The 57,671-nt window shown below is 47.5% G+C and carries 58 protein-coding genes and 1 pseudogene (2 of these 59 cut by a window edge); 49 read left to right on the forward strand and 10 right to left on the reverse strand.

Features of this window, described 5'->3' with window-relative positions:
• The 20 genes from K7P76_RS08205 to K7P76_RS08300 all read left to right on the forward strand — a co-directional run.
• Window positions 1-395 carry the 3' portion of an efflux RND transporter permease subunit gene (locus K7P76_RS08205; RefSeq protein WP_232184761.1) on the forward strand. Its footprint begins 2,704 nt before the window's first position, so 395 of the gene's 3,099 nt are visible here — the last part of the coding sequence; the start codon falls outside the window, past its left edge; its stop codon occupies window positions 393-395.
• A 25-nt stretch (window positions 396-420) separates the two neighbouring features.
• The gene (locus tag K7P76_RS08210; RefSeq protein ID WP_232184762.1) at window positions 421-1,617 is read left to right on the forward strand and encodes an efflux RND transporter periplasmic adaptor subunit; all 1,197 of its coding nucleotides are present in this window, start codon (window positions 421-423) and stop codon (window positions 1,615-1,617) included.
• A 32-nt stretch (window positions 1,618-1,649) separates the two neighbouring features.
• On the forward strand, window positions 1,650-2,216 hold the full coding sequence (locus K7P76_RS08215; protein WP_232184763.1) for an RNA polymerase sigma factor: 567 nt from the start codon (window positions 1,650-1,652) through the stop codon (window positions 2,214-2,216).
• A 95-nt stretch (window positions 2,217-2,311) separates the two neighbouring features.
• Entirely contained in the window at window positions 2,312-3,463 is a 1,152-nt protein-coding gene (locus tag K7P76_RS08220; RefSeq protein WP_309244739.1) for a metallophosphoesterase, read from the forward strand.
• 160 nt (window positions 3,464-3,623) lie between these two features.
• Window positions 3,624-4,589, forward strand: coding sequence for a class II fructose-bisphosphatase (gene glpX / locus K7P76_RS08225; protein WP_232184764.1), 966 nt, complete (start codon window positions 3,624-3,626; stop codon window positions 4,587-4,589).
• A 129-nt stretch (window positions 4,590-4,718) separates the two neighbouring features.
• The gene (locus tag K7P76_RS08230) at window positions 4,719-6,788 is read left to right on the forward strand and encodes a bifunctional aldolase/short-chain dehydrogenase (protein WP_232184765.1); all 2,070 of its coding nucleotides are present in this window, start codon (window positions 4,719-4,721) and stop codon (window positions 6,786-6,788) included.
• Window positions 6,789-6,805: 17 nt separating this feature from the next.
• Window positions 6,806-7,177: a sensory rhodopsin transducer gene (locus tag K7P76_RS08235; RefSeq protein WP_232184766.1), complete on the forward strand. Its 372-nt coding sequence runs from the start codon at window positions 6,806-6,808 to the stop codon at window positions 7,175-7,177.
• Between the two features lie 32 nt (window positions 7,178-7,209).
• Window positions 7,210-8,472 (forward strand): L-rhamnose isomerase, encoded by a 1,263-nt coding sequence (gene rhaA / locus K7P76_RS08240; RefSeq protein ID WP_232184767.1) that lies wholly within the window; start codon window positions 7,210-7,212, stop codon window positions 8,470-8,472.
• 22 nt (window positions 8,473-8,494) lie between these two features.
• Window positions 8,495-9,970, forward strand: a complete 1,476-nt coding sequence (locus K7P76_RS08245) for a rhamnulokinase (RefSeq protein ID WP_232184768.1) — start codon at window positions 8,495-8,497, stop codon at window positions 9,968-9,970.
• 26 nt (window positions 9,971-9,996) lie between these two features.
• Window positions 9,997-10,761: a DeoR/GlpR family DNA-binding transcription regulator gene (locus tag K7P76_RS08250; protein ID WP_232184769.1), complete on the forward strand. Its 765-nt coding sequence runs from the start codon at window positions 9,997-9,999 to the stop codon at window positions 10,759-10,761.
• A 170-nt stretch (window positions 10,762-10,931) separates the two neighbouring features.
• Window positions 10,932-11,660 (forward strand): (Fe-S)-binding protein, encoded by a 729-nt coding sequence (locus K7P76_RS08255; protein ID WP_232184770.1) that lies wholly within the window; start codon window positions 10,932-10,934, stop codon window positions 11,658-11,660.
• Window positions 11,657-13,180: a LutB/LldF family L-lactate oxidation iron-sulfur protein gene (locus tag K7P76_RS08260; protein WP_232184771.1), complete on the forward strand. Its 1,524-nt coding sequence runs from the start codon at window positions 11,657-11,659 to the stop codon at window positions 13,178-13,180. The genes K7P76_RS08255 and K7P76_RS08260 overlap by 4 nt, the downstream gene beginning before the upstream one ends.
• Window positions 13,173-13,898, forward strand: a complete 726-nt coding sequence (locus tag K7P76_RS08265) for a LutC/YkgG family protein (protein WP_232184772.1) — start codon at window positions 13,173-13,175, stop codon at window positions 13,896-13,898. Before K7P76_RS08260 ends, K7P76_RS08265 begins: the two co-directional genes overlap by 8 nt.
• An 18-nt stretch (window positions 13,899-13,916) precedes the next feature.
• A complete protein-coding gene (locus K7P76_RS08270) occupies window positions 13,917-14,627 on the forward strand; it encodes a FadR/GntR family transcriptional regulator (protein WP_232184773.1) in 711 nt (236 codons plus the stop codon).
• A 29-nt stretch (window positions 14,628-14,656) separates the two neighbouring features.
• A complete protein-coding gene (locus K7P76_RS08275) occupies window positions 14,657-15,322 on the forward strand; it encodes a ThuA domain-containing protein (RefSeq protein ID WP_232184774.1) in 666 nt (221 codons plus the stop codon).
• 122 nt (window positions 15,323-15,444) lie between these two features.
• On the forward strand, window positions 15,445-16,905 hold the full coding sequence (locus tag K7P76_RS08280) for an RCC1 domain-containing protein (RefSeq protein ID WP_232184775.1): 1,461 nt from the start codon (window positions 15,445-15,447) through the stop codon (window positions 16,903-16,905).
• 27 nt (window positions 16,906-16,932) lie between these two features.
• Window positions 16,933-17,904, forward strand: coding sequence for a hypothetical protein (locus K7P76_RS08285; RefSeq protein WP_232184776.1), 972 nt, complete (start codon window positions 16,933-16,935; stop codon window positions 17,902-17,904).
• An 88-nt stretch (window positions 17,905-17,992) separates the two neighbouring features.
• A complete protein-coding gene (locus tag K7P76_RS08290; RefSeq protein WP_232184777.1) occupies window positions 17,993-20,035 on the forward strand; it encodes a helix-turn-helix transcriptional regulator in 2,043 nt (680 codons plus the stop codon).
• 157 nt (window positions 20,036-20,192) lie between these two features.
• Entirely contained in the window at window positions 20,193-20,900 is a 708-nt protein-coding gene (locus K7P76_RS08295; RefSeq protein WP_232184778.1) for a stalk domain-containing protein, read from the forward strand.
• A gap of 17 nt (window positions 20,901-20,917) precedes the next feature.
• The gene (locus K7P76_RS08300) at window positions 20,918-22,567 is read left to right on the forward strand and encodes an S-layer homology domain-containing protein (RefSeq protein WP_232184779.1); all 1,650 of its coding nucleotides are present in this window, start codon (window positions 20,918-20,920) and stop codon (window positions 22,565-22,567) included.
• Between the two features lie 128 nt (window positions 22,568-22,695).
• Here K7P76_RS08300 and K7P76_RS08305 read toward each other — a convergent pair whose 3' ends face one another.
• Window positions 22,696-22,851 (reverse strand): hypothetical protein, encoded by a 156-nt coding sequence (locus K7P76_RS08305; protein WP_232184780.1) that lies wholly within the window; start codon window positions 22,849-22,851, stop codon window positions 22,696-22,698.
• 109 nt (window positions 22,852-22,960) lie between these two features.
• Here K7P76_RS08305 and K7P76_RS08310 point away from each other — a divergent pair, with 109 nt between their 5' ends.
• The 21 genes and pseudogenes from K7P76_RS08310 (at window position 22,961) to K7P76_RS08410 (ending at window position 38,857) form a co-directional block, all read left to right on the forward strand.
• The gene (locus K7P76_RS08310; protein WP_232184781.1) at window positions 22,961-24,766 is read left to right on the forward strand and encodes an ABC transporter substrate-binding protein; all 1,806 of its coding nucleotides are present in this window, start codon (window positions 22,961-22,963) and stop codon (window positions 24,764-24,766) included.
• Window positions 24,767-24,893: 127 nt separating this feature from the next.
• Window positions 24,894-25,823, forward strand: coding sequence for a peptidylprolyl isomerase (locus tag K7P76_RS08315; protein ID WP_232184782.1), 930 nt, complete (start codon window positions 24,894-24,896; stop codon window positions 25,821-25,823).
• Between the two features lie 150 nt (window positions 25,824-25,973).
• Entirely contained in the window at window positions 25,974-28,211 is a 2,238-nt protein-coding gene (locus tag K7P76_RS08320) for a preprotein translocase subunit SecA (protein ID WP_232184783.1), read from the forward strand.
• A gap of 15 nt (window positions 28,212-28,226) precedes the next feature.
• On the forward strand, window positions 28,227-29,543 hold the full coding sequence (locus K7P76_RS08325) for a deoxyguanosinetriphosphate triphosphohydrolase family protein (protein ID WP_232184784.1): 1,317 nt from the start codon (window positions 28,227-28,229) through the stop codon (window positions 29,541-29,543).
• 74 nt (window positions 29,544-29,617) lie between these two features.
• Window positions 29,618-29,965, forward strand: a complete 348-nt coding sequence (locus tag K7P76_RS08330) for a MerR family transcriptional regulator (RefSeq protein WP_232184785.1) — start codon at window positions 29,618-29,620, stop codon at window positions 29,963-29,965.
• 27 nt (window positions 29,966-29,992) lie between these two features.
• A complete protein-coding gene (gene trxA, locus K7P76_RS08335; RefSeq protein WP_232184787.1) occupies window positions 29,993-30,310 on the forward strand; it encodes a thioredoxin in 318 nt (105 codons plus the stop codon).
• Window positions 30,311-30,501: 191 nt separating this feature from the next.
• Window positions 30,502-30,672: a hypothetical protein gene (locus tag K7P76_RS08340; protein WP_232184788.1), complete on the forward strand. Its 171-nt coding sequence runs from the start codon at window positions 30,502-30,504 to the stop codon at window positions 30,670-30,672.
• 110 nt (window positions 30,673-30,782) lie between these two features.
• Complete coding sequence (locus K7P76_RS08345; protein ID WP_232184789.1) at window positions 30,783-31,544, forward strand: SDR family NAD(P)-dependent oxidoreductase; 762 nt, start codon at window positions 30,783-30,785, stop codon at window positions 31,542-31,544.
• Between the two features lie 87 nt (window positions 31,545-31,631).
• Complete coding sequence (locus K7P76_RS08350) at window positions 31,632-32,069, forward strand: GNAT family N-acetyltransferase (RefSeq protein WP_232184790.1); 438 nt, start codon at window positions 31,632-31,634, stop codon at window positions 32,067-32,069.
• Window positions 32,070-32,105: 36 nt separating this feature from the next.
• A complete protein-coding gene (locus tag K7P76_RS08355) occupies window positions 32,106-32,633 on the forward strand; it encodes a nucleoside/nucleotide kinase family protein (RefSeq protein WP_232184791.1) in 528 nt (175 codons plus the stop codon).
• 15 nt (window positions 32,634-32,648) lie between these two features.
• Entirely contained in the window at window positions 32,649-33,224 is a 576-nt protein-coding gene (locus tag K7P76_RS08360) for a nucleotidyltransferase family protein (protein WP_232184792.1), read from the forward strand.
• Between the two features lie 49 nt (window positions 33,225-33,273).
• Complete coding sequence (locus K7P76_RS08365; protein ID WP_232184793.1) at window positions 33,274-33,516, forward strand: hypothetical protein; 243 nt, start codon at window positions 33,274-33,276, stop codon at window positions 33,514-33,516.
• A gap of 34 nt (window positions 33,517-33,550) precedes the next feature.
• On the forward strand, window positions 33,551-34,009 hold the full coding sequence (locus K7P76_RS08370) for a GNAT family N-acetyltransferase (protein ID WP_232184794.1): 459 nt from the start codon (window positions 33,551-33,553) through the stop codon (window positions 34,007-34,009).
• Between the two features lie 68 nt (window positions 34,010-34,077).
• Window positions 34,078-34,787 (forward strand): annotated as a pseudogene (locus K7P76_RS08375) (arylamine N-acetyltransferase family protein).
• Window positions 34,784-35,167: an MmcQ/YjbR family DNA-binding protein gene (locus K7P76_RS08380; RefSeq protein ID WP_232184795.1), complete on the forward strand. Its 384-nt coding sequence runs from the start codon at window positions 34,784-34,786 to the stop codon at window positions 35,165-35,167. The pseudogene K7P76_RS08375 and the gene K7P76_RS08380 overlap by 4 nt, the downstream one beginning before the upstream one ends.
• 47 nt (window positions 35,168-35,214) lie before the next feature.
• Window positions 35,215-35,907, forward strand: a complete 693-nt coding sequence (locus K7P76_RS08385; RefSeq protein ID WP_232184796.1) for a peptide arginase family protein — start codon at window positions 35,215-35,217, stop codon at window positions 35,905-35,907.
• A gap of 67 nt (window positions 35,908-35,974) precedes the next feature.
• Window positions 35,975-36,976: an SDR family oxidoreductase gene (locus tag K7P76_RS08390; protein ID WP_232184797.1), complete on the forward strand. Its 1,002-nt coding sequence runs from the start codon at window positions 35,975-35,977 to the stop codon at window positions 36,974-36,976.
• Window positions 36,977-37,477: a GNAT family N-acetyltransferase gene (locus tag K7P76_RS08395; protein WP_232184798.1), complete on the forward strand. Its 501-nt coding sequence runs from the start codon at window positions 36,977-36,979 to the stop codon at window positions 37,475-37,477.
• 160 nt (window positions 37,478-37,637) lie between these two features.
• Entirely contained in the window at window positions 37,638-38,066 is a 429-nt protein-coding gene (locus K7P76_RS08400; protein WP_232184799.1) for a GNAT family N-acetyltransferase, read from the forward strand.
• Window positions 38,067-38,104: 38 nt separating this feature from the next.
• Window positions 38,105-38,614: a GNAT family N-acetyltransferase gene (locus tag K7P76_RS08405; protein ID WP_232184800.1), complete on the forward strand. Its 510-nt coding sequence runs from the start codon at window positions 38,105-38,107 to the stop codon at window positions 38,612-38,614.
• Between the two features lie 57 nt (window positions 38,615-38,671).
• Window positions 38,672-38,857 carry a DUF4177 domain-containing protein gene (locus tag K7P76_RS08410; RefSeq protein WP_232184801.1) on the forward strand — a complete coding sequence of 62 codons (186 nt, stop codon included), beginning with the start codon at window positions 38,672-38,674 and terminating at the stop codon, window positions 38,855-38,857.
• Between the two features lie 52 nt (window positions 38,858-38,909).
• On the opposite strand, the gene K7P76_RS08415 is transcribed toward K7P76_RS08410, so the two are convergent.
• Window positions 38,910-40,466 (reverse strand): ABC-F family ATP-binding cassette domain-containing protein, encoded by a 1,557-nt coding sequence (locus tag K7P76_RS08415; protein WP_232184802.1) that lies wholly within the window; start codon window positions 40,464-40,466, stop codon window positions 38,910-38,912.
• A gap of 157 nt (window positions 40,467-40,623) precedes the next feature.
• Between K7P76_RS08415 and K7P76_RS08420 the strand changes: the two genes are divergently transcribed.
• Window positions 40,624-41,013, forward strand: coding sequence for a RidA family protein (locus tag K7P76_RS08420; protein ID WP_232184803.1), 390 nt, complete (start codon window positions 40,624-40,626; stop codon window positions 41,011-41,013).
• A 36-nt stretch (window positions 41,014-41,049) separates the two neighbouring features.
• Window positions 41,050-41,979 (forward strand): lipoprotein, encoded by a 930-nt coding sequence (locus tag K7P76_RS08425; RefSeq protein WP_232184804.1) that lies wholly within the window; start codon window positions 41,050-41,052, stop codon window positions 41,977-41,979.
• Here K7P76_RS08425 and K7P76_RS08430 read toward each other — a convergent pair.
• Both K7P76_RS08430 and K7P76_RS08435 read right to left on the reverse strand, forming a co-directional pair.
• Window positions 41,972-42,331 carry a GIY-YIG nuclease family protein gene (locus tag K7P76_RS08430; RefSeq protein ID WP_232184805.1) on the reverse strand — a complete coding sequence of 120 codons (360 nt, stop codon included), beginning with the start codon at window positions 42,329-42,331 and terminating at the stop codon, window positions 41,972-41,974. The two genes, K7P76_RS08425 and K7P76_RS08430, sit on opposite strands and share 8 nt — an antisense overlap.
• A 12-nt stretch (window positions 42,332-42,343) precedes the next feature.
• Window positions 42,344-43,099: a DUF2087 domain-containing protein gene (locus tag K7P76_RS08435; RefSeq protein WP_232184806.1), complete on the reverse strand. Its 756-nt coding sequence runs from the start codon at window positions 43,097-43,099 to the stop codon at window positions 42,344-42,346.
• Between the two features lie 142 nt (window positions 43,100-43,241).
• On the opposite strand from K7P76_RS08435, the gene hisC reads away from it, so the two are divergent.
• The 4 genes from hisC (at window position 43,242) to abc-f (ending at window position 46,783) form a co-directional block, all read left to right on the forward strand.
• Window positions 43,242-44,300 (forward strand): histidinol-phosphate transaminase, encoded by a 1,059-nt coding sequence (gene hisC, locus K7P76_RS08440; RefSeq protein ID WP_232184807.1) that lies wholly within the window; start codon window positions 43,242-43,244, stop codon window positions 44,298-44,300.
• A gap of 26 nt (window positions 44,301-44,326) precedes the next feature.
• Window positions 44,327-44,857 (forward strand): YfiT family bacillithiol transferase, encoded by a 531-nt coding sequence (locus K7P76_RS08445; RefSeq protein WP_232184808.1) that lies wholly within the window; start codon window positions 44,327-44,329, stop codon window positions 44,855-44,857.
• 29 nt (window positions 44,858-44,886) lie between these two features.
• The gene (locus tag K7P76_RS08450; protein WP_232184809.1) at window positions 44,887-45,099 is read left to right on the forward strand and encodes a hypothetical protein; all 213 of its coding nucleotides are present in this window, start codon (window positions 44,887-44,889) and stop codon (window positions 45,097-45,099) included.
• A 226-nt stretch (window positions 45,100-45,325) separates the two neighbouring features.
• Complete coding sequence (gene abc-f, locus K7P76_RS08455; protein WP_232184810.1) at window positions 45,326-46,783, forward strand: ribosomal protection-like ABC-F family protein; 1,458 nt, start codon at window positions 45,326-45,328, stop codon at window positions 46,781-46,783.
• Here abc-f and K7P76_RS08460 read toward each other — a convergent pair.
• The 3 genes from K7P76_RS08460 to K7P76_RS08470 all read right to left on the reverse strand — a co-directional run bounded on the left by K7P76_RS08460 (window position 46,780) and on the right by K7P76_RS08470 (window position 52,947).
• Window positions 46,780-48,210, reverse strand: a complete 1,431-nt coding sequence (locus K7P76_RS08460; protein WP_232184811.1) for a putative bifunctional diguanylate cyclase/phosphodiesterase — start codon at window positions 48,208-48,210, stop codon at window positions 46,780-46,782. The genes abc-f and K7P76_RS08460 overlap by 4 nt on opposite strands.
• A 139-nt stretch (window positions 48,211-48,349) precedes the next feature.
• On the reverse strand, window positions 48,350-49,057 hold the full coding sequence (locus tag K7P76_RS08465; protein ID WP_232184968.1) for a response regulator transcription factor: 708 nt from the start codon (window positions 49,055-49,057) through the stop codon (window positions 48,350-48,352).
• Between the two features lie 95 nt (window positions 49,058-49,152).
• Window positions 49,153-52,947: a response regulator gene (locus K7P76_RS08470; protein WP_232184812.1), complete on the reverse strand. Its 3,795-nt coding sequence runs from the start codon at window positions 52,945-52,947 to the stop codon at window positions 49,153-49,155.
• Between the two features lie 177 nt (window positions 52,948-53,124).
• Between K7P76_RS08470 and K7P76_RS08475 the strand changes: the two genes are divergently transcribed.
• Window positions 53,125-53,415: a helix-turn-helix transcriptional regulator gene (locus tag K7P76_RS08475; protein ID WP_232184813.1), complete on the forward strand. Its 291-nt coding sequence runs from the start codon at window positions 53,125-53,127 to the stop codon at window positions 53,413-53,415.
• Window positions 53,416-53,446: 31 nt separating this feature from the next.
• Here the strand turns inward: K7P76_RS08475 and K7P76_RS08480 are convergent, their stop codons facing one another.
• The 3 genes from K7P76_RS08480 to K7P76_RS08490 are packed head-to-tail and all read right to left on the reverse strand — an operon-like array spanning window position 53,447 to window position 57,028.
• Window positions 53,447-54,544, reverse strand: a complete 1,098-nt coding sequence (locus K7P76_RS08480) for a sensor histidine kinase (protein ID WP_232184814.1) — start codon at window positions 54,542-54,544, stop codon at window positions 53,447-53,449.
• The gene (locus K7P76_RS08485) at window positions 54,541-55,215 is read right to left on the reverse strand and encodes a response regulator transcription factor (RefSeq protein ID WP_232184815.1); all 675 of its coding nucleotides are present in this window, start codon (window positions 55,213-55,215) and stop codon (window positions 54,541-54,543) included. The genes K7P76_RS08480 and K7P76_RS08485 overlap by 4 nt, the downstream gene beginning before the upstream one ends.
• A gap of 22 nt (window positions 55,216-55,237) precedes the next feature.
• Entirely contained in the window at window positions 55,238-57,028 is a 1,791-nt protein-coding gene (locus tag K7P76_RS08490) for an ABC transporter ATP-binding protein (protein WP_232184816.1), read from the reverse strand.
• 308 nt (window positions 57,029-57,336) lie between these two features.
• Here K7P76_RS08490 and K7P76_RS08495 point away from each other — a divergent pair, with 308 nt between their 5' ends.
• Window positions 57,337-57,671, forward strand: partial view of a hypothetical protein gene (locus K7P76_RS08495; RefSeq protein WP_232184817.1) — the 5' portion only. Its footprint extends 73 nt past the window's final position; the window shows 335 of its 408 coding nt (coding positions 1-335); the start codon lies at window positions 57,337-57,339; its stop codon lies beyond the right edge, outside the window.

Genomic DNA, 57,671 nt, shown 5'->3' on the forward strand with positions numbered 1-57,671 from the left:
TTAATATCACCTCTTTGATCGGATTTATGATGCTTATCGGAATTGTTGTCACCAACGCGATCGTCTTTCTCGATCGCACCCAGCAATTGCGAAAGGAAGGTTATCTGGTCCGCCATGCATTGATCGAATCCGGCAAAGTCCGTCTTCGGCCGATTATTATGACGGCGGGAGCGACTATCGCGGCCATGATTCCGCTGGCGATCGGGTTATCCCATGGCACCTTGATTTCCAAAGGGCTAGCCGTAGTCGTTATTGGAGGTCTTGTTACTTCCACGATTCTAACGCTAGTTGTCGTCCCGATCGTTTATGAAATGATCGAAGGTTTCAAAGGAAGAATGAGCAGAATATTTAACCGCGGCAGTCTGGCGAAGCGAGATCATGAATTAAATGGTTAACATTACAGGAAAGGAGCAACTGCAAATGCACATTAAGACACAGCTTTCAACAAAGAACATAAGCAGAAAAGCGAAAATGGCATTCATTCTCCTCCTTATTACGGCTTATATTACGGGATGCTCTTCATCTCCATCCCCAACGGCGGAACCCAAACCGGCGGCAGAAACTCTGGTTAAGGTAGAAAGCATAAGCAAGCAAAGCATGGGCGATCCGCGGGAGCAGGTGGCGGAAGTCAGCGCCTCGGTGCGGGTGGATATTACGGCTGAGGCCGGAGGAATCGTTCTGTCTATGCTCAAGAAGAATGGTCAGCGGGTTAAGGCGGGCGACGTCATTGCCAAATTGGATAACAAGAATTCCTTGATCGAGAAAGAAAAGGCTCGGGCTGCTTATACGAGCGCAGAGCAATCGCTTGCAGCATCGACAGCGGAATCGGCAACGAATCGGCTGCAATTGACCAACAACATCGCCAAACTGGAGGATTTATTGAAGCAACAAGCCAGGGAAGGCAATGAAGCGGATAATAAAGAGACGGTTCGCAGTCTTCAAGTTTATAAGCAGCAGTTGGCAGCCTTAGAGGGCAACAAAGCGCTTGCTGCCCTGCAAGCGCAGGTGGAAACTTCGAAGCTTATTTTAGAGCAAGCAGAGAGGTCTTGGGGGAATGGCGAAATCAAAGCGCCGGTCAGCGGTGTGTTGACCGATGTCAAAGCGGATGAAGGAATGAACGTTTCGGCAGGCAGCGCATTCGGGATTGTGCAAAATACGGGGAAAGTCAAAATAAAAGCGCAATTGACCCAAACGGCGGCCGATCTAGCCCGCAATAAACGCGAGATTGTCTTCTATGGCTCCGATAACGATAGTTTAAAGAGAAAAGCCAAAGTTATCAGCCTAGCCGAAATACCTGATGCGAGCACGAAATTGTATGCGTTGGAGTTGGAAGCGGACAATGCCGATGGTTCTTTGATACCCGCCTCGCGCGTTCAATTGCAGTTGACGACTCCCGAAGAGGAGAATGTCGTCGCCGTTCCATCATTGAGTATTTTGCGCGAGGGCCAGGAGACGTACGTATTCGTTCTGAACGGTAGCAAGGCCGAGAAACGGAAAGTGTCGCTCGGTCGAATTAACGGCATATACCAAGAGGTGCTTCAGGGGGTTAGCGTCGGCGACCAATTGGTAGTTTCCGGACAGCACGCGTTAAAAGAAGGGCAAACCGTCCGTAAATGAGCGACGTCCGTTCTCGAAAGGAGGACCATCGCGTGGATGTCATTCCGGCATACGAAACATTAGTTGCTCCCCATCTGGATGACTTGCGATTGTATTGTTTCTATTTAACGAAATCCAAGTGGGATGGGGAGGATTTATTCCAGGAAACGCTGTTGAAATCGTTGCTATTTTTCGTACACGCCGAACCGTTCTTGCATGTAAAACCTTTCTTAATGCATGTTGCCCGAAATTTATGGATTGACCATATCCGTAAACATCAGAGAAGGCGGCACGCGCAAATGTCTCCTCAGATGACTTACTATACGGACAACGATTATGTTGAGGTTCGCAGCGCGCTCGAATGGTTGGCCGAACGGTTGCCGAGGCGCAATATCGAGATGTGGCTGCTGTTCGAATATTTCGGTTATTCTATGCAAGAAGTTGCCGGCGCCTTGAATTGTTCGATTTCAGCGGTCAAATCCGCCTTGTTCCGTACTCGGGACTTGCTCCGCAACCGACAAACGATAGCGACCAATCGCAAAGTGATCCATATCGACGTGGAACGATGGTCGCGCGCAGTCATGCAGGATCGGCCGCAATGCCTATTATTTGAAGGTTAAGCTTATGGAAACCCGGACCTTTACGGTTCGGGTTTTCAATTATGCTATAATCTATGAAGGTATTTAATAGGGATGTTGGGGAGCTTATAAGAGAAATGAAAATGGTTCAGCGGTTTATCATCTTGTTTACTTTACTTCTAACGGTATACTCCAGCATCAATTATTACATCGGCTGGCATATTACGGAGTGGTTCGATGCGATAGGGCTAGCTTATAAGCCGGCAATTTTCTGGACAGTTTTAGGCGTTATTGCTTATGGTTATATTGGCGGCCGCATTCCGTTGCCAGGCTTCAGTAAACCGGTAGGACGTTTATTAAAGGTCATCGGCTCTTATTATATTTTCATAATGGAAGCCGGGTTTCTTCTTTTCCTAATCGGAGATTTGATCGGGTTATTCGTAAGTTGGTCCGGAGGCAATCGGGAGGACTATACGTTATATTCGGTCAGCTCTGTCCTAGCAATTATATTAATCCTATTAATTATCGGCTCTCGCAATGCATGGAGTCCTATCGTTCGTAAATACGATTTGGAAATAGACAAGCAAACTGCTGGCGCGGAAAAGGTTTGGACCATCGCAGTCGCCTCTGACTTGCACCTGGGCAACGTAGTCGGCAGACGCCACCTGAGGCGGTTGGTCGATCGGGTGAATGCCATGAATCCCGACCTGATCTTGCTGCCTGGCGATGTTATTGACGATACGATCGAGCCGTTCATTCGCAATAAGATGAGCAGCCTTCTGGGCGAGCTTAAAGCTAAACATGGAGTATACGCCGTGCTTGGCAATCATGAATACTATGGCGGGCACATTGAACAATATATAGCGGAAATGAACAAAATCGGCATTAAGGTGCTTCGGGACGAAACAGTGGAAATCGCGGAAGTTCTGTATGTGGCGGGCCGAAAAGACAAAACCGCGGACTCAGCCGATCTAACCAAGCGAATGAGCGTGAGTGATCTCTTAAGTACGCTGGATTTGAACAAACCCGTTATTCTCATGGATCATCAACCGACGAAATTAGCGCTTGCGGCAGACTCCGGTGCGGATATTATGCTCAGCGGTCATACGCATAGGGGGCAGTTCGCGCCCAACCACTTGCTTACTGGAAGGATTTTCGAGCTCGATTGGGGTTATTTGAGAAAAGGTGCGATGCATGTCGTTGTTTCTTCCGGTTTCGGCACATGGGGACCTCCGATTCGGATCGGAAGCCGCTCTGAAATTATTCAGCTTAAGGTGATGTTGAAGTAAGACAAATCATTTTGCAGCCTTGTTGCAGCATCTAGACGGATGTTGTGGCAAGGCTTTTTTATAATGCATCATAATGATCAAAAATAGACTTTTATATTGTGTCATAAATATTTATATGTTATATATTATATAAACGAAACAACTCATTGGAGGGTTACATATGGAGAGAGAGCTAGCATTGGAAATCGTACGCGTAACCGAATTGGCGGCTTTGGCATCAGCGCCTTGGATGGGTCGAGGGGATAAAATAAATGCAGACGGCGCGGCGACTTCGGCGATGAGGGCGATGTTCGATTCGGTATCGATCAGAGGTACGGTCGTCATCGGCGAAGGTGAAATGGATGAAGCGCCAATGCTATATATAGGAGAGCAAGTAGGGAGCATGAACGGGCCGGAGGTCGATGTTGCCGTAGATCCGCTCGAGGGAACGGAAATCGTAGCCAAAGGCTTGAACAACGCGATGTCCGTCATCGCGATCGCGGGCAAAGGCAATCTGTTGCACGCGCCCGACATGTACATGGAGAAGCTTGCGGTAGGGCCGCAGCTTGTTGGGAAGCTGAAAATCACGGACCCGATGGAAGTCACCTTAACGAAAGCGGCCGAAGCCTTGAACAAAAACGCATCCGAGTTGACGGTCATGATATTGGATCGGGTGAGGCATGAAGCGATTGTCAAGACGCTCCGTAAAGTAGGCGTGCGAATCAAGTTTCTGTCGGACGGTGACGTAGCCGGTGCAATGGCACCTGCTTTTCCGGAGGCGGGCATCGATCTGTACGTCGGTTCCGGCGGCGCGCCTGAGGGTGTTCTCGCGGCGGCGGCGCTCAAATGTCTGGGCGGCGAAATACAAGGCAGGCTAATGCCTTCCGATGCTAAAGAATACGCCCGTTGCTTGGAGATGGGGATCGAAGATCCGTACAAAGTACTTTACATGGATGATATGATCGGTACCGAAGATGTAATATTCGCGGCTACTGGCGTAACGCCGGGTGAATTTCTAGGCGGAGTTCGCTATTTGCCCGACGATCGCGCAGAAACCCACTCCATCGTCATGCGCGCCAAAACAAGAACGATTCGATTCATTAGAGCCCTGCACTACTTGCCTAATAAATCTTTGCTTCAAAAGTAAATAATGAGGAACGGTCCTTTTTATAGGGCCGTTTCTTTTTGTTTATGTTTGAATTAAATATATTCAAACATAAACAAATATGATAGGATGATATCAAACACAAATAAACAATTAACCGGAGGTATTTCCATGGTACAAAGCTTGTGGCAATCATCGAAAGCATCAGAGCAGCAAAGCGGTTTGGATCAACTCGTCTATCGCTCCAACATCATTGGCGCGGACCGTCGCGTATGCAACTTCGGCGGCGGCAATACGTCTACCAAAACGATCGTTCAAGATTTCCGCGGACGCGACACGGAAGTGATGTACGTCAAAGGGAGCGGCTCCGACCTCGCTTCGATGAAACCGGGTAATTTTACAGGCTTGCGCATGGATGACATCCGTCCTTTATTCGAGAAATCGGAAATGTCCGATGAAGATATGGTTGCCTACCTGGCGAATTGCATGATCGATTCGAAGCATCCTCGTGCATCGATCGAAACGCTGCTTCACGCATTCCTCCCGTTCAAACAAGTAGACCATACGCATCCCGACTCTATCATCAGCTTATGCTGCGCGGATAACGGCAAAGAGCTTGCCCGCGACATTTTCGGAGATCGTTTTGTATGGGTTCCTTATATTCGTCCCGGCTTCACATTGTCCAAGATGATCGCCGAAGGCGTGCTTAACAATCCTAAAGCCGAGCTTGTGCTCATGGAGAAACACGGTCTCGTCACATGGGGCGACACTTCCGAAGCTTGTTACGCGCAAACGATCAAGATCATCACGGAAGCCGAGAACTTTATCGAAGCTCGCGTTAACGAAGCGAAAATATTCGGCGGCGTAAAACACGCGACACTCGAAGCGGACGTTCGCAAGAGCATCGCATCTCAAGTGATGCCGACCATTCGCGGCGCCGTAAGCGATGCGAAGAAAATGATTCTTTCCTTCGACGACGCGGACGATGTTCTGCAATTCGTAGGCGGCATAGATTCCGCAACGTTGTCCCAAGTGGGCGCGGCTTGCCCCGATCACCTCGTGCACACGAAAGTCGTTCCGCTCTTCATCGACTGGACTCCGAACGCGGAAGACGTTGAAGGCCTGAAAGCCAAGCTGAAAGAAGGCGTAGCGGCTTACAAAGAAATGTACAAAGCCTACTTCGAGCGCAATAAAAATGAAGGCGACGTCATGTTCGAAGCAGCGCCTCGCGTCATTCTCATTCCGGGCGTAGGGATGATCAACACCGGCAAAAGCTGGGCGATGTCGCAAATCAGCGGAGCTTTGTACCACCGCGCGATTGCCGTCATGAGAGGCGCAACCGCGCTTGGCAACTTCGTTTCCCTAGTAGAGAACGAATCCTACAACGTGGAATACTGGCCGCTTGAGCTTTATAAGCTGTCTTTGGCTCCTGCCGAAGCCGAGTTTTCCCGTAAAGTAGCTTTCATCACGGGCGGAGCAGGCGGGATCGGCAGCGAAACGGCTCGCAGACTCGTATCCGAAGGCGCGCATGTCGTCCTGGCTGACTTGAACTTGGAAGGCGCACAGAAAGTAGCGGCGGAAATCAACGCGAAATTTGGCGAGAACCGGGCGATTGCCGTTAAAATGGACGTAACAAGCGAAGAGGCCGTACAAGCCGCTTATGCCGAAACTGCACTTATTTATGGCGGCGTAGATATCATCGTCAACAATGCAGGACTTGCGACCTCCAGTCCTTTCGATGAAACTTCGCTGAAAGAATGGAACTTGAACATGAACGTGCTCGGCACGGGTTACTTCCTCGTTGCCCGCGAAGCGTTTAAGTTGATGAAGGAGCAAGCGATCGGCGGCAACATGGTATTCATCGGCTCCAAGAATTCCGTTTACGCAGGCAAGAACGCTTCCGCTTACAGTTCCGTCAAAGCGCTTGAAGCGCATCTTGCACGCTGCATCGCTGCGGAAGGCGGAGAGTTCGGAATCCGCGTGAACACCGTATTACCGGACGCGATCCTTCAAGGCTCCGCGATCTGGAACGGCAGCTGGCGCAACGAACGTGCGGCGGCATACGGCATCGAGCCGGATCAATTGGAAGAATACTACCGCAAACGTACGACTTTGCTCGTCAACATTTTCCCAAGGGATATCGCGGAAGGCATTGCTTTCTTCGCTTCCTCTAAGTCCGAGAAGACGACGGGCTGCATGCTGACGATCGACGGCGGAGTACCGGCAGCGTTCACACGATAAATCGGAGGGTATCAAGCATGCATAAGCACCGCGGCGAGAAGCTTTGGTATATTCCGGACGGTTATATTCCCGAGACGAGCTCAGGAACGTTGACGAGCCATGAATCCATCTGTGTCCTGAACACGGCTTCGGAGGAAGCCCTGCTGAAGATTACGATTTTTTTCGAAGACCGTGAGCCGATGGAAGATATTATGGTCGTTGTTGCAGCCAGACGAACGAAACACATCCGTACGAGCTCTTTACACCAAGAAGGGGCGCCGATTCCGATCGGCGTTCCCTATGCCATAGAAGTTCAAAGCGATGTTCCTATTATCGTACAGTATAGTCGATTGGATTCAACGCAAGCCGAGAATACGCTGATGTCCGTTATGGCTTACCCGATCAAGTGAAAGTAAATCGCGGAGTAGAGGAGCAGTCACCTATGCAACAGAAAATCGTTAGCAATTACGAATCAGCTAAAGAGCAATATGCTCAGCATGGCATCGATGTCGATCAAGTTCTTAGCAAGTTGGAAAAAATTAAAATTTCCATGCACTGCTGGCAAGGAGACGACGTTCGGGGGTTTCTGAACAAGGATCAAGATTTGACCGGAGGGATTTCGGTAACGGGGAACTATCCCGGTGCGGCTAGTACTCCTGCGGAATTGCGTTCGGATTTGGAGAAAGCGTTCTCTCTCATACCCGGCAAACATAAAGTGAACCTGCATGCCATCTACGCCGATACGGAAGAAAAGGTCGAATTGGATAAAATCGAGCCGAAGCATTATCAGAAGTGGGTCGATTGGTCCAAGGAGCAAGGCTTGGGTCTTGATTTCAATCCAACGTGTTTCTCTCACGAGAATTCCAAGGATGGATTTACGCTAAGCCATTCAGATCCGGCCATACGTCAATTCTGGATCGACCACTGCAAAGCATCGCGGAAAATCGGAGCCTATTTCGGCGAACAACTCGGACAGACTTGCGTAACGAACGTGTGGGTTCCAGACGGCTTCAAGGATGTTCCAGCCGACCGCATGGCACCAAGACAGCGCTTGAAAGATGCGCTCGATCAAGTGTTTGCGGAAGACCTGAACCCTGCTTATAACTTGGATGCGGTAGAAAGCAAACTGTTCGGCCTCGGCTCGGAAGCTTATGTTGTCGGATCGCATGAGTTTTACATGGGCTATGGCATTCAGAACAACAAGCTTATTTGCCTAGACGCGGGGCATTTCCACCCAACCGAAGTCATTTCTAACAAATTATCTTCCCTTGCTTTATTTACGGATGGAATTCTTCTGCATGTTAGCCGTCCGATGAGATGGGACAGCGATCACGTCGTCACGTTGGACGATGAATTGATCGATATCGGCAGAGAGCTCGTTCGCGGCGATTTGCTCGGCAAAACGCACATCGGCCTTGATTTCTTCGATGCGAGCATCAACCGCGTAGCCGCATGGGTTATCGGTACACGCAACACGCTTAAGGCATTGCTGAGAGCGATGCTTGATCCGGTGGAAGCTTTGAAGAAAGCGGAGCTGGAAGGCGACTATACGACGCGTCTTGCTTTGACGGAAGAATTCAAAAGCTATCCATTCGGAGCAATTTGGGATTATTACTGCGCGAAGATGGGCGTTCCGGTTCGCGAAGAATGGTTGGCAGAAGTGAAAACTTACGAGAATGAAGTGCTGCTGAAGCGCGGTGTATAACTTAATATAAGGGTGATGCAGATTGTCGAGCATTCTCGCGTTTGATTTGGGGGCGAGCAGCGGCAGGGCGCTGCTCGGCCGACTCGTAGATGGAAAGATCGAAGTGGAGGAGCTTCACCGATTTTCCAACGATCCGGTGCAGATGGGTAACCGCCTGCATTGGGACATATTGCGGCTGTATCACGAAATCAAGCAAGGGCTGCTTAAGGCAAAGCACGCGGGGATCGCGTTGCAAAGCATGGCAATCGATTCCTGGGCCGTCGATTTCGGTTTCATTGGCAAAGACGGGGAACTGGTCGGCAATCCCTATCATTATCGGGATCGGCATACGGAAGGCGCAATGGAAAGCTTGTTCGCCCAAATTCCGCCGGCGATTATTTTTGCCCGGACGGGCATTCAGTTTCTTCCGTTCAACACGATCTATCAGCTGTTCGCGCTTAAGCTGGCCAACTCTCCTTTGCTCAAGGAAGGCAACCGGTTTCTCATGATCCCGGATTTACTCCGATATTTTTTGACCGGACAAATGCATAATGAATTTTCGAATGCGACCACGACCCAATTGTATAACCCGGTCGAAAGCAAATGGGATACCGAATTGCTCAAGTTGCTCGAGTTTCCGAAATCGTGGTTCGGAGATGTCCTTAAGCCCGGATCTCATGCGGGTATGCTTCAGCCATCCGTGTGCGAGGAATTAGGCATTCCGTCGATTCCTGTCTATGCGGTAGCCGAGCATGATACGGGTTCCGCGGTTGCGGCGGTTCCTGCTACAGAGAAGTCATTCGCTTATTTGAGCTGCGGAACCTGGTCTCTTATGGGGACGGAAGTTAATAAACCCGTTATTAATGATCTGACGCAGAAGCTGAACTTCACGAATGAAGGCGGCGTGGCCGGTACTTACAGACTGCTGAAAAATATTATGGGTTTATGGATTCTTCAAGAATGCCGGAGAGAATGGGAGAGAGCAGGGAAATCCTACTCGTTCCCCGAATTGGTACAGATGGCTGCTGAAGCTGAGCCATTCGCCGCTCTTATCGATCCCGACGATTCCTCATTCCTGCCTCCAGGAGACATGCCGTCTAGAATCGTTCAATATTGCCGGCAGACGGGGCAGCAAGCTCCGGAAAGCGCGGGACAATTCGTTCGTTGCATATTGGAGAGTCTCGCCTTAAAATATCGGTATGTGTTCGAACTGACGGAACGATTGTCCGGACAACGGTTTAATGGCCTTCATATGGTCGGCGGCGGCATCCAGAATACGTTGCTCTGCCAATGGTCGGCGAATGCGATCGGCAAACCGGTATGGGCCGGACCGGCCGAAGGAAGCGCGATCGGGAACTTAGTCGTACAATGGATATCGCAAGGCCAGTTCGCGGATATTTGGGAAGCCCGCAAAGTTATTCGCGATTCTTTTCCAATTACGATCTATGAACCGGAAGAACGGGAAGCCTGGAACGACGCGTTTGAACGATTTTGCGTAATAACGGGGCTTACTGAATAAATTGGGTATCGGAAAAGAGGTAAGCTATGCTAGTTGCGGAGCGTTATGAGAAAATCGTAAGCTTGGTCGGCGAGAGAGGAAGCATACGGGTATCCGAACTGAGCGAGCTTTGCCAAGTGACGGAAGAGACGATTAGGCGCGATCTGGATCGTCTTGAGCGGTCCGGTCGCCTTCGCCGTTCCCACGGCGGCGCGGTTAGCGTGAAAGACGTCCCGCAGCATCCGGAAATCCCCTATGCCCTGCGGGAAATCACGCACGCAGAGGAGAAGAAGCGGATCGCTTTGGAAGCGATCAAACGGATTCAGCCGAAGGACCGCATTCTTCTGGATGCGAGCTCGACCGCTTGGTATATGGCATCCGATGTACCCGATCTTCCGCTGACCGTGCTTACCAATTCGATCAAGGTCGCGACGGAGCTAAGCAACAAGGAGAAAATCGAAGTGATCTCAACCGGCGGCATTCTCGCCCAGAGATCGCTTTCGTTCGTCGGCCCATTAGCCGAACGCTCCTTGGATGCTTACCATGTAGATAAAGTGTTCCTATCTTGCAAAGGCGTTCATCTGGAACGGGGAATTAGCGAGTCCAACGAGCTGCAGGCTCGCATTAAGGAACGGATGATCGGGATGGCGGACGAAGTCATTTTGCTGGCGGATTCCAGCAAGTTCGGCGTTCAGGCGTTCACGCATGTCGCCGATTTGGCGGAGGTCGACGTTATTATTACCGACCGGCGAATAGCCAAGGAAACGAAAGAACAGTTGGAAGACCGGGGGATTACCGTTATTACGGTTTGATCGTGCGAAGAAGTTGTGCCTTCGATTAATTGCTCCTGAGTGAACTGCATACATTTAATTTTTACAGGGAATATGCAGTTTAATCAGGAGTTAATTGGAGGCATATATTTCTTCCAACTTGTCTGATAACCTGATATTATGGAGTAAGAAGCTGAAGAGGGGTGCGCGGCATGAAAGTTTCCTTATTCATAACTTGTTTGAGCGATGCCATTTATCCGAGGGTCGGAGAAGCGATGGTCCGATTGCTTGCGAATTACGGAGTTAAAGTCGAATTCCCTACCGTGCAAACCTGCTGCGGTCAGCCGGCTTTCAACAGCGGCTATTGGGATGAAGCGCGTGCTACGGCTAAGACCATCCTGGAGGCATTTGAGGATTGCGACTTCGTCATCTCGCCGTCCGGTTCGTGCACGGGAATGATCCATCATTATCCGAAACTGTTCGAGAACGATGCGATCATGTACGAGAAAGCCGTTAAGCTGCAAAGCAAATCGTATGAATTTACACAGTTTCTCGTGCAGGTGCTCGGCGTTACCGATGTCGGCGCGACTTTTCCGCATAAGGTGACCTACCATCCCTCATGCCACGGAAGCCGCTTGCTTGGCGTTAAGGACGAACCGCTCGCACTCATGAGCAAGGTTAAAGGGTTGGAATTCGTACCCTTGCCGTTCGCGGAAGACTGCTGCGGGTTCGGGGGAACTTTTGCCGTGAAAATGTCGGAAATATCGGGTGCCATGGTTAGCGAGAAATCCGATCATGTGAAGGAAACCGAAGCGGAAGTGCTTGTGGGCTTGGATATGGCTTGCTTGATGAATATCGCGGGCAATTTGCGTTACCGCAACGAACCGGTCAGAGTGATGCATCTGGCTGAGCTTCTTTACGAAGGGGTGAAGCAGGCATGAGCAGCGGACACGGACATTCCGACGGAGCTACGGTAAAAGAACGTGCGGATCTCGCGTTAAACAATGACTTTCTAAGGAAAGCGGTCAAGTTTACGACGGAGAGACTAAAAGGCGGCAAGCTCAAAGCGACCGAGGAGCACGGAAACTGGGAAGAGTGGCGGGAGCGAGGCAAACAAATTCGCCTTCATACAATCGCTCACTTAGACTATTATTTGAACTTATTCGTAGATAACGCGCGCGCTAACGGGGTTCATGTGCATTTTGCGGATACCGCTGAAGAAGCGGTTCATATCTCTTTATCTATTGCAGAACGCAAGCAAGCCAAGTCGGTCGTGAAGTCGAAGTCGATGGTAACGGAGGAATTGCATCTCAACCATGCGCTCGAATCGATCGGCGTCGAAGCCGTCGAGACGGATCTCGGCGAGTATATCATTCAATTAGCGGGAGAAACGCCTTCCCATATTATCATTCCGGCCATTCACAAGAACCGTTATCAAATCGCGGATTTATTGTCCGAAGATGCAGGGGAGAAGCTCGAGCCGGATACGTCTATTCTGGCCGGGTACGTGCGCAGGAAATTGCGGGCGAAGTTTCTGGAAGCCGACATCGGAATGACGGGCTGCAACTTTGCGATTGCGGAAACGGGTTCCATGGTATTGTTCGAAAATGAAGGCAATGCACGCATGGTAACGACGGTACCTAAAACGCAAATCACGCTAATGGGCATGGAGAGAATCATTCCTTCCTGGGCGGATCTTGAAGTCATGGCAACCTTGTTGCCGCGCTCGGCAACCGGACAGAAGCTGACCGTATACATGTCCGGCATTACGGGACCCCGTCGTTCGGCGGATGCCGACGGCCCGGATGAAATGCACATTATTATCGTGGATAACGGACGTTCTCTGCAGCTTGGAGATCCGGAGTTCCAGGAATTGCTCAATTGTATTCGTTGCGGCGCTTGTTTGAATGCTTGTCCTGTCTACCGCCATATCGGCGGCCATGCTTACGGGGGAACCTACAGCGGTCCAATCGGCGCGGTGCTGACGCCATCATTGCAGAAAAACGTAGCCGAGTGGGACGATATCGCCAACGCTTCGAGCTTATGCGGAGCGTGTTACGAAGCTTGTCCGGTCAAAATTCCTTTGCACGAGATGCTGATCTATTTGCGTCGACGCAAGATCGAGAGCGGGCACGGAGATAAAGTTGAAGCGATCGGAATGAAAGGCTTCGCGACCGTCATGTCCAAGTCCGGCCGATTCAAAGCCGCACTAAAGCTAGGGAAGCTTGGGCAGAAGCTCGTCGCCCGCAATGGGGAAATCCGCATTAAGATCGGACCGCTTAAAGGCTGGAACAGCGTTCGGGTTACGCCGAGCTTACCGAAGAAATCATTCCGCGATCAATGGGGCACGATGGAAGCGGAAATTCGAAATGGATTAAAGGAAATGGATCCCGATATGAAAAACCGGATGGAAGCGATCGTGAAAGACCGGGCGAACGGAGGAGGTCACGGACATGGCTGATACGCATCAGGATTGGCTGATTGAAATGGAAGCCGAGTCTCGTTCCAAGCAGACTAAGTTCATAAACAGTATTTCCGAGAAATTAAGACGCCCCATGGTAACGGAGCCTCCTCGCCACCCGTTCCGCGGTTCTCCGGATTTCTGGAACGACTATGAGTTGAACGAAGAAGAACGGATCGAGCGGTTTACTACAAACTTCAAAAGCGTAGGCGGTCATGTACAGAGACTGTCGACTATGGAAGAGGTTCAACGTTTTATTGCAGATAAAGCATCGGAGTTAAGCGCAAAATACGTCATTAGGCAAAATCAACCGGAGCTGGACGAGCTTGGTTTGGAAGGAGCGCTTCCCGGCGCCCAAGTGTCGGTGTGGAACAGCGATCCCGAGCAACATTGGAAGGCACGAGCTGCCGAAGCGGATATCGGCGTCGTGATAGCCGATTATGCGGCAGCTTATACCGGTTCCATTACGGTGCTTTCCTCCAAGGACAAGGGGCGTTCCGTCAGCCTTCTGCCTACCGTCTTAATGGCTATTATTCCGGTTGAACGGTTGAAAACCCGGTTAGGCGAAATCATGGTTCACTTCGACGAAGGCGGACGCGACAGCTTGCCTGCCGGTATACACTTCATCTCCGGTCCAAGCCGTTCGGCGGACATCGAGAACGATCTGACGATCGGCGTTCACGGACCCGGCGTTGTCTACGCCCTGATTGTCGGTTGAAACGGAGGCTAGGCTGTCATGGAATTGACCCGGTTAACGAAACGGAATCATTATGAAGAAATCAAAGACCAACTCCAGCAGATGATTTTGGACGGTAAGCTGAAGGTCGGAGATAAGCTGCCTTCGACCAAGGAGATGTCCGAGAGGTTCGGAGTTGGACGTTCCACGACTAGGGAAGCATTAAGCGCGCTAAAGGCGATGGGGCTGATTGAAATCCGCCAAGGCGGAGGGTGCCGGGTTATCCGCAACTCTCCCGCTGCTGAGCTTGCGCTTCCCGAGCTTGATTCCTTGAGGATGAACAGAGAGACATTGCTCGAACTTCTCGAAGCTCGGCAATCCCTAGAAGTATCTAACGCCTCCGTCGCCGCTGCGAAAAGAACGGATGAAGACTTAGCGCAGTTTGAAGAATTAATATCTGTGATGGGCCGTTCGGTTGGTCAAGATATCGAAGGTGAGAGAACGGATTTGCTCTTTCACCTCACATTAGCCAAAGCCACCCACAACTCCATCCTTGTTAGGTTGTTCGAATCGATTGCCTACCAGTTGGAAACAGCGATCAGAGAAATTCGCAGGGTCGAGCTGTATGCCAACCAACAGGTTGCCGAGCGCCTTTATCTAGAGCATTCCGCGATATTCGAAGCCGTGCGACTGCAAGACTCCGAGCTTGCGGCACAAAGGATGAAGCAGCATCTTCAGCATGTTGAGAACATTTTGATGAAATACATTTGATAGTTGCATGGGAGGAGAGTGCCAGGATCATGAAGAAGATTGTCGCCAGCGTCGGCGATTTCTATCATAACGAGCTATGGATCAAGCAAGCGCTAGAATCGGCTCTTGCCCCATTGCAATCAACAATGGAATTGGAGCTCCTGTACGTGGATGCTGCCGATCTAAGCAAGGCGCTTGAGGAAAATCCGGCAGTCGTTGTGCTATTCAAAGAAAACCGGATCAATCCGGAGGATGAACAAGTATCGATGTGGATGGATGACGGCGTATCAAGGCAAATCGAACGGTACGTCAGCAACGGCGGCAGATGGCTCGCTTGGCACTCGGGCTTGGCATCCTATCCGGAAGACAGCGCTTATGTCGGGATGTTAAAAGGCTATTTCATATCCCACCCTGAACAGCACAAGTCGGTGCGGTACACGTCTGCGGAACTTTCGGCTGCCAATGGAGAACAGCAGTCATTCTCCTTTATCGACGAGCATTATTTCGTGGCTTGCAACGAAGCGGAAACCGAAGTGTTTCTTCGTTCGGAGTCGGAAGACGGCAGCTCTATCGCCGGATGGAAGCACGTTTACGGATCTGGGAAAGTGTGCTGCCTGACCCCGGCCCACAGATTGGAAGGCTTGACGGATCCCGAATTTATCGGAGTGCTTCGTCAATCGCTGGAATGGTGCATCTCAAGTGATCTCGTCCTTTAGGGGACGGGATTTTTTTGCGTTCCGCAAGGATTTTTACAAGGAATTGGAACTTTATTGGGAGGATATCGTCTATAGGTATGTCGGCGAAATGATTTATTTTTGAAAGTAGAAGGAGAATACATATGGAGACGAGCAACTTTCGGGTGTGGAAAGTCATTCTGGCATTGCTAATAGGATTAGGAATCATGCACCCGTTGCTGGCTAAGGCCGAAGGTACCCCGCCGCTCACGCAAACTGCGAATCATTTATTATCGAACGTAGAGCAAATAGAGGCAGGCGATACATCTGGGTTTGCCGTAAAAACGGATGGAACGTTGTGGGCTTGGGGAGGGGGGCAGGGCTCTCTCGGAAATGGAACAACCATGCCTGCATACACGCCGGTAAAGGTACATATCGATCATGTCAAACAAGTATCAAGCGGCTATCGAAGTACGCTTATGTTAAGAACGGACGGGACGGTATGGTCAGTCGGGGGTAATGAGCACGGGCAGCTTGGGAACGGGAAACAATCTACCGATATCGCTGTCGAGCCGCATCAAGTAGTAGGTTTAACCGATATTATTGCAGTATCTGCTGGCGACATGCATAGCTTGGCGTTGCAGCGAGACGGTACGGTGTGGGCTTGGGGAGGCAACGGCCTAGGACAGATCGGAAACGGCACCCTGAAAAATGCTCTATCTCCGGTAAAAGTCGACGGATTACCTACGATCGTAGCGATAGCGGCTGGAAAATATACTTCTCTTGCACTGGGTAACGGCGGTGAAGTGTGGGTATGGGGGTTAAAGCAATACAAAGGCTCAAATATGCATGAAATAAGAAAACCCACGCAACTGGCAGGTTCCGGGGAATATAAGGCCCTCGCGATCGAAGATGATGAAGCTGCAGCATTACAATGGGATGGCACGGTATGGACATGGAATAACTATACGCCGTTTAGCTCTGAGGCAACTTTAGTTCGAAAACAGGTTACGGGCTTAACGGATATCGTATCGGTATCTTTCCGTTCCGCTGTCAAAGCGGATGGAACGGTTTGGGTTTGGAGTAAAAACTCTAAAGAGGAATGGATCGCTTCTCAAATAAAAGGCATAAATGACGCAATTGCAATCACGCGAGGAACCCGCAATCAATATGTTTTGCTGAAGGACGGACATGTGCTTTCATGGGGAACGAATGAGTTCGGTCAAACGGGACTTGGTTTTACAAATTCTGCGTTTGAACTGCCTACTTTAATCAATAATTCCGTTACCGTTACGATCGACGGCAAAGAAACGGAAATGCTCGTTTCTCCATTGATCGTTAATCAAGTGACCTTCGTTCCTCTTAGGGGAGTATTGGAGAAGTTGGGCGTTCAGGTGGAGTGGGATGTCAAAACCCGTTCGATCCTCGCTACCAAGGGTGATATTCATATCGTTATCAACTCTCTAACCGGCCAAACAACCGTTAACGGGAAAGTTGTTCCGTCCGAGGAGAAACCGCTTTACGTGAACGGAAGCATCCTTGTTCCTCTTCGGATAATCGGAGAAACTGTAGGAGCCGATGTGAAATGGGATGCCCCAAATTATTCGGTACGTATCACGCAGTAATTTAAATGTCATGCCGAGGTGAGCAAAATGAGAAATCAAGTGCAGCAACTATTGCTGCTATCCCTATTTTCAATAGGTATCGTTACGGGTTGCGGTCGCTCGAATGACTCAGTGCCAGCCCAACCAACGAATACCTTTACCCAATCGGAATCCATGTCCAATGAGCCAAGTCAAAGTAAAGAGGTTACTGAGCCTAGCGTGACAGAGAAAGTACCGTTGCTGCCCCATGATATTTCCTACTACGATGGTAGTGCAAAGCTAGATGGACTCGAAGGCCAAAACACACCTGCGACGTTTAAGAGACATCGAGACCTGCCGTACGGATTTTATTTTCTTGATACGATGGAGGAATATGTGCTAGAAGATGGAACCGAATGGGGCATGGACAATCAGAGGAGTTTGTTCTCGTTGTTCACGAAAGATCAGGCTCCGTTCGAGTCCAACTATACGAATCCGTCACTTGCTCAATACTCTGAGTATGCCGGGACGGAAAAGGACGATAGCGGGAGCTACTACGATTACTTCAAAATCATCCATAAGGGCAACGAGCTTCTTGTAAGGTTGCATTATTTTGAACAAGACAAGGAAACAACATTACCGCTATTTTTAGATATCCTGAAGAATATTCGATATGTGGCCGATCCGACTTCTTTTCAAGCAGGGATAGCTATCGATTTCCCGAAAGGAGCGGACGACGACGAAGAGGCGGTCATTCTGCTTGTAAGGAAAAACATCGAAGCTATCGTTAAGAAGGACAAAGCCGCATTTAGGTCTACCCTAGTGCGTGATAACGATTTTCTCGATTATATGGTTGGTTCAAATCATCAATACCGCTTCACGAAAATGACATTGATCCGTCCAGACGATATAGAAAGTGGACGAATGGATATTCAACTAGAATATGAGTTTTTAGACGACGGTATTGTCAAATATTCCGGGAACACCGTTGTATCGCTAAAGGGAAAAGACGGTAAGTGGAAGATCGCGGATATAGATTGAGACAGCGCCGTTCGATCTTTTTTGCAGAAGAGGAGTGGTATAATGAGTAAATAAATGTAAGGATTTTCAAAGTGTGAGGTGAAGGTGCATGTCAAGGGAGATCCATCAGAGGATAACCAGCGAGAGAGATCGAATGGAGAAGCATTATCTTGTCGGTAGGGATAATGAGGTGCTATTTTATCAGGAACAAATATTAGGCGATACCTTCACCGTAAGAATTCTTAATCTTTACGGGACCGGTGGAGTAGGAAAGAGCTATTTGCTTAATGAATTTCGCCGACTTTCGGAACAGGCTGATATCAAATTCCTCATCTTAGACAGCCACGTATTTCCTCGTAACCCTTCGGAGTTCTGCTTGTACCTCCTACACATGCTTCACTATCCCGTTCAGTCTATAGAACCGGCAGCCGACATAAGCCTATTAAACGACGAATGCCTTAATGCACTTCAGGAAGCCGTTGGACAGAAGAAAATGGTGCTTGCTCTGGATACATTCGAAGTCATTGGCGAGATGGAAAGCTGGTTGCGGGATGTTTTCCTACCCAATCTGAAATCGAATATCCTTATTATCATTTCGGGGAGGCACCCCTTACAAGGATTATGGCTTTCTTCGCCTGTTTGGCGGCAGTTCATTTACCGTATGCCTCTTGCAGGTTTTGATTATTTATCTGTGAAACGGTTCCTAGAGCTCTCAAACATTGAGCAGGAAGAGAGGATTAGACACGTATATGCCTTGTCCAAGGGGCACCCACTGACCTTAGCACTGCTCGTCGCTAACCCATCGGCACTGCCCTTGCAGAATATCCCATTTGAGGATAGCAGTGAGACCTTCAGATATGTTGTGAATAGCTGGTTAACGGAGGTTCATAGTCCGGACATGCGCGTTTTGGTTGAGACGGCCGCTGTAGTTAGGCATTTCAACCAAGAATTACTAAGTTATGTGATGGAGAAAGAGGTAACAACGGAGCAGTTCCAGCAGTTATTAAAGCTTTCTTTTGTCCAGCGGGTGGATAGAGGATGGGTGCTGCATGACTTGTTACGTGATGCCATCACTTATGAATTGCGGTTACGTATGCCTGAATACTACAATCGACTGTGGAAACGTTGTGTTTTGTATTATTACGATAAAATCAAACAAACAGCTCATACAAAAATAATGTCCTGGGAAAATGCGGAGTGGTTTTATTATATTGGAAATCAGTTGATTCAAGCTGTTTTTTATCAACAATCCGTATGTTATAGCTCGGAGCCGCTCAATCCCTCGAACAGGGCGGAAGCCGAGCGGTACATCGTCAATCGCCACCTCAACGCGAAGGACGTACGAATCAAGCTTACGAACCCGGATACCAAAGAAGAGCATGACTACTTGATAACAAGTGAAGACAGCCTTTATGGGCTAAAACATATCCACCTGAAGGAATTGTACGAACTGGATCCGAATTCCGTTAAGCTGACAAGAGACTCGCAAGGGACGGTTTGCGGTCTATCGGTTATTATACCTATTAACGTGCATACATTGGACTATTTACGATCTAAACCGTTGTCCTCGGTATACTTCAACAGCCTACCGGAATCCAAGCTTAAAGAGCTGAGGGTTCCTAAGCATTCAAGCGCGGGTTACTTCTTCAAGACGCTAGATATCTACGACTTATCCGACATCCCCATGCTGCAGTCAACAGGGTTAACCTTTATCACGCATATGCTGGCTTGCGGCTACGTAGTGGCAGCCCCCCCGCCCATTCCCTTCACTTATGCCATATTAAAGAGCTTGGGGTGTGAAATGACGAAGGATGTGGTCCACTTCGATTACGATGAGAAGATCCCGTCCCCGCTGTTCGTTATAGATACCAGAGGAAACAAGCTGGAGCATTACCTGAATAGAATGGTCGCTTCGTTCGGGATCCTAGAGGAAAGGAAAGGCCGGGATGAGAAAAATGCGTCCTTGACCCTTAAGGAAAATGCGGTGATTGAGCTTGTTATTAAGGGATATTCCAATCTTGAGATCGCCAAATGTTTATTTCTCAGCGAATCCACAGTAAAGAAGCATGTCAGCAATATCTATAGAAAGCTGGACGTGAATAAAAGAGCGCAGTTAATCAATAAGTATCCGATGAAATCAAATGATCAATAAGAAGAGAAGCCTTGGCGGTTGCTGAGGCTTTTACTTTTGTGCAGCCCGTTTCTACTCCGTTTATACTCCTTTAGTACTTCTTTCGGACAATACGCATCGAGACCACGGCATGATACCGTTAAAGAGGTGTTGAATAGAGGTTCTTAGGAGGAAAGTAATGAGAAGAATAAGTATGGTGCTACTACTAGTCGTAACAGCATTATTCTGCCTTGCAACAGGAGCGTACGCCGCCAGTAAAATCACAGCGATTAAGGCTTTCTTGGACGGGGATATCAAATTCGTTAAAGACGGAGTGAACTGGCAACCAACGGACAGTAAAGGGAACGAGGTTCTACCGATTACCTATAACGGAACGACCTACTTGCCTCTTCGAGTCATCGCCGATGCTTTTAACATTCCAGTAAAGTATGATGGCAGGGCAAAAACAATCTCACTCGGAAATACCGAGGGGGTCTCTGACAACCAAAATGTCACCCTGTACGCCAAGCAAATGAAAACAGAGTACTCCGCCTCTGCCTATTATGACGTGATCGACAAAAAGCAGCTAGTCTTCGGAGGACATCAGTATAATGGAGCCTTTGCAGTGACGGCGAGCTCCAGTGAGATCTATTATTTGAAAGTAGATTTCGGGCAAAAGTACAATTCCTTGCATCTAATAATGGTGGGCAAGGCCAACATGAAATTTAAAGTGTACAACGGGGATAAGCAGCAATTGACGGATGAGATCAGCCTCGTTGAAGGCGAAGTCAAAGAGGTAGACGTTGATCTGCAAGGCAGCCAATTTGCCACGATATATACGTACGGGGCCGATACGAGCAACGGCTATCCTTTAGTTTATATTTTGAAGGACAGCTATGTGAAATAACTGAAGGAGGAGAGGCTGTGAGTGTAGCAAAAAAGTCGTTTGTAGGGGTCATAGTCTTTCTTTTATCGTTGTGTGCTGTAGGACCGATGCCCCGTATATTCGCAGAAGGGCACATTTATAATTTTAGCATTAAGAGCGCGGATCCTTATTTAATTGCCGGGAATCGCTATTCCATTTCATATACGTTAGAAAAACCTTCAGGGTCATTTACTACTACCGAAATACAATATTCCACTAGTAACGGATTAAATTGGAACAGCTTTGGGGATGTGCTGCATTTTATCCTTCCTCTCGATTCACAGCTAACTTCGGCCATTTTCCGAGTAAATGTAGACTTTGGAGCCGTGTTCCTCGGACCCGCCGCAAGCCATTCCGATCAGACAATTGGTCCATTCAAAATTATGCAGCCTGGTTCGGCGACAGATGTCACAGCGGTGCCAAATGAGAATGGCTCAGTAACGATCGCTTGGACTGACAATTCGAACATGGAGTCGTATTACCAGATTACACGCGATGGCCCTGACGGTACTAAAACGTTCTATGTTAAAAATACGACAGATTACTTCGGCCCACTCAGTTACGTGGATAACAGTACAAATAAATATGTCAGTACGATCTACGCATACTCCGTGTTACCGGTTATTGATCAATACAGCTTGCCAGACAACAATAAACCAGGAGCTGTAAGTGCGCTCGTCAAAACCATTGCGCAGAAGAGGTCTTTGGATTCAATTGACGCCTTAAAAAATATCCCCCTACTAACTGAACCCGACACGAGTATATTGACATTCAAGACTCAGTTTAACGATAGGTGGAGCAAGTACATTCTGGACATTGATAAAGTACCTGTAAGCAGTGTCACATTAAATAAAAAAGTAATCACTCTGATGAAAGGTGAGAGCGAAGCGCTGACAGCGACAGTAGTTCCTGCTAACGCGGCCAATCAGAAGGTAGCGTGGAGCAGCGATAATCCGCAAGTCGCTAACGTAGACAGTGCGGGTAAAGTAACGGCCATTTCTCCTGGGGTGGCGAAAATCATCGTGAAGACGGATAGCGGAGGATTAACCGGTGTTTGCATCGTGACGGTACCGGAAATGCCGGCACCGCCCCCCGTTAAACTTGAGCTCGGATTCACGGATATTGCCGGACACTGGGCGAACGAGTATATCACGAAAGCAGTGGCTATGGGATTCGTCAGCGGTTATCCGGATGGAACGTTCCGTCCGGATGAGGGTATCACACGCGCCGAGTTTACGAATATGCTCATGAAAGGGATTATGCCCATGACGGAAGGTACGCCGCTTGTCTTCAAGGATAAGAAGGATGTCGGAGTCTGGGCAGTCAAATCGGTGGAACAGGCGGTGAAGCTCGGAATCATCAGCGGTTACGCAGACGGTACATTTCGCCCGCAAGCAAACATTACCCATGCGGAGATGATTTCGATGGTTGTCCGAGCTTCAGGCATTCCCGCTGACCAAGTAAAGCCAACCAGCTTTACCGACGATAAGGACATTCCGAAATGGGCCAAAGCCACCGTCTCTACAGCCGAGCTGACCGGCATTATTATCGTGAGTGGCCTCACGGACAACAAATTCGCACCACAGACGAAGTCCACCCGTGCAGAAGCGGCATCGGCGATTGTCCAGATGCTGCGTATTCGAAAATAGAAATAGCGGCTTTCCGCCAATCGGACTTTGTAGCGTTCTTCGGGCGAGGCAATAAAGTTGATAGCAGTTAGCCGGCGAAGGGATATCACATCCCTTCTTTTTTTGCGAAAAAGCCCGTATGAGGTGATTCAGCTTTCTGGAGAAGGACCCCCTTTGGAACCTTCGCTCATCCCGTTTAATTTGCTTAGCGTCTTGCGCGATGAAGACTGTTCTTGAATTCGTTGTTCCCATTCCGATACACGCACTTTCGACAAGTTCATGAAGTCATTTTCATTTGGCAACATGTGATTTCCTCCTTGCGTTCTCTTCTGAGCTTTATTATGCTGTAGACAAAAGAGGAAAAAAAGTGAACAGTTTTATTTTCCCTTTTCCCCTTTTAAGGAGGGACCTTTCATGTATCCAGCGGTTGAGAGATATTTAACGATACTAAATAAACTAGGAATTCACGAGGAAAAGGGCTCATCCATCGAAGTGTCCACGGATGAATTAGCTCTAATTTTGTTTTGTACAACGCGTAATGTGAAAATCATTATTAAGAAGCTCGTGGATGAAGGGCTTATCGAATGGCAAGCAGGGCGGGGGCGGGGCAATCTATCCAAGCTTACCTTTCTGGCGGAGAAGGAACCGCTTCTGATGGAATGGGCACAGGAGCTATCGCGAAAAGGGGAATATAAACAAGCGTTCGACCTCCTGCAGACGTATTCCCAGAGCGCCGAGGTTAAAGATCGCTTCGTGCATTGGCTGAATAGTCATTTCGGGTATGAGGCCGAGCAAAAGGAAGGAAACTCGGTAGTCGATACGCTTCGTTTTCCCGTATACTGTCCGATCAACACGTTGGATCCTTCAGAGGTTCGTTTTTCTTTTGATTCGCATATGATCCGTCAAGTATTCGATCGTCTGGTCGAATATGATTCGGTTTCAGGACGAGTTATACCGAGCATAGCTCATTCATGGGAATCCAATCCCGATGCCACGGAGTGGACCTTTTATTTGCGTAAAGGAATTCGATTTCATCACGGAAGAGAACTGACGTCCGAAGATGTTCATTTTACGTTGGAAAGATTAAGAGGGAATAGACCGCACAATTGGTTGGTCCGTTACGTTAAACAGATGGAGTGCATCGGGAATCGTACGATTCGGATTGTTTTAGACAAACCCAACCATATTTTTTTGAATTATTTATGCTCATCGGCGATGTCGATCCTCCCCAAGGATCTAATGCTTAAAGATGAAGAGCAATTCTGGAATTTTCCGATTGGCAGCGGACCGTTCCAGCTTTTCCAATGGACGGAGTGCTGTTTTGAAATGACGGCGAACCCTTATTACTATCAAGGAAGAGCGCACCTAGATCGCGTCGTAATTGCAATCATGCCCGAGGATACGGCTTCGCTGTCTTCCAATGCGAATTGGCGACAGCTCATCTCCGATCATAGAACGAAGGATACGGTATCCGATAGGGATTGGAAATCGATAGAGTCTCTATGGCGTGGATGCACGCTGATTTCCTGGAATTTGAGAAAACAAGGACCGCAGCAATCTCTACATTTTCGGCTGGCATTCGAACTGCTGCTGGATCGAATGAAGCAGATTCGCGATCTGGGAGGAGATCGTTCCTATCCAGCCAGAGGCTTCAGACCAACGGAGCGGACTCCTTATGAAGAGTCTTCTTCAAACCCTGAAGAAGCCAAACGATTGCTTAGAGAGGCTGGGTATGAAGGGGCAACGATCCAGTTGTTGACTTATGGCAGTCACGTAGCGGATGCCATTTGGATTCAGGAACGGTGCGCTGAGTTCGGGATAACGGTAATTGTTCATACCGAGGACAACGTGTGTACATCGGAAGGCAAAGGCGACATGGATTGTATTCTGCATGGGATGGTATTCGGCGACGACGAGGTTTGCGAGATAGAGAATTATGAGCAGATCGGAAATTCGCTCAGGGATTACTTACATCCGACAATGCTCGAATGGGTAGAAATAGAAGTCGAGAAAGTGCTTGCCTGTAAGCAGAAAGAGCAAAGAAGGCAGTTGATGGACGGGATCGAGCAGAAGTTGCGAGAAGAAGCTCATCTCCTTTTCCTGTTGCATAAGAAAATAAATACGCAGATCCATCCAGCCGTAAATGGCGTAGGAATAACATCGCTTGGATGGATTGAATTCAAGAAAATCTGGTTGGAAAATCCGGCTTCCGTATCCTAAAGGCTCTGCCTGAATTTCAGCAAACTTTAAGCAGTTCTTTAACCCTGTTTCAGCTTCGCCCTTCATAATGGCGTTAGGCCCAGCAACTGAATGACTCGTACCTGCCAATAGAAGGGATGTCGTTACTTTGTCAAAGTCCAAGCCATTGTCCAAACCTTTGTCCCAAAACCGATTGTGGATTTTTATCTCCGTGCTTCTGGCCATCATTCTCGTCATTTATGTTATTCTGTATCCTCCGGGTAGAAAATCCGGGAGCGACACCACGACTTTAGCAAGCGTCAACGGCATCAGCATAAGCAAAGGAAATCTTTATGACGCTCTCCTGGCGACTGGCGGACAACAAACGATGGCAACCTTGATCAATAATGAATTGATCCGACAGGCCGCCGAGAAACAAGGGGTTGTCATAACGGATGCCGATGTCGAGAAGGAAATGGAATCGGTACGCCAAAATTTCGGTACGGACGAGGAGTTTCAGCAAGCACTGACGATGTACGGAATGTCTCTGGATAGCCTCAAGAAAGAAATGGCTACGCAAGCGCAGCTTCGTAAGCTGCTTATGCCTCAAGTCAAAATTACGGATGCGGATATTAAGAAATATTACGACGATAATCTTGAAACGTTAAAGACGCCGGAGAAAGTTAAAGCATCGCACATTGCGGTCGCCACCAAAGCGGAAGCGGAAACGATTCTGACGGAGCTTAAGAACGGCGCTGATTTCGCCGCCAAAGCAAAGGAAAAATCGACAGATACGGCGACTAAGGATAAAGGCGGGGAGCTCGAGCCTTTCGCCAAAGCGGACAAGGAAGAGGCCATATCGAATGCCGTGTTCGCGTTGAAAAACGGTGAATTAAGCGGAGTTGTTGAGGCGAAAGACGGATTTCATATTTATAAGTTAACTGAGCGGCATGCCGCCATAACTCCAACGCTAGACGAGAAGAAAGATGAAATTCGGGAGAAGCTAACGACAGAGCAGATCGCCACTTTATCCAAGACGTGGATGGAACAGCAGAAATCCAGTGCCAAAATCGTTAATTCACTTACACCCGTAAGCTGAGTTATCAATCTGAATACCGGTGGAGCTGGCTTAAGTCTCAGTGACTTGGAGCAGCTCCATTTTTTAATTCGAAAGATTGCAACGCTATGAATTCAGCCGCGTAATCCCTATAATGAAATCATTATGGTTTATGAAGAGAGGATTTTCTCCATGAATTTTGCGAGCAAGCTCGTTCAGAAGGTCAAAGATCGTTTCGGACAACATAAACTTAAGCATTATACGGACAAGCTCAATGAAATCGGTCGCCATAATCTTGAAACATGGGATGATGAACGGCTTAAGGCTGCATCGCTGAAGCTTAAGAATAAAGCCAGGGACGGCGCTTCCTTAGACGAGTTGTTGGTTGAAGCTTTTGCATTAGCGGGAGAAGCTGCGAGCAGGGTGCTGGGGATGCGTCCTTTCGACGTGCAATATATGGCGGGTACCGCTCTTCACGAAGGGAACTTAGTGGAGATGCAAACAGGCGAAGGCAAAACACTGGCGGCAGTCATGCCGGCATACTTAAATGCGCTGCAAGGGAAAGGCGTTCATATTCTTACTTTCAACGATTATTTGGCAGGCAGGGATGCGCAGTGGATGGGTCCCGTCTATCGGTTTCTCGGTTTAACCGTAGGCTTCGTGAGAGATGGGATGACTACGGAGGAGAGACAACAGGCTTATGCGGCGGATATTACGTATGTGACGGCGAAAGAAGCCGGCTTTGATTATTTGCGGGATTCGATTGCGATGAGCCAGAACGATATCGTCCATCGGCCGTTCCATTATGCGATCGTAGATGAAGCGGATTCGCTCTTGATCGATGAAGCACGCGTTCCGCTAGTTATTGCCGGAGAAGTTGCCTCTACCGGGACAGACGGAAGTCGTATGGCTAGCTTGGCGAAAGAATTAGTGCTGGGAGAAGATTACGACTTCGACGAGAACAAAAGAAACGTTTTTCTAACAGAAGAAGGTGCAGAGAAGGCCGAACGGATTTTAAGGAGCGGCAATCTGTACGAAAATCATAATAGCCATTTGTTAACGGCATTAAATTGTGCCCTGCATGCGGAATCCCTGCTGAAAAGGGATGTCGACTATATGATTCGCGACGGTAAGTTGGAGTTGATCGACTTATACACGGGGCGCGTTGCGGAGAATCGGCATTGGCCGGATGGCTTGCAAGCCGCGGTCGAAGCTAAGGAAGGTATGCAGACGAAATCCTCCGGCAAAATATTAGGGACGATTACGCTGCAGCATTTGCTCAGCCTCTATCCGAAAATAAGCGGAATGACCGCTACCGCTCAAGAATCTGCCGAGGAATTCGAAGAAACGTATAGTTTGAACGTCGTCGAAATTCCGCCGAATCGGCCGCGTGTCAGAGTGGATTACGAGAGCAGAATATTTACCCATAAGGAAGCCAAGCTCAAAGCTTTGGTGAATGAAATCGCGGAGGTTCATGCCACGAAACGTCCGGTCCTGATCGGAACGAGCAGCGTGGAGGAGTCTGACCTGCTGGCATCGGAATTGAAGAAGGCGGGTGTAGCCTGCCACGTCTTAAATGCCAAGAACGACGAGAAGGAAGCCGAAATCATCGCGAATGCAGGAGAATTAGGCGCGGTCACGGTATCTACGAATATGGCGGGCAGAGGCGTCGATATTCGTCTAGGCGGCGGTCATCCGGAGCAGGCTGATGCAGTAGCCAAGCTTGGCGGTTTGTACGTAATCGGTACTCATATGAACGAAAGCGCGCGTATCGATAATCAATTAAGAGGGCGTGCCGGACGGCAAGGGGATCCCGGATCTTCCCGATTCTACGTGTGCCTTGAAGACGAGCTGATCAATCGATTCGGCATTGAGAAAGCCATCCCTGCAGCTTATCGAACCAAGAAACAGGATGAACCCCTTGAAGCCTCTATTTTCCATAAGAAAATGGAGCATATCCAGCGTGTCGTCATGGGCCAGAACTTCGAAATGCGCAAGACGTTAAACAAGTATTCGGATATGGTCGAGGAACAACGTCGTATTCAGCACGAGCAGCGCGAGGCCGTTCTAGCGAACAAGGAGTCTCTAAGCTCTACGGAAAGACATGTGAAGCTTTACCATATGGACCGCAGCTGGTCGGACCACTTGGCGTATGTTGCCTATATCCGGGAAGGCATCCATCTTGAGAGCTTGGCGAATCGAAATCCCGTGGACGAATTTCACCATAGAATCATCCATGCGTTCGAGCAATTACCCGATAAAATCGAGAAGGAAACAGCCAAGACGCTGAGCAAGCTAAGTTCATCCGGCGGCGGATCTAAGGACAATATCGACTGGGAGAAGGAAGGGCTTAAAGGCCCGTCTCGAACGTGGACTTACCTCATTCAGGATCAGTTTATGGAGAAAAAAGCGAATATTTTCGGGTTATAGAAAGAGGTTGCTCGCATGAACGTAAGGAAGATGAGACTTTACGATACGGAAAACATCCATTCCGGCGAAGACCGGGATGAATATGAGAAGGACTACGCCAGGCTGATTCAATCCCCGGCTTTCCGCAGACTGCAAGGGAAATCTCAAGTGTTCGGCGCGGGATCGGGAGATTACTACAGGACCAGGCTTACGCACTCTCTCGAAGTTTCCCAGATTGCCCGGGAAGTGGCTAGGCGGCTCGGTAAACAATACGCGTTCTTGTCCAAGAAGGAGCATCCGGGTTTAATGATCGATCCGGAAGTGGTGGAATGCGCATCGCTCGCCCACGATTTAGGGCATCCTCCTTTCGGTCATAAAGGCGAAGAGGTATTGGACCGATTGCTTCAGGAACAGCATGGCTTGAAATATGAAGGCAACGCGCAAAATTTCCGTATCCTCATGTTTCTGGAGAAACGTGCCGGAAGCGGCAGCGGGTTGGATTTAACCGCTTCCGTGCTGCTGGCCATTAACAAGTATCCCTTCTGCATCGATGATCCGGGCAGGCTTAAGGGGGTTTACAGCTCGGAATGGGAAGGCATAAATTCCCTTCGCCAAACTTGGGGGATGCCGGGAAACTCGGCAACTCTCGAGGCGCAGCTGATGGATTTATGCGACGATATCGCTTACTCCACGCACGATCTTGAGGATGGAATTCGCGCAGGCAAAATCCAGATGGACCGCGGATTTTTCGAGGATGACCGCCTTGTCACTCAGGTTATTCAGGAGATTACCAATGATCCTAGTTATTCCGAGGCGAATTGGGAGCATGTCGATAAAACCGCAATGGTTAAGGAAGTGCTTATTCATTATCTCGAGCAATGGGAAATTATCTATGCGGAATGCGATCGTGAGCCTTCGCGAACGCGGAGGGAAATGAAAGCGCGTTGGGTGAGGAAGTTCGCCAATGAAGTCGGCATCATCGACGATCCCGAGGCCAATTGGAAGAAGGTCACTTTGGTTCGGGAAGGCAAACAGAATATAGAGCTGCTAAGAACAATGGAAATTCTAAAGAAGCTTGCTTGGGTAACCTTGATTAAAGACTTCCGGGTCCAGCGGCTGCATAAGCGAAGCGAAGTCATGATCGAGCGGTTATGGGGAAGCTTCAAGAACTATGATACCGGACACCTTATCATTCCGCCGGACTGGCTGGAAAGCTATGAAGGGCAGAAGGACAAGTGGCCTTGGGAAAGGCTCGCGGCTGATTACATATCGGGGATGACGGACGCTTACGCGGAGAAGGTGTACGCCGAATTTTTCGCCAGCCGCTCAGGCTCCATTTACGAAAGAGATTAAACTTTTCGCTTGACCCTGACATTAATGTCAGGGTTTATACTAGGTTTGTATCGATCGACAGGAGGGAAATGATCGTGAAAATCGGAGAGCTTTCCGCACGCACCGGAGTCAGCATACGTTCGTTGCGGTATTACGAGCAGCAGAAGCTGTTGACATCCGTGCGACAGGAAAACGGTTATCGGGAATATACCCCACTGGCGGAAGAACAAGTTCGGACGATTCAATTTTATTTAGCGCTTGGGATAACGACGGAGCAAATCGCCAGCTTCTTGAACTGCGTCTTGAAGAACAAGGAAGCCTTCTGCGAAGAGGTGCTTCCGATCTACAAGCAGAAGCTCAAGGAGATCGACGATCAAATCCACCTGTTGAATAATATCAAATCGAACTTGGAAGACCGTATTCGATCGATACAAGAAGGATAACAAACCTAGTATTGGAGGAATGGAACTATGAACATGCTTGCGGTCAACGACAAAACCTTCCAGGGTAACGTCCGGCAGGCCGGAGTTACGCTTGTCGATTTCGGAGCTACGTGGTGCCCGCCGTGCAAAGTGCTCAAGCCGATCTTGGACGAACTTGGCGAACAATACGGCGAGAAAATATCGGTACTGGAACTGGATTGCGATGAATCTCCATCCGTTGCAACCGAGTACGGGATTATGTCGATGCCAACCGTCATCGTGTTTCACAACGGAGAGCCGGTCGAGAAGCTTGTCGGACTTCGCCCTAAATCCGTTTACGAAAGCCTATTAACTAAGTACCTGTGAAGCCGCGATCCCCGCGGCTTTTTTCTTTGCGGTAACTTTACCATTCTGCTTCCGTCCGATAAAGTCATAAACGATCGAACGAGACACCAGTTTTTTGCCGCAACCGCGGCGATTCCACTGTTGTCTTACATGGACAAGTTAATGCCTCATGTGGTAAAATATAGTTTGAAAATGGAAGGAGGGCGAGTATAGTGGCAGTCCTTAAAAGAGTTTCCGGAACTACGAACAGCGGAGAAGAATACGAGGTCGTTGTCATTAGACCAGCCTTCATTCGTCCGGTCAAGGTCATTACAAGAGACGAGTTCGTGAAGAAGTATGGCGTTAGAAGAACGCTTCTCCAGCGACTTGGATTTAAGTCATAGATATAGTTTAGCATTCAGGGTTATCTGGTAGGGTCTATCAAGGCCATTCAGATAACCTTTATTGTTTGTGATAAGATACATTACTGTCAAGAAAGAAAGGGTTGGTTGCCATGAATATCGATTTGTCCAACAGAACGGCTCTTATTACGGGAGCAACAGGCCAACTAGGCCGTGTAATGGCACGAACGCTTGCGAAATGCGGGGCAAACATCGCGATCCATTACCGGAGCAACGAGGCTCAAGCTCAAGAGCTTCAAGATGAAATTCATTCCTTCGGCAGCCGGTCAACGATTGTTCAAGCGGATATAACGAAGTTAGATTCGATATTAGCGATGAAAGAAGCTATCCATGAACAGTTAGGTTCAGTCGATATCGTAGTGGCCAATGCGGTCGTACAATACCAATGGACAAGTATCCTGGAGCAATCCCCCGAGGACTATGAGAGTCAGTTCGATTCCTGCGTGATGCAAAGCGTCTATTTGGCCAAAGCGTTCGCGCCCGCCATGATTCAGCAGAAGTGGGGAAGGTTCGTTGGAATTAACACGGAATGCGCCATGCAGAATTCTCCGACGCAATCCGCTTACGTAGCAGGCAAAAGAGGCATGGACGGGGTATACCGGGTTCTTGCCAAGGAAATCGGCGAGCACCAGATTACCGTTAACCAAGTCGCGCCAGGCTGGACGATCAGCGAACGCGATCGTACGAACAAGACGGAACATAGCGAGTCTTACGAGCAGACAGTTCCCTTAAGAAGAAGAGGTACGGATCAGGAAATCGCGAACGCCGTTGCTTTTCTAGCCTCGGATTTAGCGAGTTTCATTACCGGTGCCTATATCCCCGTTAGCGGCGGCAATGTAATGCCATCTATTTAATTCTTGAATCCAATAATCGTAAAAGTAAAGATGACTCCTGAGTTTAATAGGGTTCATCTTTTTTAAAACATAAGAAAGTAGGATCCTATGATTTCAATTGAGCCGATTAAATATGAGCATCTTAGCGACTTATGCCGGTTATATGAGGAACTTATTAATAAAGAAACAAACTACACAAAGTTAGTAAAAGTATATGAGTCAATCCAGGACAATAGTGATTATATTATTCTTGGTGCGTTTAATGAGGGAGAATTAGTAGGCTCTCTCATGGGGATCATCTGCCAAGACATCGTGGGAGAATGTAAACCGTTTATGGTCATCGAGAATGTCATTGTTTCCGCTCGCGCCCGAAGACAGGGGGTGGGAGAGAAGCTAATGCTGGAGATTGAAAATATAGCGAAAGAAAGAGGCTGTTACTATGTCCTATTCGTGTCTGGGGGACAAAGAACGGAAGCTCATGCTTTTTATGAAAAACTAGGTTTTAAGGAAGAGAAAGTAGAAGGATATCGGAAGCATTTATATTGAGGTACATTTTTACGTGACATGTAAGGGGTGCAAACCATGAAAAGATCTGTATACATCATTTCTGGACCTGCCGGTGCCGGTAAATCTACGACGTCTAAGAAGATAGCTGAGCGTCTAAGTAAAAGCGCATATATCGAAGGTGACAATATTGATCATATGGTCATTGGAGGCTACGAGAAGCCTTGGCTAAGTCAGTACCATACGGATTTAATTTGGCTGAACATACTAAGTTTAACAAAAAACTTCCTGAATCAAGATCATGATGTAGTCATAGATTATGTCGCCTTTATGAAAAATGCTGAATACATCGTGAATGCGATCAGGGAGTGGGATGTTTCGGTCAAATTCGCAATTCTGCTTCCTAATGGAGAAGAATTACTTAAACGAGATGCCGAGCGCATACCAGAGTATCGTATGGGGCTGAGATGCATAGCGGGACTAGAGGAATTCCGGCAATCTAACCCTCCTATTAAACACATAATCAATTCGACGTACTTGGATGTGGACACGGTGATCAATGATATTATGAACAATGATGATTATTTGATCGTTAATAACTATTGAAAAGAGAAATAAGTGATGATCAATCGTGAAAGCACGCTTAAGAAAATCATAATGATAAACCCGGTGCTTGAGACTGCTTTTCAGAGAGTGCATGATTTAGGGTTAGGTGACTACTATATTGGTGCAGGCTGCATCACTCAAACGGTTTGGAATCATCTTTGCGGGAATGATTTGCTGTATGGGATAGGCGACATTGACATTATTTATTATGATACGGATTTGTCTTACAGCAAGGAGAACGCATTTGTCGAAAAAGCCTCTGAGCTGTTTCACGATTTACCGATCAAGATAGACCTAAAAAATCAAGGCAGGGTTCATCTATGGTACCAAAAACATTTCGGTTATCCGATACAGCCCTATCGTACGTTAGAAGAAGCGATTGATACATGGCCGACGACCGCGACTGCTCTTGGAGTAAGCAGAGGACTAAATTCCGAGTGGAAGGTATATGCTCCGTATGGGTTAAATGATTTGTTCGGAATGATTATTCGCCCCAATAAAGTCCAAATTACAAAAGAGATTTACTACAAAAAGGTCAGCAAGTGGATTATTAAATGGCCGCAGTTAGAAATTATTCCATGGAGTCACTAGAAGTTAGGGGAGAGGTAATCATGTTTCGATTAAATGAGGAGTGATGGCTGTGTACGGTAATTATTCCAAGTCAAAGTTTATTTCAGTAGTTTTAATTATCATCGGGGCTCTAATGTTCTTCATTGATTTAGTACGCTCGTTTTCTTTCTCATTGCTGGGAGTTATCCTAGTATTGTTGGGAATTAGCCTGATTTCAACGATAAAGACGACTGCAGAAGAATTTAGTGTGTTAAGACAAGAGTTAATTGAAATAAGAAAAATCGCCAAAGAAAATAGCAAAGACAGAAGCTAATTTGTGTACCTAACAAGAAGGTGAGCTGATAACCATGAGCAATGCCTTAATCGTATCGCAAGCCACTATTAATGATCTGGATGTTTTGGCCGTTTTATTTAATGAATATCGGATATTCTATAAGCAGCAACCGGATTTGGATAAAGCGAGAGCCTTTTTATTTGACCGTTTTGAACATAGCGAGTCAATTTTATTCATAGCCAAGGATCCAGATGTTTACCTGACCGTTGGATTCCTGCAATTGTATCCTTCGTTTTCTTCCATTTCGATGAAGAGATCGTGGATCTTAAATGATTTGTACGTGTCAGAAACATACCGAGGACGGGGCGTCGCGCAATTGCTTATAGATGCCGCTGTTGAATTCGCTGCGCAAACAAAAGCTAAAGGATTAGCGCTCTCAACGGCGATCGATAATGAAATTGCGCAAAAAATCTATGAACGGAACGGCTTTAGAAAAGACGACGTGTTCTTCCATTATTATTTAACGCTCTAGATTGGTGTCCAGCCAACGTGTTAACCAAAATCGAGTCAAAAACACAAAATCATGGAGGAATCTTCATATTGAATGAGTTGAATGAATTATTTCGTAAACGACTTGGCGTTCCAGCGAACGAAAAACTTACATTCGAAGCACTAAATAACATTCTTGAAAAAACAGCTACAACCCTTCCTTTTGAAAATTTATGCATCATTTCAAATAAAACAAGTGCTATAACAAAAGAGAATTTAATTGACAAAATGCTCGTAAAAAATGAAGGCGGTCTTTGCTATCAATTGAATCCTCTGCAAAACTCGGAAGAACTCACGTAGCTCTTCTTTTGCAACATGAAGGTCAAACGTACTTGGTTGATACTGGATTCGGTGGAAACCTGCCGCTTAAACCAGTGCCGCTAAACGGAAATATAACCTCCTCATCGAATGGTGAATTTCGAGTCAAAGCAATAGAAAGCGATTATGGGGACTATATACTTGAAATGAAACTAAAATATAAAGATGCAAATTGGAAAATAGGTTATGCTTTTGATACAAAACGACCATTAGAAAATTTATCTGAATTGAATGAGGTCCAAGGAATCATCGTTGAGCACACAGAATCACGCTTTAACAAAACCCCACTGATTACCAAACTAACAAGAGATGGGAATATTACGTTAACCGATACTTCTTTCACGCAATGGATTAATGGAGAATCGAAAAAGGAACAGATCGACAACGTTAAATTCAAAGAGTTAGCAAAACAGCATTTTGGATTTGGAGGCAATGAACAATGATTCAAGAGGATAAGGTTGACGTTAATTCGCAATATCATATCCAACTCCTCAACCAGATCAGACAACTATGCCTTTCTTTTCCCGAGACGAATGAACGTGTAAGTCATGGTGCCCCGACCTTTTTCTATAAGGACAAAAAGTCTTTCGTGCAATACCATTCCAATCGTCATGGCGACGGCAAAATCGCGCTATGGTGCGCATCAACGTCGGATATTCAATCCTTGCTCGTTGAATCGAATCCAGAAATTTATTACTTGCCTCCCTATGTCGCTTACCTAGGCTGGGTTGGATTAAGGCTAGATCGCGATGCCCAGTGGGATGAAATCAAGAGCGTTATAGGAGATGCCTACCTTACTAAAGCCTCCTCAAAACGTAAATGAATATTATGTTTGACCACAGCTATCGAGTTTGTTTCCCTGAGGAAAGAGTGTATATCTCCAGAAATCATCAATGGGCGTTCGCGGCATGGGCGATGGGAAAACAATCCGGAATTCTAGGCTCTCGAACGACGTTGCTGCACGTAGATGCCCACCTAGATGATACATGGGATGGGATTATCGTCGAAGGATTAAGCGATATGAAGAATTCTCAGGATTTCTGGGATGTCGCGGGCAAACTTGAGATAGATAACTTTATTTGGGCTGGTTTTGCCGCCAGTACGATTGATTATATCGTGTACGTATGTCCAAAAGGTGTAGATGATTCCGACCCGTTCGACTTGACGGCTTGGAACCTGGAAGGGGAGCAGCTAAAGCCAGTTAAAGATCTTCTCATGGAAAAGGACTATAGGGGCTCTAGATTTGAATCTGTCCTTGATTTCAAACAGTTTCTAGAGAATGGCACCCTTTTGGAACAAGTCTTGGGCTCGCCAATCTCTGTCATTCTGGATTTGGATTTGGACGTATTTAAGCTTAATATGAGCAATCCAGAGGATTCAGCGTTGAAGCCCGAAGCTCAGATTCGAGAAGAACTCATTTTCCTCAAAACATTGTATCCCTACGACATGATTACCGTCGCCTTATCCCCGGCCTTCTGCGGGGGAGAGGAGAATTGTGATCGGCTGTATCAGTTATTTCTCGAGGTATTTGAATTAAAGCTGTCTGACGCTGTGCCTTGGTGAGGAAGAGTTCGGGCATTAAGCTTGGTTGTTGGTAAATGCGGCTGCATTAAAATGGAGGAGGCGGACAATGAGAATCTTAATTCTCGGGGGAACCGTATTTCTTGGTTATCACCTCGTACAGAACGCTGTAAAAGCCGGGCATGATGTTACGATTTTTACCAGAGGGAAAACGAATGTGGATTTGTTTCCTGAAGTTGAGATGTTGATGGGGGACAGAGACGGAAATTTGGCTTCGTTAGCCGGTAGGCGATGGGATGCGGTTATCGACACTTCGGGTTATGTTCCGAGAGTTGTTCGCGATTCCGTAAAATTGCTTGCAGATTTGACGGAGCAATATACGTTTATTTCTAGCATTTCCGTTTATCGTGATTTTCTTAAACCTGGAACGGATGAAAATTATCCTGTTGGGGAATTGGAAGACCCTTCGACAGAGGATGTCGCATCCTCCTATGGACAACTTAAAGCTCTTTGCGAGCAAGAAGTTGAAGCAGGTATGCCTGGGCGTGCGCTCCTGATCCGTCCGGGATTAATCGTTGGACCACAAGACCCGACGGATCGGTTTACCTATTGGCCTGCTAGAATAAGCAAAGGAGGATCTGTTCTGGCTCCAGGTCATCTAGATGCCTCCGTTCAATTCATCGATGTAAGAGACCTTGCCGAGTGGACGATACGAATGGTCGAAGCGCGAAAAACGGGTGTTTACAACGCTACGGGACCCGATCATCGATTAACGATGCAAGACTTATTAGAGCAATGTAAAGAGGTTACGAATAGTGATGCTAAGCTCACATGGCTAAGTCATGATTTTCTGCTCCGGCAGGGCGCGGGTCCTTGGATTGAATTGCCGCTCTGGATTCCAGGCGAGGGCGACACGGAGAAGATGGCTTATATGCTATCCGTTAATGTCGATAAGGCCATTAGCGACGGACTTACCTTCCGCTCGCTTGCCGAAACCATTCAAGACACATTAGCATGGGATAAAACTCGAGTAAACGTGACTCGTAAAGCCGGAATGACCGCGGAGAAAGAATCTCAATTACTAATGGCTTGGAAAACGGAGGCAAACTAGATGTTACAACCCTATGAGATTGTTCACGCAGTCAGAGAGGATTTAGAAAGCATCGTCGAAATATACAATACGACTGTCGCCGGACGAATGGTTACGGCAGATTTGGAGCCAGTTACGGTGGAGAGCCGAGTGAAGTGGTTTGATGAGCATTCTGAGAACGGTAGGCCACTATGGGTGATGAAGGTCGCAGACGAGATCATCGCTTGGCTAAGCTTCTCGGCGTTCCATAGTCGCTCCGCTTATGATGCAACGGCTGAGATCAGCATCTATATTTCTCCTGAGTACCGGTCACAGGGTATTGGCAGTATTTTCATACAGGAAGCGATCCAAGAATGTCCACGTTTAAATATCCATAATATCGTAGGTCTTGTCTTCGGACATAATGAGCCAAGCCTCGCGCTTCTAAGGAAATTTGGATTCGAACAATGGGGACTTCTACCCCGGGTCGCAATCTTGGATGGAGTGGAGAGAGATCTCGTTATTATGGGAAGAAGAGTTTAAGTCGGTGGGGTCCTTTTCAATCAATATACGAATACAGCGTACATAATTCTAATATTTAGGGATTAATTGGAGTTTAAGGAGATATTCTATGATTATCTTCGTATTTGAAGGGAGCATGCAGCTACTCACTAACGCATCAATATAATAAAGGAGAATACATATGCTACTCAACATTAAATCCAAGCTAGAAGATACTACGATTATGGAATTGATTGAATTAGCTACTTATCCAGATCCTGAACACGTCACAGCAACTATTAATGAATATAATGATAATCCAGAGCTTGAGCTTAAAGGCTATTACTTGGGGGATCAAGTCATCGGTATTATTGGATACCGAATGAATGCCAATAGCATTCTAGAGCTTAGACATATTGCCGTTTTGCCTGAAGAAAGATTGCATGGCTTCGGAAGAGGCATGATTCTTGATGTGTTATCTCTCAATGAGCCTAAAGAAATCATTACGGAAACTGACGAAACTGCGATTAACTTTTATAGGAATATTGGCTTTACGATTGAAAGTTTGGGAGAAAAATATCCAGGTGTTGAGAGATTCAAATGCACCTATGTAGCAGAGATTGAGGATTAGGCATTACCCACTGAAATAAGATCGGAGGGAGAAAAACAATGATAACGCTTAGAACCGTTACGAAGGATGACGTAGTTGCGTACTGGGAGCTGCGGCTTGAAGGTTTGCTTAGGAATCCGGAATCATTCGCGTCCTCGTATGAGGAGTCCGTTAATCAATCGATGCAGAGCGTAATGGAAAGAATGAGTGAGACGGATGATCATTACATCGTTGGCGCATTTAATGATAACGACGACCTCGTTGGTATGTCGGGATTTATCAGGGAAAAGAGACTTAAGCTTAAACACAAAGGTTTAATCTGGGGAGTTTATGTCACAACTGATTATCGTCAACAAGGGATTGGGAAGAAAATGATTGAAGAAATTGTTACCAGAGCCAAGTCAATTAAAGGGTTAACCCAAATCAACCTGAGTACGATGGCAACGAATGAAGCCGGAATTAGATTATATCAATCGTTGGGTTTTGAGACTTATGGTGTTGAGAGAAAGGCGTTAAAAGTAGGCGATGTGTATCTTGATGAGCATCTGATGGCATTACATCTGGAATAGTGTAACTAGATATCAAATAGGTCCAATTAGTGATCTTATAATAAAGGAGATCAATCTATGTATGAATATACTTTTGTGGAAACCTCTCTCGGAGGCTTTTTCTCATCCGCAACGCATCAGGAAACGATTGTTCAGTATGCGAGTGAAGGCTGGCGCTTAGTTCAGGTGCTGCCTACGAATTATAATGGCCATGGCAAACCGACGCATTACGAAATCATTTTCGAAAGGCCTCTTGCAGAGTAAAAAGGGGACTGCCCGACAAGTTATTCGCTTGTAGGACAGTCCCTCTTTTCCATTAAAATACTTTAGTCGTCCAAGACTCGCAATTCCAGACCTCGGTCGCCACTTCGCGATAAAACTCAGGCTCATGGCTAATCAGAAGGATGCTGCCTTTGTAAGCCTGTAATGCTCGTTTCAGTTCTTCCTTGGCATCGACGTCTAGATGGTTGGTCGGCTCATCGAGTACGAGCAGATTCGTCTCTTTATTAATCAGATTGCACAGACGAACTTTGGCTTTCTCGCCGCCGCTTAATACGGATATCTTGCTCTCGATATGTTTGGTAGTTAAGCCGCATTTGGCCAACGCCGCGCGAACTTCGAATTGAGTCATGGAAGGAAAGTTCTTCCATACCGCTTCAATACAGGTTTCATCCACGCTGCCCTTGATTTCCTGCTCGAAGTACCCGATGTACATATTCTCGCCTTGTTTAACCGAACCGGACAGAGCAGGTACTTCGCCAAGAAGGCTTCTTAGCAGCGTTGTTTTCCCGATCCCATTCGCACCTACGATTGCAATCTTCTGACCGCGCTCCATGAGCAGATCGATATTGCGGCACAACGGTTCTTCGTAACCGATGACCAAATCCTTGGCCTCGAAAATAAGTCGGCTTGACGTGCGGGCTTCCTTAAACCGGAATTCCGGCTTCGGCTTCTCCTTAGCCAACTCGATTACATCCATATTATCAAGCTTCTTTTGTCTGGACATCGCCATGTTACGGGTAGAGACACGTGCTTTATTGCGGGCAACGAAATCCTTCAGATCGTCAATTTCTTGCTGCTGACGTTTGAATGCCGACTCCAACTGCTGCTTCTTGGCTTCATGCAACAACACGAAGTTATCGTAATCCCCAACGTAACGATTCAGTTCTTGATTGCCCATATGATAGATAAGGTTGATGACGCTGTTCAAGAAAGGAATATCATGCGAGACGAGGATAAAAGCATTCTCATATTCCTGCAAGTACCGTTTCAGCCATTCGATATGCTGCTCGTCCAAGTAGTTGGTCGGCTCATCGAGGAGCAGAATGTCCGGTTTTTCGAGCAATAGCTTCGCCAAGAGAACTTTTGTACGTTGGCCGCCGCTTAGATCGTGCACGTCCCTGTCTAATCCGATATCGCCCAGTCCGAGCCCGCGCGCGATTTCTTCTACTTTGGCGTCAATGAGATAGAAATCGTTAGTCGTTAGTATATCCTGAATGGTACCGACTTCCTCTAGCAGCTGCTCCAGTTCCTCGGGTGTGGCGGAGCCCATCTTATCGTACATTTCATTCATCTCGGTCTCGAGATCCATCAAGTAACGGAACGCTCCACGAAGTACGTCTCGTATAGTCATTCCTTTCTGCAGGACAGAGTGCTGGTCCAGATACCCGATCCGAACTTTCCTTGCCCATTCCACTTTGCCTGCGTCCGGCTCCAAACTTCCGGTTATTATATTCATGAACGTTGATTTGCCTTCGCCATTGGCGCCGATCAGCCCAACATGCTCGCCTTTAAGCAAACGAAAGGATACATCATTGAATATCGCGCGATCTCCGAACCCGTGAGTTAAATTTTTAACCGTAAGAATACTCATCTGTAGACACCTTTTTCTCTTTTCATCGATTTCTAAACACTAATTTACATTATAAGCCGCTGGCGGTACAAAACTCAACGGTTTCGATTTAACGGAAGTCGAATTTTCTCGATTCTTCCGTTATACTATGGAAGCCATAAAAGGGGGAAGATCAATAATGGAACAAAGAATGAGAGTATCGACAGGATCTCCATGGGAGCCGGTCGTCGGTTATTGCAGGGCAATCCGAGTTGGCAGTCTTGTCGAAGTAGCGGGCACGACATCGATGAAAGACGGGAAGGTTGTATTCAAAGGCGACCCTTACAATCAGACGCGTTATATACTCGAGATCATAGATCAGGCTTTACAAGAGGTTGGAGCTGCAATGGAGGATGTGATACGGACAAGAATGTATGTGACTAATATCACGCAATGGGAAGAAATAGGGAGGGCGCACGGCGAGTGGTTCAAGGATATTCGCCCCGTTGCCACTATGGTAGAAGTGAAGGCGCTTATTGATCCGGAATTGCTTATTGAAATCGAAGTTCAAGCGGTCGTTCATGAATAATGATACTAGACGGCTTTTCTATAAGGAGATTAATAAATGAGAAAATCAATATTAGCTCTTGCATTCGTAGTTGTGTTATCTGGGTGCACCGGGAACTCGACAACTGGGAATTCCAGTAACGCGCCTTCAACTGAAGAAAAGACTTCGCCATCGCCATCTGCAACGGAACCTGCAACGGAACCTGTAACGCCATCTGCGATTTTAAATGCGAGCGAGCTTACAAATCAATTCGGATTCGCGGACAGCGAGGGGAAACTCATTGTGACTGTTGAGCAGCAAGAGGAGACAACGACAACGGATACTAATGAGGACACGTTAAAAGGGATAAACAAGGCGGTCGGAGAGAATGGAAATGTCATCACGGTGCGTTATGTTAAACATCAGTCAAGGACCGAGCAAGACAACGGAAGGCAGGCAGCGAACAATTTCAATAACCTTGAAGGGGACATTTTCGAAGTTCTTGAAGGCAAGGCCGTACCGGATGCTAGCTATTATTTAGTTAATGACAAGGACTTCAATTTACAATCGCTGCTTAAGATTAATCAAGTAAAGCCGCAAGACCCGCCTGCTGTAATTACAGACGAGATTATAAAAGCTCGCAACAGAACAATAGCGCAAAGTTGGCAAATAGCCACCTTGGGCGAAACCAAGCAGATCTTCCTGGTTCAATTCGAACGGAAAGAAGATCAAATGTTGGCTAGCTTGGTTGTTAAGGATGGCGAAGAGTGGGTGTACATGGACTATCCCGCCACATACAATGAAAATTCAACTTGGCGCGTCGATGATCAGGGTGAAATATCTCCGGACATGTTCTCCTTTTTATTCACAGCTAATTCGTCGGACGGCCTTGTACTCGGCGTGAAGTGGATGGGGGCTGAAGGCGAGAACATTAACGTGATTAAACAATCGGCCAATCGGTTTGTAGAAACCGATATCCATTCTAGTCGATATATGTCGCCTATCTAAAGATATGATAACCTCGTTCGCCATAGGGCTGGAGCTTCTCGATCCAGCTCTTTTCCAATTTCTTCAATTCATCCTTCTGAACGACGAACGGATTGTCGCTAGGCTTGAGCACTTCCAATACTTCCATGACGAAAGCCTGCGATCCATACTCGTTCCATTCCTTCTGTAAAGCTCTACTGCTATGAGTTCCCGCTTGCAGGGTGCCGCTGCGCCCATTCAGCGATCTCAAATTTAAGGTACTATCGATGAACACCTTTCCGTTCACGGTATTTCGAATTTGGTATACGCCGGCTTCGATGGGAATTTCCTTAAATTGTTGGATTAATTTCGCACGCTCTTCTTTTCGATTCATCGTAATCGACTCCTATTCTTTAAGCCAATATTGGCTGCCATCCGGCTTGCGGTCAAGAAATCCGTACTCAATCATATACCGTCTCAACGTTACGAAATCGTCGTATGCCGTTTGTAGAATTTGATTCACTTCCTTCTCCGTATACAATTGTTCGTTGCGGAAGCGTTTGGCGATTTCACGCAATACAACGAGCTTATGCTTTTCCTTAAGAGTAAAGGTCGTAAGTAAACCGTCCGTTCCGTCCGGAAAATATTTCTTCAAAACTTTGTCGACCTCATCCTGCGTTACGTTGTACCGATCATCGACCATACGGGCTGTTTTGTGTACGTTTACGATAGTCGGCGCATGCTTGTCTTTATCCTTCAGCAACTCCATCAGTGCTAAGAATACTTTGGACTGACGTTCCTTTTCCTTCAAGACGAAGCGGTGATTCCGAATGGTCGAGGCGCTGCCGATACCCATTTCCTTCTGTATTTCGCTATCGCTCTTGCCCTGATGGAACAGATGAAGGAGGCTATTCTGATGCTCGGTAAGTCCGGTCAGCTTCTTATCGAGTCCGATCAAATAATCAAACACGGAATAGTGGGTTTTCTCGATATGCTTGCGCATGAATTTCTCAGCCTCGTAATAAACCCCGTCATCGGGGTACACAATTCCGATTTCCGATTTTTTGCCGCACAGTAAACATATATAATGATCGGATTCCAGAATGTAGCCTTGTTTCAGTTCGTCTATTGAAGAATTCCAGAAATATTCCGATACGTTCAATTCATAAACACATCCTTCAAACGTTTGTAATTTTATAGACAATATATAATAATGTTTATTTATAGTCAACCCGCATTACACCTATACATAGACCTCGGAGCAATAGGGTTGTATAATCGAGGAATGAGAGGTGAATGGTTCATTGAGTAAATATTGGAGCGAATTAACGGCATCCCTTGTTCCTTACGTACCAGGAGAGCAGCCTAAGGACAAGAGGTATATCAAACTGAATACGAACGAGAGCCCTTATCCACCTTCTCCGGCTGTCATTGCTGCCATTAAATCGGCGGCGAACGAGGACTTGCGGCTGTATCCGGATCCGACATGCGAGAAGTTAAGGCAAGCGCTGGCGAAATACTACGGATTAACTTCGGATCATATCTTTGTTGGGAATGGTTCGGATGAAATATTAGCGTTCGCTTTTCCCGCATTTTTCTCTCCCGAGAAACCGATCCTATTTCCAGATGTCACTTACACGTTCTATCCCGTATATACGAAGTTATACGGCCTGACCTATGAGACCATACCGGTGGACGAACAATTCAATATTGAAGCAGAACAGTATCGCAGGCCGAACGGCGGCATTGTTATTCCGAATCCTAATGCTCCTACAACACGTTACTTGCCTGTGGATGATTTGCGAGTCATACTCGAGGCCAATCCGGATCATGTGGTCATCGTAGACGAGGCTTATGTTGATTTCGGCGGGGAATCGGCGGTAAGCTGCATTCCAGAATTTCCGAACATATTAGTCGTTCAGACGTTGTCCAAGTCCCGGTCATTGGCCGGATTGCGCGTAGGTATGGCAATGGGACACCCTGATTTAATTGAAGGATTAAATCGGATTAAAAATTCGTTTAACTCCTATACGTTGGACCGCTTGGCAATAGCCGGCGCTGTAGCAGCCATTGAAGACCAAGATTACTTCATGGAAACGACCCGCAAGATTATGGCAACAAGGGATCGAACGATCGAGATTTTGCAGCCGCTCGGATTTCAGATCGTTCCTTCCAAAGCTAACTTTATTTTCATCTCCCACCCTCGTCAGTCTGCGCAATCGTTATTTAGCGAGTTGAAAGTCAGAGGAATACTTGTACGTTACTTCAATCAACCGAGAATCGATCAATATTTGCGCGTAAGCATCGGTACGGATGAGGAAATGGATTATTTCGTATCCGTATTGCGTGAGATATTGGGCTGACAACTCAGACTAAGGAGCATGGACCTATGACGACCGACTTGAGATTCCCTATTGGACGTTATAACTGCGAAGGTGAAATTTCCGCAGAGCAACGGCTTGACTGGATTTCCGATATCGCACATTTGCCTACGCAGCTTGCCGCCGCTTTAAACGGGCTTAGCCCGGAACAACTGGATACTCCTTATCGTCCGGAAGGATGGACCGTCCGGCAAGTTACCCATCATATCGCGGATAGCCATCTGAATAGTTTTATCCGGTTTAAGCTCGCACTAACGGAAGATCATCCGGCGATTAAACCTTATTATGAAGATCGCTGGGCGCTTCTGGCAGATACGATTCAGGCTCCGGTGGAGCAATCTACGACATTGGTCGCGGCATTGCACGAACGTTGGACGTATCTGCTTCATTCGATGTCGGATGCGGATTTCGGCAGAACTTTTTTCCATCCGGAGTCGCTCAAGGTATTCCGCTTGGATTATGTTCTCGGAAATTATTCCTGGCATGGCCGCCATCATGTAGCTCACATTACTGCACTTAGAGAACGAATGGGCTGGTAACGAATTATTTTGAAGGGGTGCTGCAATAAATGGGAGCTTTTTTGGTCTGGATAGTCTCAACAGCTGTCGGAATATTCATTTTATATTTGGTTGTCAAAGCCGCGATCAATCATTCCGTTCTTTATGATATTTATAAGGAAACCAAACACCAGAACGATCTGAAAACCCGCGAAATCAAAGCGTTGAACCAGCATCTGGAAGACATCAAAAAGCTGCTTAAAGAACGAGAAAATCAGGAATAAGCGGAAGCGTGTTTGACAATCGGTCCTTCTGAGGCTATACTGTGGCACAAGATCTTAATTTACTTTAAGGCAGGGATCACCAGACATGGATCACTATTCTACTTCCACGTTCGTCAATCATGAAATCCGGAGTAGGGATAGGTCTGTTCCATTCAGGTGAGCTAGGTTGCTGCACCCGAATTAACGACTCATAACCTCTTCGGATTAAATTCGAGGAGGTTTTTTTGTGCCCATTATTCTTGTTAAAGATATTACATTCTCCTATGGAGACCGCGAGTTGCTTCGGTGGGACGGTAAGTTTGCGATAAATGATGGAGACCGGATCGGAATCGTCGGAGTCAACGGCAGCGGGAAATCCACGCTTATGCAGTTGCTTGCGGGAAAAAAGCAACCGGATCGCGGAACCGTAACGGTAAATAGCAACTTTTCGATTATTGAGCAGATAGCGGACGAGGTATCAACTCCTCTCACGGGAGTCAACAGAAGCTGGTGGTCTGTACCTGATGAAGATCGGGAAACATTCAGCGGCGGAGAGGAAACACGGATGAAGATTGCCGCGGCTCTAGAGGAGCATGCACCGCTGTTGTTCGCGGATGAGCCGACAAGCCATTTGGATCTTACGGGCACAATTCAGCTTCGGAAATCGTTGCAGCATTATCCCGGCGCAGTTGTTCTTATCTCACACGACCGCGAGCTTTTGGATGCCGTGTGCAACAACATTCTTGAAGTAGAGGAAGGTAAAGTAACTGCCTTCACGGGTAACTATAGCGACTATCAACAGCAGAAGGCGAATAACCTGCAGCGGGCGCAATTCGAATATGAACAATACCGAGAAGAGAAGAAACGACTGGAGCAAGCTGCCCGGCATAAAGTAGAGCAGGCTCATAAGCAGAAAGGAAAGCCTGCGAGGATGAGCAACAAGGAAGCGCGCCTAGGCATTGCGAAGGCGCAGAATGCGGAAGCGAAACGCATCCGTTCAGCGAATGCGGTTCTCTCCAGGTTGGAACATATGGATGTTAAAGAAAGGCCGATCCTACCCGATCCTGTTAATTTCGATGTGAACGCGCACGTACCTATAGCCAGTAAAGAAATATTGCGTCTGGAATCCGTGCGAGTAACGAGGGAGCAGAGGGAACTATTCCCGCCGCTAACCTTCACCCTAAAGCCTGGAATGAAAACAGCCGTTATAGGTCCGAATGGCTGCGGTAAGTCGACTTTGCTTCATACGATCAAGGAGGGAGCTGAGGGGATAACGACGGCTCCTCGCGCAAGTATTGGTTTCTTCGATCAGAAGCTCGAGCATCTCGTAGCAACGGACACAGTCCTTCAAGCTGTAAGCAAGCATAGCCGATATTCAGATACCCAATTGCGAAACCTTCTTGCGCGTCTCGGCTTTCGCAAAGATTCGGTATTTCGCCTCATTAGGCAGCTAAGCGGGGGAGAGAAGGTCAAAGCGGCGCTTGCCCAACTATTTTTCGGACAATATAATTTGCTGCTGCTTGACGAGCCGACGAATTATCTTGATGCGCTTACGCGCGAGCAACTGGAGACGGTGCTTGCCGCCTATCCGGGAACATTGCTCTTTGCAACCCATGACATGCGTCTCGTCAAACGAGTGGCGAGCCATACGCTGACGTATGATAACGGGATTTTCCGATTCGCAGAAGCATTCCCGCCCTCTTAACCCGCGAGTATGAGGGTACGGAGCTGATCCTCCGGCAAGGGCTTGCTCAATAAGTTGCCTTGAACGTAGTCGCACTGGCATTTCTTCAAATACACGAGTTGATCATAGGACTCAAGCCCTTCCGCAACGATGCTGTAGCGAAGCTGCTTGATGAATTGGATTATAGAGCCCGTTACTTCCTGTTCAAGGGAATGTCCGATGTCTTGAATGAAGCTCTTATCGATCTTGATCAAATGAAACGGCAGCCTGCGAAGATAACTCAAAGAGGAGTAACCCGTGCCGAAATCATCTAAAGCCAATCGTAACCCTAGAGCTTGAAGTTTCCTTAATTGACGCTCGGCAAGGTCAAGTGAGCTCATCAAGGCGGTTTCCGTTAATTCCAGCTCCAACCGTTGTGCAGCTAAACCCGATTGGGCTAATATTTGCGTTACTTGCTCTGGGAATTGTTCATCCATGAGCTGAACGGCAGAGATATTTACGGATATCGTGTGATCGGACGGATATTCAGCTACTCTCAGCATCGTTTCGCATGCTTGCCGCAGAACCCATTCCCCAATCGGTAAAATCAAACGCGTTTCTTCGGCAATCGGAATAAAATCGGAGGGAGGGATCGCCCCTAATTCCGGGTGGTCCCACCGCAGGAGCGCTTCAAATCCTCTTAACGCTCCGCTTTGCAGCTCGTATTGGGGTTGGTAGTGTAAGAATAATTGATTATTTTGCAGGGCGGTCCTTAAATTGACTTCGATTAAGGAACGATAGCGAATTTGTTCGTTTAACTTTTCATGATAATGAACGGTTTGACTCATCCCTTGCACCTTAGCTTGCTGCAGGGCGGTAAATGCGCGCTGCAGGATTGGATCCAGCGTTAGCACTTCTCCTGTGAACCTCGTCATACCAATGCTTAACGTTACATGGCGAGCGCTATGGTCAATGAAATAGGGTTTCGATAAGATCGATTGCATTTCTTGCCAATACTCTGGCGTTAGCTCCGGGAGCTTTCCTGACGATGGATCGGCGATACAGATTAGAAATTGTTCTCCATCTAATCGACAGACAATGCCGGTGCTAGGCAGCCAGTGCTTTAATCGCTTGCTGATTTGCAATAGAAGCTCATTTCCGTAGGTGATGTTATTCAACTCGACGATCGACTTGAATCCATCAACATTTAATACAGTTAAATAAAAGGGTGTTCGTTCGTTTATTTTTTTGCGCAGTTTGATTTTGAAATGCCTGAAATGCGGCAGTCCCGTAATCTCATCGATTGCTAATTCGCGCCGCCTTGTCCATACCATGTTCATGAAATAGTGAAACAACACTGCCGATAAAGGGAATATAAGGAATAGGATCAATGAATATTGATGCAAAACGACGGCCATATTCTGTATCAGGCTGATCTGTAATAAATCCCAACCGAGCAAAGTAATCACAATCACCCCGTAATGAAATCGTTCTCTTTAGTATGAGGGGCAAACGTTTAGAAAGTTAACGGTAAAATGTTAGTGACTGCCAATGTACGTACTCATTGGAAAAGGCTCCCTATGAAAGGAGCCTTTAACGATTTATCTCTTATTTAATGAATTTGTAGCCAACACCCCATACGGTCTTAATAAATTGGGGCTCCTTCGGATTCTTCTCCAGCTTGCGCCTGAGATTGGTCACATGAACGTCAATCGCTCGGTCGTTGATGAAAGAGTCGATACCGCGGACGGCGTTAATCAATTCTTCACGACTGAATACACGCCCGGGATGCTGAAAGAATAGCTTCATGATCTCGTATTCGGAGAATGTCGTTTCAATGTGGTCACCATCAAGCACGATCGTTCTACGCTCTAGATCAAGCGAAAGTCCTAACTGCGATTCTGGCATGCTCGCGGAATCTGCTTGGGTATGCTGCACGGCCACCGGTTTCGGGGTCGTCACGCGGCGCAGCACGGCTTTCATACGAACCTTGAGTTCCTGCATGCTGAACGGCTTGACAAGAAAATCGTCCGCTCCGGCGCTGATCGCCTGAATGCGGTCGGCAACGGCTGTTTTCATGGAAATAACGATGATAGGAATGGCGGTTAGTTGTCGGAATTGCGAGCACAACTCCGTTCCCGATGCATCCGGCAGCATCAAATCAAGTAAGAGGATATCCGGATTAAAGGTGCCGAGAGCGAACTTTCCTTCTCGCGCCGATTCAACGCGCTGTACGATAAACTGCTCTTCGGTGAGGTAGAGGGTGAGCATTTCTCCGATGATGGGATCATCTTCAATAACGAGTACTCTCGTCAACAATTGTCACACCCTTTAGTCTATTGTTAGGATTGCTCATACTTTACTAACATTTTCCTATGTAAAACTATTATATAATGTCGAATGAAGTTCGTCTAACTCCTTTTTTGCAGAAGAAGGTTTTGTATTGTTTCGAAGGTTTGACGAAGCTCGACACCTAACTCCTCCAACATTTCCGTTAAGGAACCATGCTCATGAAGAATCCGCTCAGCCGTTGCCGCGGATTGTTGAATACCAACTGCGCCTAAATGACCGGCAGTTCCGCTCAAGGAATGTACAAGCCTGATCGCATTGTCTCTGTCACCGTCTTTCAAGAAGCGATGCAAACGGCTCTCCGTATCGGAATATTGCTGAAGAAATTTGTCAAGCAGCTTTAAATACAGACCGCTCTTGCCGTCCAATCGGAGCAAAGCCAATGGAACGTTAAGACCCGGCGTATCCGGCCATGATTCCTCATCTTTCTCGGCGTTAACTGCAGGCGAACTCTGAGTGGATGGGAGCCAGCGCGATAGAGTGGAAAAGAGGAGGTCCGGTTGAATGGGTTTAGTAATAATATCATTCATACCGGCTGCCAAACATTTATAATGTTGCTCCTCCGTGACATCGGCCGTTAATGCAATGATCGGCAATTCCTTCATATTAAATCGCTTACGGATAAGTCTAGTAACCTCGCAGCCATCCATATCGGGCATGTGCAAATCCATAAGGACTAAATCCATGGTCGATTGCTCCAATACTAATAAAGCTTCTAAACCGTTTTCCACGGTCGCAACTTCGAAACCCTGCTGCTCCAATAACTGCTTGGCGACCAGTCGGTTAATGACCTGGTCATCCACGACTAGAATTCGCAGCTTGTTTAACAGGGGATCTTCACCCGGCGTTCGTGGATAAATCGCGTCATTCTCCTGTAATGAACTATAGTGAACATGATTGCTGATCACCTGCAGAGCTTGAAGCACTTGTAGAGCAGAAGCAGGTTTGACAAGCACGGCAGCAGGCTTAAGGTTATCGGACAAGTGCTGCAGCGCATCGCGTCCGAGCAATGTCGTAGAGGAGATAACTTGGATACCTTGGGCATCAAGCTCCGTTTTCCACACTGCCCAGGTTTCCTCACCGTGCATGTCTCCCGCTTCCATATCTACAATAAACAGATCCCATTTTTGCTGTAACAATAACGGTTGGGCTTGCTTCCACTCGGACAAAGCAGCAACATCGCAACCCATGGAAATGAGCAGCTTACGCCAGTAATCGGCAACCTGCGGATGATCCTCTAAAACCAAGATGTTAAGATCAAGGTTCTTGTTAGTTCCCGTTACAGTTTTATTGTCGTCAACCTGTAAAGTAAGCTCGAAGGTAAAAGTACTGCCGACCAGATAAGTGCTCTCGACACCTATATGACCGCCCATTCTTTCGACCAAGGTATGAGAGATGACGAGTCCTAGACCGGTTCCGCCGTATTTACGGCTTGTTTTCTCATCTGCTTGGACAAAAGGCATGAATAATTGCGCACGCTGTTGTTCCGTCATGCCGATTCCGCTATCTTGAACGCAAAACTTCAAGCTCGCTTGCCCATTGGAAATGCTCGTTAGAGAAATACTCATTTCGATCAATCCATAATTCGTAAATTTGATCGCATTACTGCCTAAATTAAGCAGCACCTGTTCCAAGCGGGTTGGGTCTCCGATGAGCCAAGCCGGTATAAGCGGATCTACGTTCAGAATAAAGTCGACCGGTTTAGGGCCGAGCAATACGGCAAAGATGCCGCTAAGTCGTTGCATCGATTCCTCAAGCCGGAAGGGGACTTGCTCTAACGCTAACTTGTCCGCTTCCAGCTTGGAGAAATCCAGAATGTCATTAAGTATTCGCAGCAAATTTTGCGAGGAATCGGATACTTGGCGTATATAATCCTCTTGGATTTCCGTCAATTCCGATCTCTGCAGAAGATAGGATAAGCCTATAATCCCGTTAAGCGGCGTTCGGATCTCATGGCTCATCCGGGCAAGGAACGAACTCTTCGCTTCATTTGCTTCGTCCGCTTCGTCTTTAGCTCTTACTAACTGCCGCTGAATTTCCTTCTGGTCTGAAATGTCTCTCACGATCGTGGAGAAGAACGAATCCTTGCCATCCTCGGTCACATGGGCAACAACGTTAATCGAAGCCATCTGCACGTCACCGTCGGCGCCGATGAATTCGATTTCGTTCTGCCAGAATCCATGCTTCTGCGCTTCCGTTAATCCATCCGCAAATCTCACCGTAGTCGGAATTGGCATGTAATGGCTCAAGCGGTTGTTCTGTTCGTTCAGCGCGCCTATGCCAAGGAACGCGTGTCCTGCCCGGTTCAAATAGAAGATGCGGCCGCGCATATCGAAGGAAGCGATCATGTCGTGGGCGCTCTCAATAATTTCTAATAACCTTGTGTTCGTTTCGACCGCTTTCTTGATATCGCTAATATCTCTGGCGATGAGGACGTATCCCTTAATCGTTCCGTCCGGATGCCGCATGACGCTTGGATTCAAGGATACAAGCATGCGGGAGCCTTCGCGGTTAATCCAAGTCCATTCCCAGTCGGGCAAGAAACCTTGATGAGAGAGAACGAACAACACCGTCTCATCAGGGTTTATTTGCCGATTGAGTTTGACCGTGTAGAAATTGGCGCGTTCCTGCAGCTGCTCGCGATCGTGCCAGAGCAGAAGGGACTTCCTGCCGACGACTTCATTTTCCCCGTAACCAAGCATTTCTTCCGCACGTTTGTTGTAGGAGGTAATAACGAACCTGGAGTCGGTTACGATCATAGCGTACTGATTATGCCGGATGAAGGCTTGAAACGGCTCGAACAAATCTTGTAAATTATCGATCATTCCGTTGATGGAGCTTGACAGCAACCCCATCTCGTCTTTGCTTTTAATGCGGAGCGGCTGCGTATAGAAGTTGCCTGCAGCTACTTTCTGGGTAACGGCAACGACTTGTTTAAGCCGGCCTAGGATGGATCTTTCGGCAAGGATATAGAGAATGGAGCCCAGGATCATTTCCGTTAAAGCAATAAGGGCCATATTGATCCATAAGGCGCGTTGGAGAGGCGCTTCGAATTCTTTCTTCGCTACGGAAAATACCGCATACCAATCGTGGCCCGGAATTCTGACATAGAACATTTTGAGTACACGGGTAAACACGGGCGCTTCCCCAAACCCTTCCTCGCTAGTCCTGATTTGGTTGGCGAAGTCTAGCAGGGAAGGCACATCCTTAATGTAATTGCGTTTGAGAATCAGAGAACGGTCCTTATAATGCAGAAGATTCATATCCCAGTCGATGAGCACGATGGCGCTGTCTTTATAACCGTTCTGCTCGACGCTTAAAGGATCGTTGAACATACGATAGGAGTCGAGCGCAAAGCCGATGACGCCTTCCACGCCATTGATGGAGTTGTATTGAGGCACCATCAGCCATAATACCGGATTACCATCCGAATCCAGCTCCGGATCGGCATAAGCGGATATCCCTCTCAAAGCACTCTGATAGGCTTCCATATGATCGACTGGGAGTGTCGAGTTGTCAGTTAATTTCATGGTGCCGTTTCTATCCGCAATCCCAATATGCAACGCTATTAAGTTCGACGAGGGAGTTTCTAGCTTTAAATAGACTAGCTGCTCTCCTAACGATTTCAGCCGCAGGGGGATGGAGCGGCTCATCAATTCCGCTTCCTTCATACGCAAGGACAACATCGTATTGAGGTTCGCGATGGTGTTCTTCAGGTTAGTCAAACTGTGTGTTACGAGTTGCTTGTTCATCTGTTTATTGGAAATTTCAAGGTTGATGAGGGACATCGCCGTAAAGGAAATGATGTTAATCAGCACCAGCACGACAACAATCTTGAAACGGAGTGACCGGAACATGAGAACAGCACCTCCGACATATGATCATGAGATCGGAAAAACAATCTATTAGCGAATTTCATAGAAAACAAATACACGTTATGGAAATTTTCTAATACTTTGTTTATATCATAACGAAATAGGACAACAATCGACAGACCCAACTTTTGAAAAAAGGCAGAGAGGAGTTATGTCAAAATGCTGGTGAATATGATGGATTGGCAAGTCGCAGGGCCAAACGGATCGGAGACAGTCCATATTATTGAGTTATTCGGGGATAGATACGACTTTACGCCAAGCGAGAAGGACGTATTGAGGCTGCATGCGCTGTTCGGATTCCAGGATGAGGAGATCATCACCATCATGCGCATTTCTACGCCTATTCTGGAAAACCTTCTAACCTGTATGATGGGTAAAACGAGGACGCATTCGATACGAGAGCTGCAAGCTTTGTTTATTCGATATCTATTGCAAAAGCTTCCAACCTGAATCGGCGGAAGCTTAAAAGTTATTAATATCATTAATTAGCCGGCAATAGCACCGTGAACTTGGCACCCTGATCTTGGCAATTCGCGGCGAACACTTCTCCTTCATGCATATCCATGATCTTCTTGACGATCGATAACCCGAGTCCGCTGCCGTTGCTGGAACGATCGCGGGCTTTATCTTCCTTGTAGAAACGCTCGAATAGATGGGGGAGAGCTTCATCGGATATTCCGATACCGTTATCGGAAATATCGACACGAATGCGGTTATCCTGCTTGGCAAGCTGCAGGCTGATCGTACCGCCTTCCGGCGTGAACTTAATGCTGTTATGAAGCAGGTTAACCCACACCTGACTCATTAAATCTTCGTCGGCGGTTACGATAAGCTCCGGTAATTCAACGTCCATCTCGATGTTCTTATCTTGCCATAAAGGTTCGCATGATAGAATAATATGGCGCAGCTGCCGATCCAACCGATAAGTCCTTCTCTCGAACGGATGGTGTTTGGATTCGAGCGAGGTCAGCTTCAGCAGATTGTCGCTCATTCTAGATAGGCGCTTGCTTTCCGTCTCGATAATGTCCAGATAATGATTGCGAGTGTCCTGCGGAAGATGCTCGCTCTTTAATGCCCGCGCGAATCCGGTAATCGACGTGAGCGGCGATTGAATTTCATGGGATACGTTAGAAATGAATTCCTGGCGCATCTGCTCCATTTGATTTAATTCGGACGCCATCTCGTTAAAGCTGGTGACAAGGGGGCCGAATTGACCCATATATCTTGGGTTGGATTCCAAGGAAACGTTAAAATCACCTTTGGACATTTGCTTCATCGCGTTGATCATCTGCAGGAACCAATCCATCTGACGACGGACCGGCCCGAAAGTTATGCGAATAAGATTCATGATAAGGAATAAAATCGAGAACGCCATGACAACGGTCAAATACTGGCGAAGCAACGTAAGTCCGTATTCCGGAAACCACGTTCGAGTGATCCAGCCCATCAGCAAGTAGGCTAGTCCCCAGCTAATAGCGATTCCGACATGAATTAACGTGATTCCGAATACGATCCACTTCCTAGGCGGACGGTATTTCTGACCAGGTTCATGCATTCGATTCTCCTCGCCGCGTTTCATGCCGTAACCTCCAGCCGATAGCCGAGCCCGCGAATTGTCGTAATGCGAAATCCGTATTGCCCATCTGGAAACCTCTCGCGAAGCCGCTTAATATGCACATCCACGGTACGTTCGTCCCCTTCGTAATCGAAGCCCCATATTTGTTCGATCAGCTGCTCGCGCGAGAAGGTTTTGCCGGGATAGCTGGACAGCTTGAACAAGAGCTCGAATTCCTTAAGCGGCAGCGTAAGCAGATTGTCGCCGACTTGCAGCGAATAATTATGCCGATTGAGCTGGACGGATCCGATGGTTACGTTCTGGGAGATGAATATCCGGTAACGCTTAAGGAGCGCCTTCACCCGGACGACAAGCTCCGCAGGCTCGAAGGGCTTGACCATGTAGTCGTCGGTACCGAGCTGGAAGCCTTTGACCTTCTGAGTAGTTTCGCCTTTGGCCGTCAGCATGAGCAGCGGCATCTCGTAATGTTCGCGCAGCTCGCGGCATAGTTCCCAGCCGTCCATGTGCGGCATCATAATATCGAGAATGACCATATCCGCGGTAGTCGTTTCCAGAAGCGAGAGGGCGTCGACTCCATTACTCGCTTCGATTACCTCGAAACCTTCCTGCAATAGAAACACTTTAACCAATTCGCGAATATGCGGATCGTCATCTACGACCAAAATTTTAGTCATCCGCCGTCACTCCTTTTTCACATTATATCGGTTGTTCCTGGTATCTAAGCTGCTGCGTGGCAAACTCCCGGTACAGATCATGGCTGGCTACTAATTGTTCATGCGTGCCGTTGCCCGTTATGCTTCCTTTATCGAGGAAAATAATTTGATCGGCATCCACGACGGTGGATAGGCGATGGGCGATAACAAGCGTTGTTCGGCCTTTCATGAGATTGTTAAGCGCTTCTTGCACGACTCGTTCGGACGTGCTGTCGAGTGCGGATGTAGCCTCGTCCAACATAAGAATGCGTGGATTGCGCAGCAACGCTCTGGCGATAGCGATCCGTTGCCGTTGTCCTCCCGACAGCTTCATTCCCCGTTCGCCGACCTCGGTGTTATAGCCTTCGGGAAGCTCCTCAATAAATCCATCCGCATAAGCCATCCGGGCTACGGTTGCAAGCTGCTCGTCGCTTACTTCCCGGTCCAGTCCATACGTAATATTTTCGCGAATCGTTCCCGACATCAACGGGCTTTCCTGCGAGACGTACCCGATCTGGCTTCTCCAGGACTTGAGGGAAAAGTCGTTAATCTCGTGATTACCATAGGTGATGCTGCCTTCTTGCGGTTCATAATAGCGTTCCAAGAGGGAGAACAAAGTCGTCTTGCCGCTTCCGCTCGGACCGACTAATGCCGTTATTTTACCGGATGGGACGGTGAAATCGACGGATTTGAGTATTTCTTCTCCATTGTCATACCGGAAAGTTAATTGTTTAAGCGTAATGGAGGAGTCTGCTGCCGGTACTTGCAAGCCCTGATCTTGAACTTCCTCGGAATGGCCGAGAATGTCAATCATTCTCTCGGTGGCTCCGATAGCTTTCTGCAGTTGAGTGAAAAATGCTGTAATTTGCCCAAGCGGCATAATGATCTGAATGAGGTATAGAATAAAAGCAACCAATTCTCCCGCGGTAATCGAACCGTTAGATACGCGCAAACCGCCGTATCCGATAATAACGACCATAAGGGTCATAATGACTACGCCCATAAGCGGTCCGATGAACGCTTGGATCTTGCCTTCGCGAACGCCAAGCTTAAACAGCTTATCGATCCCTTGTTTCCCGCGTCCGTATTCGATCGGCTCTGCGTTCGAGGATTTGACAAGGCGCACTTCCGAGAGGACCTGGGTGAGCACGGATGTGAAGCTGGCCGTCTCGTTTTGCATGTTCCGGGAAATCTGATGCATCTTCTTGCCGAGCGGCAGCAAAATGACCAATGTAAGGGGCACCGCGACGAGAAGCAATAAGGTCATCTGCCAATCGAGGGTTAACAGAATGACGACGGAGCCGATGATCGAGATAATTCCGCCAACGAAACCGGACATATGCTCGGATACGACTTGTTTGACGACGTTAGTGTCGTTCGTTACCCGGCTGATGAGTCCGCCGGTTTCTTCTTTGTCGTAATGAGCTACCGGCAAGTAAAGCAGCTTGCGCCACAGAAGATCGCGGAGACCCGACAAGATCTGCTGACCGAACTTGTTTAGCAGATAGATGGACAGTCCGCCTGCAATCGTTTGCGCGACGAAGGCGCAGACGAGGAGGACGATCTGATAGGACTCGAGCGAGTCCAAGGAAAATCCGTCCACGAGATTCTTGGTGAACAAAGGGACGAACAAACCTACGACTGTCGTAATCAGACTAAGACTAAGGGCGATGGAAAGCATTGCGTAAGAAGGTTTGGCTTTGCTAATTAGAGAGATGAACGATCGCCAATTGTTCTTGACTGAAGTAGAAGCGATTTTGGGTGGGGTCGGATTATCGGATTTGGTTGAACTCATATGTTTTCCTCTTTTCTTATACTGGGTAAACTAAACCATCAATATTTCCATTATGATCATACGTTTAAGCTAAATCCACCGTTTCACGGGAGGGGGTCATTCCGGTTATTTGTTGTTTGTCGATGAGAACATCATGCAACAGAAATATGAACAGAGTATGAACTGATTATGATGGGGTAATACCAGCGTAGCTGATGCCACTCGCAAACGCATGGATTAAATTGGAAATTAAGAATAACCTCGTTATATTCATTTTGAGCATCGGTAATTGCCAGCTTTGAGTATACTGCCAAAGATTTTCTGCTTTCATGGCATCGAATTCGGACGCTTTGCTGAAGAGGACGGAAAAAGGAGAGGGGAAGGGAAGCCGAAGATATTCGACTTTCTTGGATTCAACGTTCCGGGTCAAACGCAAAACGAGCGGGAAGAAATTCAAACAGAAGATCAAAGCCATGAAGACGTGGATCAGGTTCAACCGACATTTAGACCAAGAGGCATTACTCAAGACGATCCGCTCCAAGCTAACGGGTCATTACCGTTACTACGGAATAACGGATAACTACGGGAAGACCAGATCCTTTTATATCCTAACGGTCAAGCTCATGTTTAAATGGCTGAAACGTAGAAGCCAGCGCAGAAGCTT

It is taken from the genome of Cohnella silvisoli, from assembly GCF_021190915.1.
Classification (GTDB): domain Bacteria; phylum Bacillota; class Bacilli; order Paenibacillales; family Paenibacillaceae; genus Cohnella; species Cohnella silvisoli.

Excerpts from the sequence above, each read along its gene's own strand:
- K7P76_RS08260 (WP_232184771.1), top strand. The coding sequence starts at position 11,657 with ATGAGCAGCGGACACGGACATTCCGACGGAGCTACGGTAAAAGAACGT.
- K7P76_RS08450 (WP_232184809.1), top strand. The coding sequence starts at position 44,887 with ATGGGAGCTTTTTTGGTCTGGATAGTCTCAACAGCTGTCGGAATATTC.
- K7P76_RS08430 (WP_232184805.1), bottom strand. The coding sequence starts at position 42,331 with ATGAATCGAAAAGAAGAGCGTGCGAAATTAATCCAACAATTTAAGGAA.
- K7P76_RS08370 (WP_232184794.1), top strand. The coding sequence starts at position 33,551 with ATGAGCAATGCCTTAATCGTATCGCAAGCCACTATTAATGATCTGGAT.
- K7P76_RS08360 (WP_232184792.1), top strand. The coding sequence starts at position 32,649 with ATGATCAATCGTGAAAGCACGCTTAAGAAAATCATAATGATAAACCCG.
- K7P76_RS08475 (WP_232184813.1), top strand. The coding sequence starts at position 53,125 with ATGCTGGTGAATATGATGGATTGGCAAGTCGCAGGGCCAAACGGATCG.
- K7P76_RS08305 (WP_232184780.1), bottom strand. The coding sequence starts at position 22,851 with ATGTTGCCAAATGAAAATGACTTCATGAACTTGTCGAAAGTGCGTGTA.
- K7P76_RS08395 (WP_232184798.1), top strand. The coding sequence starts at position 36,977 with ATGTTACAACCCTATGAGATTGTTCACGCAGTCAGAGAGGATTTAGAA.
- K7P76_RS08210 (WP_232184762.1), top strand. The coding sequence starts at position 421 with ATGCACATTAAGACACAGCTTTCAACAAAGAACATAAGCAGAAAAGCG.
- K7P76_RS08220 (WP_309244739.1), top strand. The coding sequence starts at position 2,312 with ATGAAAATGGTTCAGCGGTTTATCATCTTGTTTACTTTACTTCTAACG.
- K7P76_RS08485 (WP_232184815.1), bottom strand. The coding sequence starts at position 55,215 with ATGACTAAAATTTTGGTCGTAGATGACGATCCGCATATTCGCGAATTG.
- K7P76_RS08405 (WP_232184800.1), top strand. The coding sequence starts at position 38,105 with ATGATAACGCTTAGAACCGTTACGAAGGATGACGTAGTTGCGTACTGG.
- K7P76_RS08410 (WP_232184801.1), top strand. The coding sequence starts at position 38,672 with ATGTATGAATATACTTTTGTGGAAACCTCTCTCGGAGGCTTTTTCTCA.
- K7P76_RS08480 (WP_232184814.1), bottom strand. The coding sequence starts at position 54,544 with ATGAAACGCGGCGAGGAGAATCGAATGCATGAACCTGGTCAGAAATAC.
- K7P76_RS08380 (WP_232184795.1), top strand. The coding sequence starts at position 34,784 with ATGATTCAAGAGGATAAGGTTGACGTTAATTCGCAATATCATATCCAA.
- K7P76_RS08310 (WP_232184781.1), top strand. The coding sequence starts at position 22,961 with ATGTATCCAGCGGTTGAGAGATATTTAACGATACTAAATAAACTAGGA.
- K7P76_RS08235 (WP_232184766.1), top strand. The coding sequence starts at position 6,806 with ATGCATAAGCACCGCGGCGAGAAGCTTTGGTATATTCCGGACGGTTAT.
- K7P76_RS08400 (WP_232184799.1), top strand. The coding sequence starts at position 37,638 with ATGCTACTCAACATTAAATCCAAGCTAGAAGATACTACGATTATGGAA.
- K7P76_RS08320 (WP_232184783.1), top strand. The coding sequence starts at position 25,974 with ATGAATTTTGCGAGCAAGCTCGTTCAGAAGGTCAAAGATCGTTTCGGA.
- trxA (WP_232184787.1), top strand. The coding sequence starts at position 29,993 with ATGAACATGCTTGCGGTCAACGACAAAACCTTCCAGGGTAACGTCCGG.
- rhaA (WP_232184767.1), top strand. The coding sequence starts at position 7,210 with ATGCAACAGAAAATCGTTAGCAATTACGAATCAGCTAAAGAGCAATAT.
- K7P76_RS08490 (WP_232184816.1), bottom strand. The coding sequence starts at position 57,028 with ATGAGTTCAACCAAATCCGATAATCCGACCCCACCCAAAATCGCTTCT.
- K7P76_RS08415 (WP_232184802.1), bottom strand. The coding sequence starts at position 40,466 with ATGAGTATTCTTACGGTTAAAAATTTAACTCACGGGTTCGGAGATCGC.
- K7P76_RS08280 (WP_232184775.1), top strand. The coding sequence starts at position 15,445 with ATGGAGACGAGCAACTTTCGGGTGTGGAAAGTCATTCTGGCATTGCTA.
- K7P76_RS08390 (WP_232184797.1), top strand. The coding sequence starts at position 35,975 with ATGAGAATCTTAATTCTCGGGGGAACCGTATTTCTTGGTTATCACCTC.
- K7P76_RS08445 (WP_232184808.1), top strand. The coding sequence starts at position 44,327 with ATGACGACCGACTTGAGATTCCCTATTGGACGTTATAACTGCGAAGGT.
- K7P76_RS08250 (WP_232184769.1), top strand. The coding sequence starts at position 9,997 with ATGCTAGTTGCGGAGCGTTATGAGAAAATCGTAAGCTTGGTCGGCGAG.
- K7P76_RS08255 (WP_232184770.1), top strand. The coding sequence starts at position 10,932 with ATGAAAGTTTCCTTATTCATAACTTGTTTGAGCGATGCCATTTATCCG.
- K7P76_RS08470 (WP_232184812.1), bottom strand. The coding sequence starts at position 52,947 with ATGTTCCGGTCACTCCGTTTCAAGATTGTTGTCGTGCTGGTGCTGATT.
- K7P76_RS08325 (WP_232184784.1), top strand. The coding sequence starts at position 28,227 with ATGAACGTAAGGAAGATGAGACTTTACGATACGGAAAACATCCATTCC.
- K7P76_RS08350 (WP_232184790.1), top strand. The coding sequence starts at position 31,632 with ATGATTTCAATTGAGCCGATTAAATATGAGCATCTTAGCGACTTATGC.
- K7P76_RS08270 (WP_232184773.1), top strand. The coding sequence starts at position 13,917 with ATGGAATTGACCCGGTTAACGAAACGGAATCATTATGAAGAAATCAAA.
- K7P76_RS08345 (WP_232184789.1), top strand. The coding sequence starts at position 30,783 with ATGAATATCGATTTGTCCAACAGAACGGCTCTTATTACGGGAGCAACA.
- K7P76_RS08295 (WP_232184778.1), top strand. The coding sequence starts at position 20,193 with ATGAGAAGAATAAGTATGGTGCTACTACTAGTCGTAACAGCATTATTC.
- glpX (WP_232184764.1), top strand. The coding sequence starts at position 3,624 with ATGGAGAGAGAGCTAGCATTGGAAATCGTACGCGTAACCGAATTGGCG.
- K7P76_RS08355 (WP_232184791.1), top strand. The coding sequence starts at position 32,106 with ATGAAAAGATCTGTATACATCATTTCTGGACCTGCCGGTGCCGGTAAA.
- K7P76_RS08285 (WP_232184776.1), top strand. The coding sequence starts at position 16,933 with ATGAGAAATCAAGTGCAGCAACTATTGCTGCTATCCCTATTTTCAATA.
- K7P76_RS08420 (WP_232184803.1), top strand. The coding sequence starts at position 40,624 with ATGGAACAAAGAATGAGAGTATCGACAGGATCTCCATGGGAGCCGGTC.
- K7P76_RS08275 (WP_232184774.1), top strand. The coding sequence starts at position 14,657 with ATGAAGAAGATTGTCGCCAGCGTCGGCGATTTCTATCATAACGAGCTA.
- K7P76_RS08290 (WP_232184777.1), top strand. The coding sequence starts at position 17,993 with ATGTCAAGGGAGATCCATCAGAGGATAACCAGCGAGAGAGATCGAATG.
- K7P76_RS08265 (WP_232184772.1), top strand. The coding sequence starts at position 13,173 with ATGGCTGATACGCATCAGGATTGGCTGATTGAAATGGAAGCCGAGTCT.
- K7P76_RS08230 (WP_232184765.1), top strand. The coding sequence starts at position 4,719 with ATGGTACAAAGCTTGTGGCAATCATCGAAAGCATCAGAGCAGCAAAGC.
- K7P76_RS08425 (WP_232184804.1), top strand. The coding sequence starts at position 41,050 with ATGAGAAAATCAATATTAGCTCTTGCATTCGTAGTTGTGTTATCTGGG.